Origin of the sequence: Saccharothrix tamanrassetensis, from assembly GCF_014203665.1 — a bacterium.
Lineage (GTDB): Bacteria > Actinomycetota > Actinomycetes > Mycobacteriales > Pseudonocardiaceae > Actinosynnema > Actinosynnema tamanrassetense.
On the sequence record NZ_JACHJN010000007.1, the window covers coordinates 414416 to 472086 of the forward strand.

Below are 57671 nucleotides of genomic sequence, written 5' to 3' on the forward strand. Positions count from 1 at the left end.
CCTTTCCCCAGCAACGGCTGTGGTTCCTCGACCAGCTCCTGCCGGGCAACACGGCCTACAACACCAGCTGGGCGGTGCGGCTGCGCGGTCCGCTCGACCTGGACGCGCTGACCTGGAGCCTGCGGCGGATCGTCGAACGGCACGAAGTTCTGCGCACCGGGTTCCCGGCTCCCGACGGCGAGCCGACGCAGGCGGTGGTCCCCGCCGGGGACGTCTCGTTGCCGTTGACGGACCTGGGCGCGCTGCCGTCGGCGGAACGCGAAGCGGCAGCGCGGGACCGGATCCGGGCGGAGATCGCCACCCCGTTCGAGCTGACCCAGGCACCGCCGTTGCGGATGCGGCTGTACCGGCTGGCCGAGGAGGACCACGTCCTCTCCGTGGTCGTGCACCACATCCTGGTCGACGGGTGGTCCACCGGGCTGTTCTTCGGCGAGCTGGCCCGGCTGTACTCCGCGCGGGTCGACGGCAGGCCCGACCCGCTGGCCCCCTTGCCGTTGCAGTACCGCGACTTCGCGCGGCGGCAGCGCGAGGAGGTCGCCGGCGCGCACCTGGCGAAGACCCTCGACTGGTGGCGCGGGCACCTGGCGGGCGCGCCGACGCTGCTCGACCTGCCGACGGACCTGCCCCGGCCGACGGTGCAGACGTTCAGCGGCGCGACGCACCAGGTCCCGCTGCCCGGCGAGCTGTGGCGCGCGGTGGTCGACTGCGGTCGCGCCCACAAGGCCACGCCGTTCATGGTGCTGCACACCGCGTTGGCCGGTCTGCTGAGCAGGCTCACCGGCGCGACCGACCTGGTGATCGGCAGCCCGGTCGCCGGGCGCACGCGGTCGGAGCACGAACAGCTGATCGGCATGTTCACCAACACGCTGCCGCTGCGCGTCCGGGTCGGCGGCGACCCGACGGTGTCCGAGCTGCTCGGCCAGGCGCGGGCCGCCGCCCTCGGCGCGTTCGCCCACGCCGACCTGCCGTTCGAGAAGCTGGTCGAGGAGTTGCAGCCGGAGCGGGTGATGAGCCACAACCCGCTGGTCCAGGTCATGCTCACGCTCCAGAACACCCGGCAGTCGCGATCGGCGACCGAACAGGCACCGGCGGGAACGCTCGACATGGAGCACTTCCCGATGGACGTGGACGCCGCGTTCGTCGACCTGTGGCTGGAGGTGCGCCCACCGTCCACTCCGGACGCGGACGACGCGATCGTCCGGTTCGTCTACAAGTCCGACCTGTTCACCCCGGACGCCGTCGCCCGGCTGGCCGGGCACTTCCGGACGCTGCTGCGGGACCTGACCGCGCGGCCCTCGGCGCGGCTGTCCGAACTGGCCCTGCTTGACGCCGCCGAACGCGCGCGGGTGCTGGACGTCTTCGGCGCCCAGCCGCTCGACCCGGACGTCCGCGACACCCTGCCGGGGCTGTTCGAGCGGCAGGCCGCGCTGACGCCGGACGCCATCGCGGTGGGCCTCGGGTCGAAGCGGCTCGACTACGCCGGGCTCAACCGGCGGGCGAACCGGCTGGCGCACCGGTTGCGCGACCTCGGTGTCGGTTCGGAGACCCTGGTGGCGATCTGCGCCGCCCGGGACGTGGAGATGGTCGTCTCGACGCTCGCCGTGCTCAAGGCCGGTGGCGCGTACGTGCCGCTGGACCCGACGAACCCGGCCGAGCGGCTGAAGTACGTCCTCGGCGACACCGGCGCGCGCATCCTGCTCACCCAGGAGCACCTGCGGGACCGGTTCCCGGACTACGACGGCCGGATCGTCCCGCTGGACGACGACTTCGACGGCCCGGACCACAACCCGCCGTCGGTGACGGAAGCCGACCACCTCGCGTACGTCATCTACACGTCGGGCTCCACCGGCAGGCCCAAGGGCGTGATGATCGAGCACCGCCAGGTCGTCCGGCTGATGACGGCGGCGGACGAGCACTTCGACTTCGACGCGACCGACGTGTGGGCGCTGCTGCACTCGCACGCGTTCGACCTGTCGGTCTGGGAGATGTGGGGCGCGTTCACCAAGGGCGGCCGGGTGGCGATCGTGCCCGCCGACGCGGTGCGCGACCACGAGGCCCTGGTCGACCTGTTGCGCGCCGAACGCGTCACGGTGCTCACCCAGACACCACCCGCGTTCCGCGCGCTGCGGACCACGTTGACCGCGATCGGACGGTCGTTCCGCGATCTCGACGTCCGCACCGTCGTTTTCGGCGGTGACGCGCTGCACGTGCGGGAGCTGGAACAGTGGTTCGCCGAGCACGGCGACGCCAAGCCCGCGCTGGTCAACATGTACGGGATCACCGAGACGACCGTGCACGTCACGTACAAGCGGGTGCTGCTGGAGGACTTGGCCGCCGCGCCGTCCTCGCCGATCGGCCGGGCGTTGCCCGACCTGCGCGGCTACGTCCTGGACGAGCGGCTGGAACCGGTGCCCGTCGGTGTGCCGGGCGAACTGTTCGTCGCGGGCCACGGGCTCGCGCGCGGGTACCTGAACCGGCCGGGGATGACGGCCCAGCGGTTCATCCCCGAGCCGTTCAGCGGCACGCCCGGCGCGCGGATGTACCGTACGGGCGACCAGGTGCGGTGGCTGCCCGACGGCACGCTGGAGTTCCTCGGCCGCACCGACCGCCAGGTGAAGGTGCGCGGCTACCGCATCGAGCCGGGCGAGATCGAGGCCGCGATGCTGGAGCACCCGATGGTCGGCGAAGCCGTCGTGCTGCCGCGCACCGACCAGGAGGGCAACGTCGACCTGGTCGGCTACCTGTCCGTGGAGCCCGGCAGCGACCTGGTCGACCGGTCGAGCACGGCCGCCGTGGACGGCTGGAGCGAGGTGTTCGACCTGGCGTTCGGCGAGGAGGCCGACCCCTTCGCCGGCTGGGACTCCAGCTACACCGGGGAGCCCATCGCGCGGGCGGCGATGGTCGAGTGGCTCGACCACGCGGTGGCGCCCGTCGTGGAGGCACGACCGCGCCGCGTCCTCGACGTCGGCTGTGGCACGGGGTTGTTCCTGCGGCGGCTGGCGCCGCTGTGCGAACGCTACGTCGGCACCGACGTGTCCGGGTCGGCGCTCGCGGCGGCCCGCAAGCAGGCCGAGCTGGTCGGGCTGGGCCCGGACCGGGTCGAGCTGCGCAGGCAGCCCGCCGACGACCTGACCGGTCTGGCCGGCGAGCGGTTCGACGCGGTCCTGCTCGACTCGGTCGTCCAGTACTTCCCGTCGGTCGACTACCTGGTCTCGGTGCTGCAGGGCCTGATCGACCTGGTGGAGCCCGGTGGGCTGGTGTTCGTCGGCGACGTGCGCCACCTGGGGCTGCTGGAGGCGTTCCACACCTCGGTCGAGCGGTACCGCAGCGCGCCGGGCGAGTCCACGGCCGCGCTGCGGGCCCGGGTGGCGCAGCGGGTGGGCGGCGAGAACGAGTTGCTGGTCGACCCCGGGCTGTTCCGCAGGCTCGAGGGCGTCGCCTCGGTCGACGTCCGGCTCAAGCGGGGGTCGCACCACACCGAGTTGGAGCGGTTCCGCTACGACGTGGTGCTCCGGGTCGGCACCGACCCTGCCGGGCAGCGCGGAACGGAGCAGCGGGAAACGGAGCAGCAGGGATCGGAACCGCGGGGGACGGAACCGCGGGCGATCCCGTCCCGGACGTGGCCCGGGACGGTGGAGCAGTTCCGCGACTGGCTCGCCGGGGAACGACCGGACATCGCCGTGGTGCGCGACATCCCCAACGCCCGCGTGGCGGACGACCTGCGTGCCGCGGCCGTGCTCGCCGATCCGGTCGCCGCACCCGCCACGGTCGGCGAGCTGGCGAAGGTGCTCGTCCCGCACGGGATCGACCCGGACGAGCTGGCCGGGGTGGCGGAGGAGCTGGGTTACCGGGTCGGGCTGCGGTTCTCCGCGACCGGCGGTCCCGGGCTGTTCGACATCGCGGTCGGCACCGGGGAGCTGCCCGCCGAGCCGCCGTTGCCGCCGGACCGGGTCGACTGGTCGCGGTTCGCCAACTTCTGCCTGCGGGACCGCTGGGAGGCGGAGGTCGTCCCCGCGCTGCAGGCCCACCTGGCCGAACGGCTGCCCGGCCACATGGTGCCCGCCCGGTTCGTCGTGCTCGACCGGCTGCCGTTGAACCGCAGCGGGAAGGTCGACCACGGCACGCTGCCGCCGCCGACCTCGGCGCGGGCCGACGACGCCTCGTTCGTCGCGCCGAGGGACGAGACCGAGCGGCTGCTGGCGAGCATCTGGGCCGAGGTGCTGGGGCTGGAACGGGTCGGCGTCACGGACGACTTCTTCGCGCTGGGCGGTGACTCGCTGCGCAGCGTCCAGGTGGTCGGCCGGGCGCGCGCCGATGGGCTGGAGCTGACCGCTCGGGGGATGTTCGAGCACCCGACCATCGCCGAGCTGGCCACCGTGGCGCAACGGGCGCGGGCGGTGCCGACCAGGGTGCCGCTGACGACCGCCCAGCGGCTGCTCCTGGGCTCCGACCCGGTGTGGACGACGCTGCTGGAGCCGACCGTCCGGCTGGACCCCGAACTGCTCGACGCCGCCCTGTCCTTCGTCGCGCGCCGCCACGACGCGCTGCGGCTCACCCTGGACTCCGAGGAGTGGTCGGTCGAGCCCGGCGAACCGGAGGTGCGCTGGCTGCCGCACTCCGATTCGCTGCCCGACGACGCGGCGGCGGACTTCGACCCGGCCACGACGGTCGTCCGCATCGTCGGCACCGACCCGGATTCCGCCACGCCACAACGACTCGCCCTGGTGGTGAACCGCTTGGCGGTGGACGGGCGGGGCGTGCGGATCCTGCTCGCCGAACTCGGTCTGGCCTACCGGCAGCTCGCCGCCGGTGCGGCGATCCGCCTGCCGGGTCGCCCGGTCGGCTTCGCCGCGTGGGCGGCCGGCCGGCCGGTGACGCCGGTCGAGCGCCCGGTGATCGAGCCGTCGGCCGTGTTCGAGTGGGAGCCGACCGGGGAGCAGGTGGCCGCCGTGACCGGTCCCCTGGCGACGGCGTACCGGATGTCGGCGTCCGAGGCCCTGCTCGCCGCTGTCGTGCTGGGCGTGCGGCGGTGGCGGTCGGACGGGCTGTCGGTGCGCCGCCGGGACGTGTCGGCGGGCGTCGGCCGGTTCGACGTGCTCGTGTCACTGCCCGCCGCGGCCGAGGTCTCACTGTCCGCGGTCAAGGAGCAGCTCCGGGCGGCGTCCCCCTCGGGTGCGGCGGCGGCGGTGGTCGTGCACCTGGTGGACGAGGACGTGGCCGACCCGGAACCGTTGCTGCGCTGCGCCGCGGACGACGAGGTGGACCGGCTCGGTGTGGACGCCGACGTGGTGTTGCGCTGGGACGGCGTCCGCGCGCTGGTGCTGCTCGCCGGCGGCTCCGCGCCGGATGCCGTCGACGACCTGCACCGCACGTTCACCGAACTCGCCGAGCACGCCGCCACCGACGACATCGGCACGTGCACGCCGTCGGACTTCCCGTTGGCCGGCCTGGACCAGGAGACCCTGAGCCGGGTGTTCGGCAACGGCAGGCACATCGAGGACGTGTACCCGGTCGGCCCGCACCAGGACTGGATGCTCGCCTGCTATCGCGACCGGGGCGAACCGAGCCTCTACGGCTTCGACCTGACGTGGGCGGGCGAGGACATCGACCCCGAGGCGTGGGCGGCGGCGTGGCGGGTGGTCGTCGCCCGGCAGCCCAACCTGCGCACGGGCGTCCTCACCGAGGGCGTTCCCCGGCCGTTGCAGGTGGTCCACCGGGAAGTGCCGCTGCGGTTCGAGGTCGAGGACTGGCGGCACCTGGACCCGCGGGAGCAGGGCAGGCGCTGGCACGCGTACATGGACCGGCTCTACGCACGGGGGTTCGACCTGGCCGAGCCGGGCCACTCGCGGCACGCGCTGTTCCGGGTCGGCGAGCGGACCTACTGGTGGACGTGGTTCGTCGACTACCTGCTGTTCGACGGTATCTCGTTCTACCGGGCGTTCCACGAGGCCGAGACCGTGTACCGGTCGATCGTCCACGGCGACGACCCCGACCTGCCCGACGTGGTCGCGCCCGCCAGGTACATCGAGTGGTTCGAACGCCAGGACCTCGCGCCGATGCTGGACTACTGGCGCGAGCGGCTGGCCGGCTTCACCACCGCGACCCCGCTCGTGCAGCGGCTGGACGGCGACCCGACCGCACCGCGGCACCCCCAGCGGACCGGTCGCTCGGCCATGCTGTCCCGCCGGGCGAGCACCGCGCTGCGGGTGACGGCCAGGCGCCACCAGCTGACGCTGTTCACCCTCGTGCAGGCCGCCTGGGCGTTGCTGCTGCACGACACCACCGGCGACACCGACGTGCTGTTCGGCAACGTGGTCGGTGGGCGGCCGGACGAGGTGCCCGGTGCGGAGCAGGTGGTCGGCTACAGCAACCTGCACCTGCCCGCACGGGTCGCGGTCGACCCGGCCAAGCCGCTGCTGGGCTGGTTGCGGGAACTCCAGGCGGCACAGGTCGACGACCGCGCGCACCAGTGGAGCCCGTTGCGCCGCATCAAGGACGTCAGCGAGGTCCCGGCCGGGACCGACCTCTACCAGTCGTGCCTGTTCTTCATGGACGGTCCGCTGCGCGCGGCACCCCGGTCGGAGACCTGGCGGCGGATCATCGGCGGGGCCAACACGGAGCACGAGGTCCGGGTCGTGGTCGGGCCGGCGGAGACGATCTCGCTGAGCCTCGTCTACAACAAGGGCACGTTCTCCGACGACCGGATGGGCCTGGTGCTGCGCAAGGTGTGCACGGCGCTGAACCGGATGACGGCCGCACTGGACGGGTCGGTGGCCGACCTGGTCGGCGCGCTGGCGGACCCGGACGAGGTGGACGTCATCGCCCGGGAGGACCAGCTCCTGTTCGGCACCGCGGCGACGCAGCCGGTGGCCGACCTGACGGCCGGGTGACCGCGGCGATCGGCAGACTCCGGAGCGGGTCGGGACGGGCGCTCAGGTCATCGACACCAGGATCCGGCGGGCGCCGGTGTAGGCGTGCCTGCCGTGCAGCGCCAGCATGTTCTCCACCACCATGATGTCGCCCCGCTCCCAGGGCGACGCCACCTCGTGCTTCTTCGCCGCGACGCGGACCGCGTCCAGGTCGGCCACCGGGATCGGCTGCCCGTCGCCGTAGGTCACCGAGTGCGGCAGGTCCGCCTCGTCGTCCACCAGTTCCAGCAGCGCCTCGCGTTCGGCGGGCGGCAGGTTCGACGGGTGCCACTGGTCGGCCTGGGTGAACCACACCTCCTCCCCCGTCACCGGGTGGGTGCGGGTCGCCGGACGGGTCGCGGCGGTCCGCAGACCGTCTTCGTCGGTCCACTCGAACGCCATGTCCTCGTCGGCCAGGAAGCGCGCCACCTCGGCGCGGTCGTCCGTCTCGAACGTCCGCTGCCACGACTTGCCCAGCCCGTAGCCGCCGTGCAGGTGCCGGCGGTAGGTCACGCCGCGCTCGGTGAACCGGGCGCGCACCGCCGGGTCGAGGTCGGCCAGCAGCGCCCGACCGTCGCACACCGGAGTGGCACCGCCGGTCTCGGCGGCCACCAGGCAGCAGAAGAACAGGTAGCGCGGCCACGTACTGGCGTAGGACAGCTCGTTGTGCAGCGAGATCTCGTACTCGGGCGGGTACTCGGTGGACGTGAAGACGCCGTCGGCCACCTTGCTGCGCGGTGTGTTCCCGCCCCGGTAGCTGGTCAGCGGGTCGCCGAAGCGGGCGACCGCCGCGTGGAACTGCTCGGGTGTGCGGATGTCCAGGCCGCGCAGCAGGACGACACCGCCGGTGCCCAACGCCTCTTCGACCTCGGCGCGCGACGCGTCCGCGCCCAGCCGCACGACGGTCGTGCCCTCACTCCGCATTCTTCCTCGTCTCCGGCGCCATCGCGGCGGCCTCCTCCTCGCTCGGCAGATCACGCATCCCGGGGATGACCGATGTCGCGTACACCAGCACCGGCGACAGCACACCGATCGAGGCCACCCACACCACCGCCTGGACGCCGACCGCGTCGGCCGCCACGCCGGCGATGAGCGCGCCGACCGGGACCATCGCCAGCGACAACGCGCGCAGCGTGGCCACGACCCGGCCTTGCAGCTCGTCCGGCGTGACGACCTGGCGCAACGTCGTCTGGACGACCGTCCCGACCTGGGAGGCCAGCCCGTACCCGAACTGGGACAGCGCCAGCAGCCCGATCACCAGCCACAGCGGTTGCGGCCAGGACGCGATCGGGACCAGCAGCAGGATGGCCACCGCGCTTCCGACCGACCACAGCACCGTCCGGCCGACCCCGAAGCGCTTCATGATCCTGATCGACAGCCAGGAACCGACCACCGCACCCGGCCCGGCGGCGGCGAAGATCGCCGCGACCCAGCCGGCGGGCACGTCCAGCACGCGGACCAGGTACAGCACGTACAGCGTCTGTTGGGCGCTGTAGAAGAACCAGAACACCGCCGTCGCCACGGTGATCGCCCGCAGCACGGGGTGCCGCAGCACCCAGGTCAGCCCGGCGCCGATGGCCTTGACCACGTTCGGGCGCTGCTCGGCGGTGGGTGGCGTCGGGTCGGGCCTGCGGATGAAGACCAGCAGCACCGCCGACGCCAGGTAGGTCAACGCGCTGGTGACGAGCACCAGCGCCGAGGTGACCGCGGAGATCGCGAGACCGGCGACGCCCGGCCCGGCGAACTGCGCGGTGGACCGGCTCAGTTCGAGCTTCTGGTTGCCCTCCGCGAGCAGGGCCCGGCCCGCCAGCGACGGCAGGTAGGCGTGGTAGGCGGTCTCGAACATGACCCCGAGCACGCCGAGGCCCAGCACGACGACCCACAGCACCTCGATCCGCAGCCAGCCCGCCAGGTGCAGCAGCGGGATCGACGCCAGCAGCGCGAACCGGCCGAGGTCGGTCCAGATCATCGCGCGCCGCCTGCGCACCCGGTCCACCCAGACGCCCGCGAACAGGAACAGCAGGAACGGCAGCTGGGACAGCGCGCTGAGCACGCCCATCTGCGTGGCGGACGCGTTGAGCAGGATGACCGCGACGAGTGGCAGGACCGTGCGGGCGACCTGCGCGCCGAACACGGCGAGCGTCTGGCCGCCCCACAGCTTCAGGAAGTCCGGGTGCCGCCACAGCGTCCCCGCGTCGGCGGTCCCGCCGTTCGCGGATCCCGTGCCGGCCTGCGAGGCACCGGAGGTCCCGCCGTTCGCCGACCCCGTGCCGGCCTGCGAGGCACCGGTGGAACCGCTGTCGGCGGGTTCCGTCCCGGCGGGTCCGGTCGGCCTAGTCATCGACCAGCTCCGCGGCCGTCTCCGCCAACGGTCTGTCCGGCTCGGCGGCGGCTGCCGCCAGGAGCTCGGTGTAGTGGCCCGCGAACCGCCGCATGGTCTGCTCGTCGAACAGCTCCGGCCGGTACTCCAGCGCGCAGGTGAGCCCGTCGGGGCGCCGCCACAGGTACAGGAACACGTCGAACTTGGCGCTGCCCAACCCGAACGGCTCGAACTCCAGGCTCACCCCGCCCATGTCCACCGGCAGCGCGCGGCGGTCGTCGGCGAGCATGAACATGTTCTGCACCAACGGGGTCACCCCCGGGTCGCGGCGCGGCGCCAGCTCGTCCACCAGCACCTCGAACGGCACGTCGGCGTTGCCGTAGGCCTCGATGGTCACCTGCCGCACCCGCCGCAGCAGCTCCCGGAACGTCGGCTCGCCGCCGGCGTCGACCCGCAGCACCAACGTGTTCACGAAGAACCCGATCAGCGGCTCCAGCTCCGGCCGCTGCCTGGTGATCATCGGCACGCCCACCGCGAGGTCGTGCGCGCCGCTGTACCGCCGCAGCAGCTCGACGTAGCACGCGAGGGAGGCCATGAACAGCGTCGCCCCCTCCCCCGCGCCGACCGCGCGCAACGCGTCCACGACGTCGGCGGGCACGTCGAACCGCAGGTACGCCCCGCTCACGCCGATCCGCGCCGGCCGGGGCCGGTCGGTCGGCAGGTCGAGCCGGGCGGGCAGGCCGGCCAACTGGCGCCGCCAGTAGGAGAGCTGCGCGTCGGCGGCCCCGTCGGACATCGCCGCACGCTGCCACGCCGCGAAGTCCGCGTACCGCACGGGAAGCTCCGGCAGGCGCGGCGCCCGGCCGTCCCGCAGCGCCGGGTACAGCTCGGCCAGCTCCGCGGACAGCACCTCCACCGACGGGCCGTCGAACACGGCGTGGTGCACGGTGAGCAGCAGGTGGTGCTCCTCGGGAGCCGTGCGGATGAGCAGTGCCCGCAGCGGTGGTCGGGTCGCCAGGTCGAAGGGCAGGCCGCCGTGCTCGTCCAGCAGCGCGCGCCGTTCCTCCTCCCGTTCGGCCGGATCGAGGTCGGACAGGTCGACGGTGTCGAACGGGAAGCCGGGTTCCGCGTCGACGACCCTGGTCAGCCCGGCGGGCGTGGCGACGAACCTGGTCCGCAGGACCTCGTGCCGCCGCACGATCTCGCGCAACGCCCGTTCCAGCACGTCCGGGTCCAGCGGGCCGGACAACCGGCGCAGGTACTGGACGTTGTGCAGCGTCGCGCCGGGGTTGAGCTGGTCGGTGAACCACAGCCGCTGCTCGCCGTAGGACGCCGGCTCGACCGCGCCGGGCGGCACCGGCGTGATCGGCGGCAGTTCGCCGGTCCGGATCCTGCTCGCGGCCACGGCCGCCAGCTTGGCCACGGTCGGCTCGGCGAACACGACCGGGAGCGGCAGCGTCACCCCGAACGCCTTGCGCATCCTGGTGATCAGCTGGATCACCAGCAGCGAGTGGCCGCCGATCGCGATGAAGTCGTCGGTGCGCCGGACGTGGTCGCGGCGCAGCAGCGACCGGAACAGCCCGGCGACGATCTCCTCGAACTCCCCGGCCGGTGCGTCCCCGGCGGGGTCCGGCACGGCCCCGTCCGGTGCGGTGTGGCCCGGTGCCGTGTGGCCCGACGCGGTGTGGCCCGACGCGGTGTGGCCCGACGTGGTGCGGCCCGACGCGGTGTGGTCCGGCGCGGGCAACCGGGACCGGTCCAGCTTGCCGTGCGGCGTCAGCGGCAGCTCGTCCAGCACGGTGAACGTCGTGGGCACCATGAAGTCGGGCAGGGCACGGGCGGCATGGGCGCGCACGGCGTCCGGGTCGAGTCGCCTGCCCCCGACCGGGACGAGGTACGCGGCCAGGTCGGGCGTCGCCGTCACCGCGCAGTCCGCGACGTCCGCGTGGCCTGCCAGCACGTGCCGCACCTCTCCCGGTTCGACCCGGTGACCGCGGACCTTGACCTGGTCGTCGAACCGGCCGAGGAACTCGATCGCACCGCCGCGCAGCCTGCGCACCCGGTCCCCGGTGCGGTACAGCCGGGCGCCCGGCCTGCCGGAGAACGGGTCGGGCACGAACCGGTCGGCGGTCAGGCCCGGTCTGCCGAGGTATCCCCGGGAGACCGTCGCACCGCCGATGCACAGCTCGCCGACGACGCCGTCGGGCACCGGCTCGCCCAGTTCGTCGAGCACGTACGCCTCGGCGTGGGCCATCGGCCAGCCCAGCGGGGTGAGCACGCCGATCGGCTGCGCGTCCCGGTCGGCGGGCAACGCCAGCACGCCGACCGTGGTCTCGGTGGGCCCGTAGTGGTTCACCACGTCCACCACCCGCCGCAGCTCCCTCAACCGGTCCACTGTGGACGCTTCGCCACCGAGGATCAGCGCCCGGCGCGGCACCAGGTCGGTGGAGTCCAAGGCCGCCAGGTGCGACGGGGTGATCTTGAGGTAGTCGACGGCCTCGCGCCGCAGGTGTTCGCCCAGCCACGCCGAGTCCGTCGCGCGTTCCCGGTCCACGAGGTGCAGCCTGCCACCGCCGCACAGGGCGCCGAAGAAGGCCGTGACGGCGAAGTCGAAGGTCAACGGCTGGAGCGTGGCCCACACCGGGCGGTCCGGCGGCTGGAGCAGCGCGGCGAGCCCGTCCAGGTACGCCGCCAGGTTGCCGTGCGTCACCCCGACCGCCTTCGGCTTGCCGGTCGAGCCGGAGGTGTAGATCAGGTAGGCCAGCGAGTCCGGCCGGATGACGACCGCCGGCGGGTCCGCGGAGCCCTCGTCCACGACGAACACCGGCACCTCGGCGTCGACCTTCCGCCCGGCGGTGGTGACGACGGCGACGGCGCCCGCGTCGGCGAGCAGGAACCGCACCCGCTCCTCCGGGTGCCGCACGTCCAACGGCAGGTACGGACGGCCGGACGCGAGCACGCCGAGCACCGCCACGGCCAGGTCCACGGTGTTGTCGGACAGCACCGCCACCGGCCCGGCGCCGACCCCGGACAGCCTGCGCGCCAACCGGTTCGCCCGGCCGTGCAACTCCCGGTAGGTGAGCCGGCCACCCGCCGAGTCGCACACCGCGACCTCGTCGGGCAGCCGTTCGGCGATCCGCGCGAAGCGGACCGGCACCGACGTCTCCGGGTCGACCACACCGGTCGACGGCCCGCCGGTCAACCGCTCGCGCTCGCCGTCGAGCAGCAGCGGCAACCGGTTCAGCGCGAGGTCCGGGTCCGCCGTCGCGGCCTTCACCAGCCGGGTGAACCGGTCGGCCATCCCGCGCGCGGTCGACTCGTCGAACAGGTCCGCGCTGTACTCCAGCCGGCCGCGCAGCACCCCGTCGGCGTCCTCGGCGAGGTCCAGGATGAGGTCGACCTTCGCGGTGCCGTTGCCGGTCTGCGGGCTGCCGATGGACGGGATCAGGTTCAGCACCACCTGGTAGAGCGGTGGGCGCGCCGCGTCCCGGTCCGGCGCCAACTCCTCCACGAGCCGGTCGAACGGGACGTCGGAGTGGTCCATCGCCGAGCGCAGCGTCCCGGTGGACCGCCCGACCAGCTCGCGGAACGACGGCGTGCCGCCGCAGTCCACGCGCAGCACGAGCGTGTTCACGAACATGCCGATCAACGGCTCCAGCTCGGGCAGTTGCCGTCCCGCGACCGGGCACGCCACCACGACGTCGGTCTGCCCGGACAGCCGGTGCAGCACCGCGACGAAGCCCGCCAGCAGCACCGCGTACGCCGTCGTGCCCGCCGAGGCGGCGAGGCGACCGACCGCCCGGTTGTCCTCGGCGGACAGTTCCAGCCACACCTCGCCGCCGCGGTGGTTCGGCCGCGGCGGGCGCGGGCGGTCGGTGGGCAGGCCGATCTCCGGCGGCAGGTCGGCCAGCCGCTGCCGCCAGTACGCCAGCTGCCCGTCCAGCGCACCGCCGGCGAGCTGATCACGTTGCCAGGCGGCGAAGTCGGCGTACTGGACCTCCAGCTCGGGCAGGTCGGCGGCCCGGCCGCGCTCGGCCGCCCGGTACAGCTCGGTCAGGTCGCCGACCAGGTTCGCCACCGACCGGGCGTCGAACACGCAGTGGTGGACCACGAAGCCGAGCACCCAGCGGTCGCCGGGCAGTCGGATCAGCCGGGCCCGCCACAGCGGCGCGGAGCCGAGGTCGACCGGACGCGCGCAGTCGGCCGCCACCAGCGCCCCGACCTCGTCCGGGGTCGCGTCGGTCGGTACGAGGTCCACCGGCACCCGCCGGTGGACGACCTGCGACAGCCGGCCGTCCCGGCTGACCAGCGAGGTGCGCAGCGTCTCGTGCCGGTCGACCAGCCGCTCGAACGCGTCCCGGAACAGGTCGGGGTCGAGGCCGTCGGGCAACGTCACCGGGAACGCGATGTTGTACACCCCGAGCTCGGGCGCGAGCTGGGAGACGAACCAGAGCCGTTCCTGGGCGAACGACGCCGGGAACAGCTGCGCCTCCGGTCGGTCGGCCATGGTCAGCCCTGCTCCGCGAGCGCTTCGCGCAGGCTGCGCGGACGCATGTCGGTCCACACCTCGTCCACGTGGGCCACGCACTCCTCGCGCTCGCCGGTGAACCCCTCGTCGTGCCACCCCGGCGGGTTCGGCCGGTCCGCCGGCCAGATCGAGTACTGCTCCTCGTCGTTCACGACGACCTTGAACATCGCTTGCCCCCTCGTCGTCAGGCGTTGCGCCGCAGTTTCGGAATGGTGCGGGCGGGCGCTTCGGCCGGTTCCGCCGCCCGCAGCTGCTCGACCTTGACCGCGAGCCCGGCCACCGTCGGCGCGTCGAACAGGCTGCGCATCGGCAGCCGGACGCCGACCGCCTTGCGGATCTGCGCGATCAGCTGCACCGCCACCAGCGAGTTGCCGCCCAGCTCGAAGAAGTCGTCGTCCACGCCGACGTGGTCGACGCCGATCGTGCGGCCCCAGATCCGGGCCAGGACCGCTTCCAGCTCGGTGGCGGGCTCCGCTCCGGTGCCCGCCACCGGGTCGGCGGCGGGCTCGTCGGCGGCGATCGTGTCCGTGGTGGTCGAGCCGATCCGGGCGACCAGCTCGGCCACGGTCTCGGTGTTGATCACGACCTGCGGGCCCAGGTCGGCGGCCAGCACGCGGCGGAACGCCTCCGCGCCGTCGGCGGGCCGGATACCGCGTCCGGCGGTCGGCTCCGCGACGGGCACTTGCTCTTGCGCGGGCCCGGCGAGGTTGCGCGCCACCGAGTCGGTGTCGACCCGCCGGAGCGTGAAGTCGCCGACGACCACCAGCGGGGTGCCGGTCTCGTCCACCAGCGTCAGGTCGGCGGTGAGCACCTCGGCCGAGGTCTCGGTGTAGCGCAGGTGGCTGTAGAACCGCGCGGGCAGCGGAGCCCGCACCTCCACCCGGCCGTAGCTCAGCGGCAGGTACGAACCCTCGCCGCGGCTGCCGAACGAGGTCGCGACGTCCAGCAGCGACGGGTGCAGCACCCAGCGGTCCAGATCGGCCCGCGCCCCGGCGGGCGCCTCGATGAGGGCGAGCTCCTCGCCGTCGCCGACGTGGACCTCTCCCAGCGCCGCCCAGCGGGGACCGAACGTGAGCATGCTGGTCCGGCCGCCGGTGCGGAACGGGTTGTCCCCGTCGTCGGCGGCCCGCACGCACCGGGCCTTGACGGCGTCGAGATCCAGGGCGTCCACAGTGGACGGACGCGTCCAGCCACCGCTGCCGCGCACGTGTTCGCGGCGCACGCCGTCACGCAGGCTGGTGACCGTGAACTCGGTGCCGTCGAGGCCCACTCGGTACTCGGCGGCCGACCCGTCCGGCACGGACAGCGGTTCCAGGAACGCCACGTCCGTCAGCTCGACCACGGCGTCGTCGTCGGGCGCGGGCACGCACCGCGCGACCGTCGCCCGCGCGTTCTCCAGGTGCCCGGTGCCGGGTACCACGCCGACACCGGCGATCCGGTGCTCGTCCAGCAGCCACTGGGACTCCGGGCTGATGACGCCCCAGCACGCCGACTCGCCGCGGCTGCCGAGCAACGGGTGGTCCACCGGCTCGGCGACCTCGGGCGTGGCGGCGCCGGCCAGGCCGTCGACCACCATGCCGACTTCCTGCCACCCGCCCCAGTTCAGCGAGAGCACCCGGCACGGCCAGCCGTGGTCGCTGCGGGCGTAGGCGTCCAGGAAGGCGTTGGCGGCGCAGTAGTCCACCTGGCCGAAGCCGCCCACGATGCCGGTGACCGAGGAGCACAGCGCGACGAAGTCCAGCGGCAGGTCGCCGAACGCCTGCCGCAACGCGAGCGTCCCGGCCAGCTTCGGCGCCAGCACGCGCTCGGCCACGGCGTGGTCCTTGACCTCCGTCATGCCGCCGCCGGCCAGGCCCGCGGCGTGCACGATCCCGTCCAGCCCGCCCAGCTCCGCCACCACCCGGTCGCGGACCCGGCGCAGCGCGACCGGATCGGTGACGTCGGCGGCGAGGACCAGCACGGTGGCGCCCGCCCGCTCCATCCGGCGGACGGCCTCGATCGCCCGGCCGACCCGCCCGGTCGAGCCGTGCACGGCGAGGTGGGTGTCCCAGTCGGCGCGTGGCGGCAGGCCGGTCCTGGACACCAGCGCCAGGCGTGCCCGGAACCGCTCCGCGAGGTCTTCGGCGAGCGTGATCCCGATGCCGCCGAGCCCGCCGGTGACCAGGTAGCGGCCCTGCTCGCGCAGCGCGTCCGGGTTGGCCGGCAGCGACACCTGCTCGTAGTCCAGCGCCCACCGCCGACCGGACCGCAGCGCCACGGACGGACCGGCGGACCGCAGCTCGGCCGCCAGCTGCCCGGACGTGGTCCGGTCCGTCACGTCGACGTGGCGCACGGACAGCCAGGGCAGCTCCAGCGGCAGCACTCGCGCCAGGCCGATCGACGTGGCCTGCTCGGGGCGGGTGAGGTCGGGGCCGAGCACGTCTTGCGCGCCCGTGGTCAGCACGTCGAGCCGGACGTCGCCGTCCTCGTGCCGGCCGGCCAACGCCTGCACCAGCCGCAGCACAGCGAAGAAGCCGGTCTCCTGCACCCGCCACGCGGCGTCGACGTCGGTACCCGCGGGCTCGGCGTCCAGCGCCCCGGCGTGCACGATCCAGCTCACGCCGTCGGTCGCGACGTCGTCCCCCGGCGCGGCCACGGTGACGGACACGCCGTCCGCGCGCAGTGCGCCGGCCAGCGCGGCTCCGCGTTCCCCGCCGACGAACACCAGGGCTTGCGCGGGCTCGGGCGCCGGCCGGGGCGAGGGCGGGAGCTGTCGCCACGTCGGCACCGCGAACCAGTCGTCCAGCGGCAGCGGACCGGTGCGCGGCGCGGTGACCACCACCCCGCCGTCGGGATCCGGGTCCACCCAGTGCCGCTTGCGCTGGTAGGGGTAGGTGGGCAGGGACACCCGCCGACCGGGTGCGCCGAACTCGGCCGGCTCGACGCCGGCCACCCAGAGCCTACCGACCGCGGCGTACAGCGTCGCCACGTCCCTGATCCGCTCGCCTGGACCGGGCAGGCTGGGCAGCGGCGCCATCGCTTCGCGCGGCAGTTGCCTGCGCGCCAGTCCGGACAGCTGCCTGCCGGGTCCGCACTCCACCAGTGCCCACTCGCCGCCGTCGGCCAGGAGCGCGGCCACGCAGGCGCCGAAGCGGACCGGTTGCCGCAGGTGCGTCGCCCAGTACGCCGGGTCGGTCGCCTGCTCGTCGGTGATCGGCAGCCCGGTGACGTTGGACAGGAACCGCAGTCGCGGTGCCCGGCGCGGCACCGCCGCGACGGCCGCGGCGAACTCCTCCAGGATGGGGTCCATCATCGGCGAGTGGAACGCGTGCGAGGTGCGCAGCACCCGACACGTGACCTCTTGCTCCGCGTAGCTCTCGGCGAGAGCGGCCACCGCGTCGGTCGGGCCGGAGACGACGCACGCACCGGGCGCGTTCACGGTCGCGATGGCGCAGCCGGTGCCCGCCAACCGGTCGGCGACCTCGGACTCGTCCAGCGACACGGAGAGCATGGATCCCTCCGGCACCGACTGCATCAGCCTGCCGCGCACGGCCACCAGCCGCAGCGCGTCCGCCGGCTCGAAGACACCCGCGAGCGTGGCCGCCACGTACTCGCCGATGGAGTGGCCGATCATCGCCGCCGGTTCGACGCCCCAGTGGCGCCACAACGCGGCGAGGGCGTACTCCAGCACGAACAGCGCGGGCTGCGTGTACCGCGTCTGCCCCAGCGCGTCGTCGTTCCCGGCGGTGAACATCAGTGTGCGGATGTCCAGTCCCAGCTCCGGTTCCAGGATGGCGGCGCACTCGTCCACCACCGCGCGGAACACCGGTTCGGCCTCGTACAGTTCCGCGCCCATGCCCGCGTACTGGCCGCCCTGCCCGGTGAACAGGAACGCCACGCGCGGCGCGGGGCCCGCGACGTGTCCGGTGACGGGCTTGCGCAGCGCCTTCACGGCGGCCTGCGGGTCGGAGGCCACGACGACGGCGCGGTGCGCCCGAGCGGTGCGCCCCACGCGAAGCGTGTAGGCGATGTCGGCCAGGTCGCGGTCGGGGTCGTCCTCCAGGTGCGCGGCCAACCGTCCCACGGCGGCGGACAGCGCGGCTTCGGTGTGCGCGGACACCTGGAGCAGGTGCGCCGGGCTCGCGACCCGCCCCTCCTCGGACGCCTCCGGTGCAGGGGCCTCCTCCAGGATCAGGTGCGCGTTGGTGCCGCCGATGCCGAACGAACTCACCGCGGCACGCCTCGGCGTCCCGTCGGACTCCCACTTGGACAAGGTGGTGGCGATGTGGAACGGGCTGTTCTCCAGGTCGATGGCCGGGTTGACCGACTCGAAGTTGATGGTCGACGGGATCAGCCGGTGTTCCAGCGCGAGCACGGTCTTGATCAGGCCGATCACGCCCGCCGCCTGGCTGAGGTGGCCGAGGTTGGACTTCACCGAGCCGAGTGCGCACCACTGCCGGTCGTCGGTGCCTTGCGCGTACGCGGTGGACAGCGCGGCGACCTCGATCGGGTCGCCGAGAGCGGTGCCGGTGCCGTGCGCCTCCACGTACCCCACCGTGCGCGGGTCGATGTCCGCGACGGCCAGCGCCTGCGCGACGCACTCGACCTGGCCCTCCACGCTGGGCGCGGAGAACCCGACCTTGTCGGAGCCGTCGTTGTTGATCGCGTTGCCCAGCACCACGCCGCGCACGTGGTCGCCGTCGGCGATCGCGTCGGACAGCCGCTTGAGCACGACCACGCCGACGCCGCTGCCCCACAGGGTGCCGTCGGCCCTGGCGTCGAACGGCCGGCAGTGCCCGTCGGGCGAGGTGTAGCCCTCCATGCCCTGGTAGCCCTTGCCGTGCGGCAGCTCGACGCACACGCCGCCGGCCAGCGCCATGTCGCACTCGCCGTTGCGCAGCGCCTCCACCGCGAGGTGCGTGGCGACCAACGACGTCGAGCAGGCGGTGTGCACGGTGAGGCTCGGCCCGCGCAGGTTCAGCTTGTAGGACACCAGGGTCGCGACGTAGTCGGGGAAGTTGGAACTGGAGATGCCCAGGTTCCCGGCGGCCTTCTGCCACAGCTCCGCGTTGCGGAACAGGTTCGTCCACTGGTAGTGGTCCGCGCCGGTGCCCGCGTAGACGCCGATCGCGCCGGGGTAGCGCACCGGGTCGTACCCCGCGTCCTCGAGCGCCGAGTGCGAGGTCTCCAGGAACAGCCGGTGCTGGGGGTTGGCCAGTTCCGCCTCGCGGGGCGTCATCCCGAACAGCTCGGCGTCGAAGTGCTCCAGCTCGTCGATCACCGGCGCGGCCGACACCCAGCTCGGGTCTGCCAGCTCCTCCTCCGTGACGCCCAGCGCGAGCTGCTCCTCCCTGGTGTAGAAGGTGATCGACTCGACCCCGTCCACCAGGTTGCGCCAGAACTGGTCGACGTCGCCGGCTCCCGGCACGCGCGCCGCCATGCCGATGACCGCGATCGGCTCCACGCCTTCGGTGAACTCCTCGTGCGTCATGTGTCGATCTCCTGTTCGGAGGTGCGGACGGCGGGCCTGCGTCGGGCCCGGCTCTTCCGGGCGGCGGCTCGTTGCGCCGCCCGGGCCAGCTGCGCGTTCTGCGCGGCGCCGTCCAGGTGCGCGGCCAGAGCGCGGATGTTGGGGTACCGGAACAGGTCCACCACCTTGATCTCCCGGTCGAACAGCTCCGCCAGCCGGGCCTGGACCGCCACCACGGCGAGCGAGTGCCCGCCGACGTCGAAGAAGTTGTCGGTCGGTCCCACCGCGTCGAGCCGCAGCACCTCGCGCCAGACCGCGCCGACGGCGATCTCGGTCGCGGTGCGCAGTTCCCCGCCGCTGTCCGCCACCGCCTTCGGCGTCCCCGCGACGTCCTCGAACCGGGGCTTGGTGGTGTCGGGGCAGTCGACCGCGACACCGGCCACCGGCTGCCCGGCGGCGGCGATCAGCTCACCGAGCAGCCGCAGGTAGTCGGCGAGCAGCGCCTCGATCCGGGCCAGGTCGTACAGGTCCGGGTTGAACACCACGTCGAGCGCGAACCGCCCGTCCCGTTCGACCAGGTACACGGTCAGGTCGAACGGCGAACCCGGCATCGCGACCGGCACGGGTGCGGTCCGCACGCCGGGCAGGGTGAGGCGGGGTTCGGCGAAGTTGAAGACGTTGAACAGCACCTGCACCAGTGCGGACCTGGCCGGGTCGCGCGGCACGCCGAGCTTGTCCACGATCCGTTCCAGCGGCGCGGCCGGATGTGCCGTGACACCGAGGAACTCCTCCCGGCACGCGTGGACGGCGGCGGGGAAGTCGGCGCTGTCGTCGACTCGCAGCCGCACCGGCACGACGTCGACGAAGAACCCGACGAGGTCTTCGAAGCCCGCCTCGGCGCGGTCGGCGACCACCACGCCCACCACGTTGTCCGGCCGGCCGGTCAGCCGCCGCAGCACCTGGCCGAACGCGGCGAGCAGCACCAGTGACGGTGTCGCGCCTTGTGTCGCGGCGAGCCCGCGGACCGCGTCGTCCAGCGCCGGCGGGAACGTCGTCGTGGCGCTGCGGCCCGAGTAGGTCTGCAACGGCGGGCGCGGGCGGTCGCGCGGGAGGTCGAGGACCGTGGGTGCGCCCGCCAGGTGGTCGACCCACCAGGCGAGGTCGGCGTCGCCGTCGCGCTCGTCGCGGTCCGCCCGCCACACCGCGTAGTCGGCGTACCGCACGGACAGCGGTGGCAGCGCCGAACCCGCGTGGGCGGCTCCGGAGTGGACGGTTCCGGAGTGCGCAGGTTCGGAACGCGCGGGTTCGGAGTGGACGGTTCCGGAGTGGACGGAACCCGAGTAGGCGGCGGCCAGGTCGCGGTAGAGGACCGACTGCGACCAGCCGTCCGCGACGGCGTGGTGCAGCACGATGCCGAGCACGTGGTCGTCCGGGCCCAGCCGGTACAGCGTCACCCGCCACACCGGGCCGGTGGCCAGGTCGATCGGGGTCGCCGCCTCGGCCGCGAGCCGGGTGGGCAGTTCGTCGTCGGTCACCACGACCACCGGCAACGGGATGTCCGCCGGTGGTCCGCACACCGCGGCGGGCACGCCCGCCGAGGCCTCGATCCGCCAGCGCAGCACGTCGTGCCGCTCCGCGACCGCCCGCAACGCGCCGCGCAGCGCGACGACGTCCAACGGACCGCGCAGCCGTTCGGCGAACGCGATGTTGTAGGCGGCGCTGTCCGGCGCGAGCTGGTCGAGGAACCACATCCGCCGTTGCGACGGCGACAGCGTCGGCGGGTTGCCGGTGGACGGCGCCGCCGTGTCGGGCAGCTTCGCGACCTGCTCGACCCGTTCGGCGATGCCCGAGAACGTGCGGCGCTCGAACACGTCGCCGACGCCGAGGTCCTTGCCCAGCTCCGCGCGGACGGCGGCGACGAACCGCATCACCGCGATCGAATGCCCGCCCGACGCGAAGAAGTCCTGGTCGTCGTTCGGCACGACGCCGAGGACGCGCAGCCAGATCGCCGCGAGCGGATCGGCGGGCACGGCCGGGTCCGGGGTCGCGGCCAAGGCGGCCACCGCCCGCTCGCGGAGCAGGGCGCGGTCCACCTTGCCCGTCGCCGGGCCGACCGGCAGCTCGTCGAAGAGGAAGACCCGGCTCGGCACCATCGCGGCGGTGAGCCGTTGCGCGCAGTGGTCCCGGAGCTCCTGCTGCGACGGCGGTTCCGCTCCGTCCACGAAGGCCACCAGCTCCAGGCCGGACGGCCCCGGCACGGCCTCCACCGCGACCGTCCCGACCGCGGGGTGGTCCCGCAGCACCGCTTCCACCTCGGCGAGTTCGATGCGCTGACCGCGGACCTTGACCTGGCGGTCGCGCCGGCCGAGGAAGTCCAGCCGGCCGTCCGGCCGCTCCCGCACCACGTCCCCGGTGCGGTAGAGCCGGGCGCCGGGCGCGCCGGAGAACGGGTCGGGCACGAACCGGTCGGCGGTCAGGCCCGGCCGGCCGAGGTAGCCCCGGGCCACGCCGACGCCACCGATCAGCAGCTCACCCGCCGTCCCCGGCGGCACCGGCTCCAGCCGCTCGTCCACGACGTGCAGCCGGTGGCCGGGCAGCGGCGCGCCAAGCGGCAGCGGCTCGGTCCACCGCCCGGTCAGCAGGTTGGCGAGCACCACCACCGTGGTCTCGGTCGGGCCGTAGATGTGCCAGAACCGCCTGCCCGGCCCGGACCACCGCTCGACCAGCCCGGGTTCGACCACGTCACCGCCGACGGCGACGGTGCGCAGGTCGGGCAGGTCCGGGTCGAGCAGTCGCAGCACCACGGGGGTGAGCACCATCCAGGTGACGCGGTGCTCGCGCAGGAACCGTTGCAGCCTCGCCGGGTCCGCGCGGTCCTCGAACCCGGCCAGCTGCACGGACCCGCCGACCATCAGCGGGGCGAACACGTCGAAGGTGAACGCGTCGAACGCGTACGAGGACAAGCCCGACATTCGGGTGCCGGCGTCGACACCGGCGTACCTCGCGGAGCCGGTCGCGAACGCGACCACGTTGCGGTGCGTGGTCAACACGCCCTTCGGCTTGCCGGTCGAGCCGGACGTGTAGATCACGTGGGCGACATCGTCCGGTCCCGCCGGGTTCTCCGGCGTCGCGGCGGACACCGCCTCCGGCACCGGAACCAGCGGGTACGCGGTCAGCGGGCGCTCGGAGCCGTCGACCACCAACGCCCCGATGCCCGCGTCCGCGGCGATGTCGGCCAGCCTCCGGCGGGGCAGGGCCGGTTCCAGCGGCACGTAGCCGGCGCCGGACATCAGCACCCCGAGCACCGCGACGACCAGCGACGGCCGCCGGTCCACGCACACGCCGACCAGCGCGCCGCGACCGACGCCCACGTCGTGCAGCGCGGCGGCGAGCGTGCCCGCACGACCGACCAGCTCCCGGTAGGTCAACGACTCGTCCCACTGCCGCACCGCCTCCGCGTCGGGGGTGCGGCGGGCCTGGGCCAGGATGAGGTCGGGGACGGTGGCGTCCGGGTGGGCGGTCATCGGGCGGCCTCCGGGTCGACGATCTGCAACCGCAGTTCACTGGAGTACCGGCGGCCCTGCGCGTCGACCAGCCAGTGCCCGCCGACGTCCGGCAGCACCTCGGAGATCGTCACCGCCGCCGCCCGGTCGACCCGCGCGGAGCCGCTCACCATGCCGCACAGCGAAGCGGCGTGCAGCGGGCTGGTCAGGTCCACGAAGACCGGTTTGATCTCGGTGCCCAGCTTGACGAAGATCCGGTCCGGGAGACCGAGCGCGCGCCGCCAGCGGCGGACCGCCAGGTACTTGGCGCGCTCGCCGGCGACGTCCGCGAGACCGGTCTCCGCGACGGTGGTGCGCCAGGTCTCCCTCGCCACGACCAGCTTGTCGACCGTGATGCGAGGTGTGTGCGGCCGGCCGTGGACGAGCTTGAACCCGTCCACGGCGTGGATCGCGAGCAGGGCCGAGAACATCTCCAGCAACGGCCGGCCGCGGCCGTCCGGCGCGTGGGCGACCAGGTCCGGCGTCACCACGACGGACGTGGCGGGCAGCAGCCGGTCCGGGTCGGCGCCCGGCGCGGGGACGACCCCGAGTTGGCGGTCGGTCGGGCCGTCCAGCGTGTGGGCGACGCGACCGGAGTAGCGCGGCCAGTCGGTCGAGTAGAGCGGGCGGATCCGGTGCTCGCCGAGGTCGGCGGCCATCGCGCGGCGCAGCGCGTCGCGGTCCGGGTGCCAGCGGGTGAACACGGCGCAGTCGAACGTCGGCCACGCGGTGTGCAGTTCGCCCAGCACCGCCAGGTAGTCGCCGCGGTTGACCGCGTCCACGTCCGGCGCGCAGATCTGGAGGTCCGGGCTGTGCAACCGGCCCGCCGACCAACCGGGGCGGTCGGCCGGGAACGCCGCCGCGGCGGCCGAGGCGAGTTCGGCGGACGTGAAGTGCAGCGGACCGGTGGTCGACGGGCCGCCGGCGGGCTCGCCGTCCAGCCCGAAGAGCTTCGCCCAGCGCGCGCCGAACTCCCGCGCCACCGCGTCCACGGGTCGTTCGCCGGTGCCGAACAACGGGCCTTGGGCGAGGTACCAGAGATCGGCCAGCCGCACCTCGTCCGTCTCGGCGGCGAGGTCTTCGTACAGCTCGCGCAACGCGGTGCCGTAGGCGTCCGCCAGTTCCGCGGTCAGCCAGCGCGCGGCGCCCAGCAGCAGCGCCATCGGCTCGGCGAGGTCGGCCAGCAACCGCCCGCCCACGACCACGTCGACGTCGCGGACCGCCTCCTCGAAGCACAGGCCGCGCCCGGCGTAGGTCTGTCCCGCCTTGCGCTGCGCGGGTCGGCCGGTGACGGCGGTGAACTCCGCGGCGAGCCCGGCCAGCGCCGTCCCGAGCCGATCGGCGTCCCCGGCGGCGGCGGCCACCTCGTCGCGGGCGGCGGTCAGCCGGTCCAGCTCACCGGTGACCCGCGCCCGGAGCACCGGATCGCCGATGCCGGCCACCAGCTCGCGCAGCACGGATTCGGCCTCCGGCCCCTGCGGCAGGTCGCCGCGCCAGCTCAGCAACCCCCGCTCGGCCAGCCGTTCCAGCAGCAGGTGGCCGTCGTCCCCGGTGCGGACCACGCCGGCGGCGACCAGGTCCGCGATCACCGTCGCCGCCGGGCCCCGACCGTCGCAGCGGACCAGCGCCGCCAGGTCGGCCGGGGACACCGGGATCGGGGGCTGCACGGGCCGGAGCACGCGCCGGCCCGCCTCGTCCAGGGTCAGGTGCGGCTGCCGCGCGGGCGGCAGCCAGCGGCGGACCTGCGGGTCCTCGGCCAGCCGGTGCGCGAAGGCGGTCAGCGCCCAGTGCTCGAAGTGCACCGCGCGGTCGCGCACCAGGCGGTCGCCGACGCGCGTGGTGATCGACGCCGCCCGCGGGTCGACGGTCGCCCACGCGGCGGGGCCGAAGAACCCGATGGTCTCGTTCTTCGCGCAGTACCGCTGCCAGTACCGGGTGACCAGGCGTTCCCGCTCCCGCCGCTTGTTGCGCCGCGGCTCGTCGGGATCGGCGCGCAGCAGCCCGTCCAGCGCGCTGAGCGCGGCGGTGCTCTGCCAGGTGACCGCCTCCCGCAGCAGCGGGTCGGCCGCGAGGTCCCGGCACACCGCGCTGCCGGCGGCCAGCGCGCGCTCGAACTCCGCGTCGAACAGCGGCTCGGCCGCCTCTCCGGCCAGGAACGCGTCGGCGGCAGCGGCGGCCTCCGGCGCGGCCAACCGGTCGAGCCCGTCGATCGGGAACCCCGTGCTGCGCAGCACGGCGTCCCGCCACACCGACCAGCCCGTCGTGCCCAGCGGCACCAGATGCCCGTTCAGGACGACACCTCGATCCAGTGCCGGCGCGGCTGCAACGGGTGGTGCGGCAGCGACACCACGCGGCCACTCCTGAGCGTCCGGTCGACGTCCGCGTCGGGGCCGTCCACGTCGGGGCGGTCCACGACGGCTGCGTCCCTGCCGGCGCTGCCCTCACCGGCACTGTCCTCACCGGCACTGCCCCCACCGGCGGCAACCCGGTCGAGCCACGCGATCGCCGAGGTGATGTCGCCGCACGCCGTCGAGACCCGGCAGGCGTACCGCTGCCTGCTCGCCAACGTGTGGGCGACGTCGTCCAGCCGCAACCCGGGTTCGGCCGCCAGGTGGGCGCCGAGCCGGGCGGCGAGCGACCGCAACGCGTCCGGCGTGCGCGCCGAGACCACCAGCACCCGCGGACCCACCGGGTCCTCCCGGGGGTCCTCCACCGGGGGTTGCTCGACGATCACGTGTGCGTTCGTCCCGCCGAGGCCGAACGAGCTGACCCCGGCCAGGCGGTCCGACCGGGTCCACTCGGTCGTCTTGACCGGCACGAAGAACGGCCCTCCCGCGAAGTCGATCTCCGGGTTCGGCACGTCGTGGTGCAGGTTGGCGGGGATGGTCGCGTGCTTGACCGCGAGCACCGCCTTGATCAGCCCCGCGGCGCCCGCGGCGGCGTCCAGGTTGCCGAGGTTCGTCTTCACCGAGCCGAGCGCGCAGGAACCCGCGGCCTCCCCGAACGCCTGCGTCAGCGAGGCCACCTCGATCGCGTCGCCGACCAGCGTGCCGCTGCCGTGCGCCTCGACGTAGCCGATGTCGGCGCCCGTCACGGAAGTGCTGGCCATCGCCTCGGTCACCACGGCGACCTGCCCGTCCAGCCCCGGCACGGCGAACCCGGCGCGCGCCGACCCGTCGTTGTTCACCGCCCAGCCGCGCAGCACCGCGTGCACCTGCGCACCGCGCTCCAACGCGTCCGCGAGCCGTTCCAGCACCACCACGGCGACACCGCTGCCGTAACCGCTGCCCTGCCCGGCCGCGTCGAACGCACGGCACCGCCCGTCGGGCGACACCAGTCCGCCGGGGGTGTGCCGGAACCGCGGCTCGGTGACGCTCACCCCGCCGGCCAACGCCACGTCGCAGCGGAAGTCCAGCAGGCTCTGCGCGGCGGTGCACACGGCGACCAGCGAACTGGAACACGCCGTCTGCACGGCGATCGCCGGTCCGGTCAGGCCCAGCCGGTAGGCGACCTGGGTGGGCAGGTAGTCCGGTGCCCAGCGCGACGCGAGCCGCTCCTCCCAGTCCTCCTCCGCGTGCCGGTCCTCCCCCGCCTGCCGCGCGAGCAGCCGGAAGAGGAAGTACCGGTTCGCGGACGCACCCGCGAACACGCCGACCGCGCGCTCGCCGTCGGTGGGGTCCACGGCCGCGTCCTGCAACGCCACCCACGACTGCTCAAGGAACAGCCGCTGCTGGGGGTCCATGGCCCGCGCCTCCGCCTCGGGCACGTCGAAGAAGTCGGCGTCGAAGTCGGCGACGCCCGCCAGCCTGCCGTGCCCGCGCACGTGGGTCGGGTCGGCGATCAGCGACTCGCCGACGCCGAGCGACCGCAACTCCTCGACGGTGTGGTCGTGCACGGCGTCGACCCCGTCGAGCAGGTTGCGCCACAGCGTCGGCACGTCGGGAGCCGCCGGGAACCTCCCGGCCAACCCCACGACGGCGATCTCGTCGCCGGTGTACTCCACGCTCTTCCCCCAACCCGTCGACTCAGCCGGACACGGCGCGTGCGATGTCCTCCACGGTGCGCACCGGCGTGAGCGCCTCGGCGCCCAGCACCTCGTAGTCGGCCGTCGAGTAGCAGCCCGAGCCGTGCACCACGACGTCGCGCCCCTCCTCCACCAGGCCCCGGTCGATCGCGTTGCACACGCCGGTCAGCGCCATCACCAGCGACCACTCGCGCAGCGTGCGCAGGTCGGCGGGCAGCCCGCCGGCGCCGTCGCCCAGCAACGCGCGCAGCGCGGGGTACCGGGCGACGCACTCGGCCAGCGACACCACGACGCCGTCACCGCCGAAGGTGGCGATCAGGTCGTTCATCGCGGGCGAGGTGGCCGGGTGGTGGGTGTAGAAGGTCGGGTCGAGCACCTCGTGCGGGTCGTAGGTGACCTCCGGGAACCGCACGTCGGCCGACTGCCGGTACAGCCCGGTGGTCGCGTCGAACCGGTAGTCCGGCCGGCGGGCCTGGTCGAAGTCGCCGTGCCGCAGGTTGACCACCATGTCGGGCGTGCCGAGGTGCTGCACGAGCAGGCTCGCGGGCCGCGTCGCCCGGTCCGCCAGCCCCAGGTCCTCCAGCACCGCCCGGCCCTGGTGGTAGCCGAGCAGGCCGAACGCGCTCGACACCGCGTGCGCGTGCAGCCGGGGCGCCGCGCCGTCCGCGTCGGTCGGGTCGACCCGCTGCTCGAAGAACGCCCGGGCCACGTCGGCGGTCAGGTAGTTGCCCAATTGGAGGGTGAACCAGAGGTTCACGCCGTCCCGGCGCAGGGCCGCGGCGTGCCGGTCGACGAACTCCCGGCCCAGCGGCTTGACGCCTTCCGCGTTCGGACCTCCGTAGAGCAGCACCGGGTTGAGCGCCCGCAGGTGGTCGTCGTCGGACAGCCGGCCGGCGCGCAGCTTCTGCCGGCACGACTCCGGCGCGAGCACGACCACCCGCAACTGCTCCGGCTCGACCAGTCCGGCGTCGACCGCCCGCAGCACGGCGTCGCGCAGCGCCACGCCCTTGTTCGCCGACGTCGGGGAGAAGATCACGATGGGTTCGCCGGTGCGGCGGATGTACTCGACCGCCCTGGCCACGATGAGCAGCGACGCGAACGTCTTGGTGGTGCCGGTGCCGGGGTTGCCGGTCAGGTCGAGCAGGGTCAGCCGGTGACCGCCGTACTCGCCGAACGGCTGCCAGCGGGCGGTCGCCACGGACAGGAACTCCCGGACTCCTCCGTCGAGTTCGGGTAATGCGTAGCCGGGCGAGAAAGCGGCCGGGTCGGCGACGGCCGGGCCCAGGTCGGGCACGCACCGTTCGATCGCTCGCGGCAGGAGGTCGTAGAAGTCGGCCAACAGGTTCGCGGTACCACTCGGCGCGGGCGCCGTCGTCGCGGAATTCGGCATCAGACCGGCATCTCCACTCCACCCCGTTGCTGCGCAGGCGGTTCGCCGCGCAATCGGTCGCGCAATGCGTACAGTCGGGCGGTGACCCCGTCCAGGTCGCCGATGTCGAACCCTTCGGCGGCTTCGGGCAGGAATTCGGCGAGCGCCGGACCGAAGACCACGCGGTCGCCGTCGACCACGACCCCGTCGGCCGCCGCGGCCCGTTGGTTGAACGCGATGGCGTCGGCCCGGCTCACCCCGGCGGGCAGCCGCAGTTCGATTGCCGGACCGGAAACGCGCACCGGGTAGCCGCCGGGAAGACCGAGCGGGCCGGGCAGGTTCGTCTCGATCGGCGTCCCGGACAGCACCGCGTCCAGCAGCACGGCCGCGGCGAACCCGCCGATCTGGTTCAGCTCGGTGCGTTCGGCGCGGCGCTGCGCGATGAGCAGGTCGCCGGGTGCGCTGATCGGCTCGTCGTCGCACCACGCGCGGACCTCCTCGGCTCGCTCGGCCGGCTCGTGCAGGTGGACGTGGTGGGCGAGCATCCGCAGCCGGGCCTGGTCGGGGAGCCCGAGAGCGGCCTGCGCGCTGGCGGCCAGCAGCGCGATGTTGCCGACGCCGCACAGCACGGGCACGCCGAGCGCGGCGAGCAGCGGGTTGACCGCGTCCGGGAAGCACCCGTTGACCAACCACGACCGCTCGGGCAACGCGCGGCCGACCCGCAGCGCCAGTTCGGCCTGGAACGGCAGCGTGATCCCGAAGCCGGCGCGGCCGACGAGGGCGGTCCACGCCGACGGCGCGGTCAGCCGTTCCCACGGTGACTGGCTCGACGCGCACACCAGCGCCCCGTCCACATCGGCCACCGGCTGCTCCACGTCCCCGACGAACGGTGTGAAGGCGACGCCGGTACGTCCAACGGCCGCCGCGCGGGCGCTGGCGATATAGCAGAGCTGCCCGGTCTTCTCGGCGCTTCGACCGACCACGACCACTTCGACGGACGTGGTCGCCACCGCGGCCAACGAGTAGCAGACGGCACGTGCCAAATCGCCGGTGCCGATGACGGCAATCCTGTGCACAGGCGCGCTCCCCCCAGCAGCGTCGCGCTCTCCCCAGAGCCCCAGCGCCACGTCTGACCGGCCCGAACACCGGCCGGTTCATGGCGTGTTCACGGATGCTACATACCGCCGCGCTGCCCTGAAAGGTCTCTTATTCACAGTCGTCCACAGGTACGCTCCGGTCCGGTTGCACGGAGTTGGGGGCTCGATGACGACCACGGAAGTCGCGGCGGCGCTGGCCGTGCTGCGCTGCTACAGCGGTTCGACGGACGTGCGGCTGCTGGACTCCGCCGCGTCGGCGGGTGTCCCCGACGACCTCACCGGCATCCCGCGCGAGGCACGCCTGGTCACGGTCGACGGCCGGCCGCGGCTGGAGTTCGACGGTGTCGACGTGCCGGAGCCGTTCGCCCGCTGCATGGACGAGGACCTCCTCACCGCGCTCGACCGGCTGCGCGCCGACCCGGACGCGGATCCGCTGCCCGAGCCCGCCGCGGAACGGTTGGCACCGCCCGCACCACCGCCCGCGGCGGGCGTCGACCGGTCCATTCCGGAGGCGTTCTGGGAGCAGGTGGACCGGTCCCCCGAACGACCCGCGGTGATCGGGAACGGCACCGCGTTGACCTATCGGGAACTGGGCGAACGAGTGGCCCGCCACGCGAGCCTGTTGCACGCCATCGAGCCCGGCAGCCGGGTCGGCCTGCTGCTGGACCACGGCCCGGACACGGTCGCCGCCATCCTGGCCACGCTCACCGTGGGCGGGGTCTACGTGCCGCTCGACCCGCGCTACCCGGCGCCCCGGCTGGCGGCGATGGTCGCCCAGGCGCAGGTGTCGCTCATCCTGACCAGCGCCGCGCACCGCTCGCTCGCCGCCGGTTACGGCGCCCCGGTGCTGGACATCGCCGACGCGCCGGCGTCCGCGCGCCGCCCGGACCGCCCGCCGCCCGCCCCGGACGCGCCCGCCTACATCCTGCACACCAGCGGTTCCACCGGCGTGCCCAAGGGCGTCGCGCAGACCCACCGCAACGTGCTGCACCAGGTTCGGCTGCACCAGGCCAACCTGCGGATCATGCCGGACGACCGGATCAGCGTGGTCTCGTCGTTCAGCTTCGACATGGCCGTCACCGACATGTACTCCGCGGTGCTGACCGGCGCGTGTTGCGTACCGGTGGACGTCCGTGCGCTCGGGTTGGTCGGACTCGCCGACGCGCTGCGCGGCCACGGGGTGACGATCTACCACTCCACGCCGACCGTGTTCCGGTACCTCACCGACTGCCTGGCCGGCTCGGTGCTGCCCGGACTGCGCGTGGTCGTGCTCGGCGGTGAACCGGTCACCCACGCCGATCTCGACCGCTGCCGCGAACACCTGCCACCGCACGGCGTGCTCGTCAACGGCTACGGCGCGACCGAGATCAGCTTCGCGGTGCAGGACCACCTGCCGTTGGACGCCGAGACCACCGAGGACCGCGGGGTGCTGCCCATCGGGCGACCGCTGCACGGGGCGCGGATCAGCCTGGTCGCCCCGGACGGCACGCCGTCCGCCGTCGCGGGCGAGATCATGATCAGCAGCGACTACCTCGGGTCCTACTGGAACGACCCGGACGAGGCGCGGTCGCGGTTCGACACCGACCACGCGGGCGTCCGCCGCTACCGCACGGGCGACCTCGCCCGCCGGCTGCCTGACGGCAGACTGGTGTACCTGGGGCGACGCGACCGGCAGGTCAAGGTGCGCGGCTACCGGGTCGAACCCGGCGAGGTCGAGGTGGCGTTGGGCCGGGTGCCGGGCGTGGCACGGGCCGTCGTCGTCGCCGACCGCCGGGACGGCGAACAGCTGCTGCGCGCGTTCGTCACCAACGGGGGCCGCGACGAGTTGCGGCCCGACGAGGTGCGCTCGGCCGTGGCGGGCCTGCTGCCCGAATACCTGGTGCCCACCACTGTGGACGTCGTCCCGGACCTGCCGCTCACCCCTACCGGCAAGGTCGACGCCAGGGCGCTGCTGGAGCGCCACCCGACGCACTCCCCCGGCCCCGGCCCCGCCGCCGCGCCGGCCGGTGGCGGTCTCGAAGGCCGGATCGCGTCGGTCTGGGCCGACGTGCTCGGGCGCGGCGACATCGGCCCGGACGACCGCTTCTTCGACCTCGGCGGACACTCGCTGCTGGTCGCGACCGCGCACCACCGACTGGTCGAGAGCCTCGACCGGGCCTTCCCGCTGACCGCCCTGTACGCCCACCCCACCGTCGCCGAACTGGCCGAGTACCTGCGCACCGGGACCACCCCCGACTCCACCGCCCCGATCACCGACCGGATGGCCCGCCGGCAGCTCAACCGCGCCCAACGCGGCAAGCGCCGTTGAGCGGGTCGACCGCCCCGGGCTGATCAGCGACCGGCACCGGGTGCGGTCATGGGCTCGGTCACGGGGCGCAGGCGCTGGTCAGTGCGGCCACCTGGTCGGCCTTCGTCGCGAGCCAGGCGGCCGGGCGGCCGACCAGGTCGTCCACCGTGACGTCGCGCAGGGTGGCGGCGAGCGCCGTGATGGCCTCGTTGACCGTGGTGTCGGCGGCGGACGCGGCGAGGTCGGTCAGCGAGGCGGCGGCGTCGTGCGCGCTGTCCACCGCCCGCTCCGGCGAGCCCGGGTCGAACGCGGCGGTGGCCTGGGACAACGCGTCGGCGCACACCTGCACCGTGGTCGCGGTGTCGGCGATCGCGTTCGCGGTCTGCGCCGCTTCCTGCGCGGCGGCGCAACCGCTGACCACGACGGCGAGGGTGACAGCGGACAACGCGACGGCAACGTGGGAACGCATCGGTACTCCTCCGGCTCATCCGAACCAGAGGTCTCCCCGGTCACCGCGACAACCGCGATGACGTCGTGACCGAGCCGCTGTCGAGCGACCGTAGTGACGATCACGAACCGGGCGGGTACTCCCCTCCGTACCTCAAGAATCCGGGAAATCGGCCTTCGCGTCAAGCGGCCGAGCACCGGCGTCCCCACCGGGCTCGGCCGCCCGACCGCGTCACCTCGTCCCGTGGTCCCGGGGATCGGCGTCCGCCGACCGGTGCCGCCGGGTGTGGAAGCGCGTCATCCCCGGCACCGCCAACGTGCCCACGCACGCCACCAGCACCACGACGGCGGTGCCGACCAGCGCGGTCCGCGCGCCGGTCTCCTCGACGACCACGGGCAACAGCACCAGACCGAGCGGGCTCATCGAGTACGAGACCATGAAGTCCAAAGAGGACACTCGCGCCTGGAGGCCGGGCGGCACCTCGCGCTGCACCGCGCTGAACCACGGCACGTTGAACAGCTCCATGCCGACGCCCGCCAGCACGTAGGCGGCCACCAGAGGCCAGGCGACCGGTGAGAGCGCCAACGCCAGCGGGATCCCCGCGTACAGCGCCAGTCCCAGCACGGCGACCAGACCCGGGAGCCGGGGCGTCCAGCGCGTCATGATCGCGCCGCCCGCCAGCGCCCCGACCGAGTAGCCGGTGAGCGCGGCGGCGTAGACGAGATCGGTGTCGAACCGGTCGCGGCTGATCACCGGCAGCAGCACCATCTGCGCCGCTTCCCCGGCCGCGAGCACGAAGACCAGCATCACCAGGCCGGCGACGAACCAGCGGTGGCGACGGGCTTCCCGCACGCCGGCCAGGAACTGGGCCACCACCGACCCTTCCGGGCGCGGCCCGCCGGTGTGGCGTTCGGGCAGTCCGCCGACGGCGAGCGCGGCCAGGCACCACAGCACCGCCGTGGACACCAGCACCGCCCAGGGCCCGATCCAGATGACCGCCGTGGTCGCCACACCGGGCGCGAGCACGAGGGCGAGCCGGAAGGTGATCGTGGACAGCGCGTTGGCCGACTGCCGCTGCCGCTCGGGTACCAGGTCGCCGACCATGGCCTGGTACGAGGGACGGAAAACCCCTTCCCCCGCACCGACGAGGAGGACGCAGGCGGCGCTGCCCCACGTCGGCCCGGTCAGTGTCATCGGCAGCACGAGGGCGGCGGCGGCCCGCAGCAGGCACGCCAGGACCATCGCCTTGCGGCGCGACCACCGGTCGGCCAGCACACCGCCCGGTACGGTCGCGATCACGAAGCCGACGGTCTTGGCCGCCAGCACCGGTCCCAGCACCATCGCCCCGGACCCCTGGTGCACCAACGCCAGGATCACCGCCGCGGGCAGCATGGAGACCGCCCAGGCGTCGGCGGTGTTGGCCAGCCACAGGCGGCGGAACCCCGGGATCGACCACGCACCACCGGGCGCGGTGTCCTTCTCCTGATCGATGCTGCTGGTCATGACTGCGGCCGGCTCCCTGCCGCGGAGCGGCGCTCGTCGACCAGGGCGGAGCGCCGCTCGTCGACCGACGCGGAACGGCGCTCGTCGACCGGGGCGTGCGGCGAATCCAGCTCCCCGGCCAGTTCGGGTCGGTAGTTGGCGGTCTGCGACGGGTGCACGCTGAACGGAACCAGCCGGTCCACCCTGCGGCGCAACTCGTCCGGCGAGGTGTCCAGGCTCAACCCGTGCTCGCTCAGCCAGTCGTCGTCGTAGATCGTGTGCAGGTACCGTTCGCCGCTGTCGGCGGCGATGAGGGCGACGGAGCGGTCCGCGCCGTGGTGCCGGGCCAGCCGCAGCGCCACGCACAGCGCCGCCCCGGTCGATCCGCCGACCAGGATGCCTTCCGCACGCGCCAGCACCCGGCAGGCGAGGAAGGCGTCCTCGTCGGAGACCTTGTACACCGAGTCCAGCCGGGACAGGTCGTCCAGGTTCGCCGGCGTCCAGCCCAGGCCGACGCCCGGGATCAGGTAGGCGTGCGACTCGCCGCCGAACACGGTCGACCCGACCGCGTCCACGCCCACCATGCGCACGTCCGGCGCGTGCTCCCGCAGGTAACGGGAAATCCCACCCAGCTGCCCGCCGGTGCTCACCGTGGCGACCACCGCGGCGAGCGCGGGACCGGTCCGGTCGACCAGTTCCACGGCGGTGTCCTGGTAGTGGGCCTGCGAGTTGAGCGGGTTGAAGCACTGGTCGGGGCGGAACGAGCCGGGGATCTCCCGGTGCAGCCGGTTGGCCAGGGCGATGCGGGTCTTGTGGTAGGAGCCGGTGTCGTCCTGCTCCCGGACGACGATCACCTCCGCGCCGAAGGCGTGCAGCATCGCCAGGTTGGTCGCGGTGGCCTTGGGGTCGACGATGATGATCACCCGGTAGTCGCGGGCCGCGCCGATCATCGCCAGTGAGATGCCGAAGTTGCCCGAGGAGGACTCGATGATCGTGCCTCCGGGCCGGAGCAGGCCGTCCTCCTCGGCCTTGCGCACGATGTGCCAGGCGGGGCGGTCCTTGATGCTGCCGCCGGGGTTGCACCGCTCCAGCTTGACGACCACGGAGGCGTCGGACGGCCCGGTCAGGTGTTGCAGGCTGATCATCGGCGTGCCGCCGATGGTGTCCAGCACGGGCGGGATGGCGACGTCGTTCAACTCGGTGCAGGGGAACGGGGGGTGGACCATGCGAACTCCAGGAAACTACCAGTCGGGGACGACGGCGGAGGCAGGGACGACCGCCGGATGCGTGGCGGACTGCGCGGGACGAGGCGCACGGAGCCGCTCGGCGCGCGCGAGGGTCCGCCGCGTGGTCGTCACCAGCGAAGCGCGGCTGGTGACGGCGCGACGTGACCGCAGTGGTTCGCGCACAACGGGGTCATCTGTGCCGACCCGCACGGGAGCAGTCGGTTTCCGGGCTGCCGGCGGCACCTGGTGGCGTTCAAGGCACGCGGACAAGCCCGTGTCGCCGCAGTCGCCGTGAAGGTACGGCCTGCGGCAGGGCCGTCAGGTCCGGGCGATGCAGACCGACAGCAGGATCGCGCGACCGCCCCGCACTCTCACCGGTGGTGCGGGCGCTCCGCCGACAGCGGCCGAGGAATGGTCCGGCGCTTTGCCGTCCGCGGCACGGGCAAGGACCGACAACAGCGCACAAAGCGCGAGCAGGTCTTTTATCCCGGCAAATGAGTCGCCGGTGACAAAGCACCCGGGATCGTGTATCAAAGCGCCACAGCCGTCGGTGTCGCCGTGGTGACCGTCACCGGGGGGAGACAACGTGTCCGTGACGACGTGCACAAGCGATGCCGGACTCGACGGGTGAGCGTCGTCGTCGGTCGCACAGACCGCCACGTAGAGGTAGAGGAAACCGGCCAGCAACGCCCAGGCCACGGACTTCCGCGTCCACCGGGTACCGCGCCGGTTGTCGCCCCCACCTTCCACAGTTATGTGACCGTACTGAAAAAACCGCGCACGCGATATATCCGATCGTAGGTATCGCAGCCGCCCATCAAATGGTAACTGTCAATACAATCGGACCCGGTCGGCGAACACCGCCCACCCTGATGGACGAATACCTGCCACCATCCGCACGGAGCGTTGCGGCGAGTCCGCTGTATGCGCGTCTCATCACGTGCCGCCGGGAAAACGGTCCGCAGTGCAAAAGCACGACGCGGTACGGCCCGACCACTTCGCCGAGTCGGGTCACCCGGACGCCGAGCCACCCGGGGTGCGACGGCCGGCCGTGCCGGACGACCCGCACCCGCTACGGCAGGGCACGGGCACGTGGACGACCGGACCGGTGCGCGGCGGGACGACCTGATCAGCCGGTTCCACCGGGTCCGACGACGGCCACGATCACGACTTCGCGTAGTGTGCGGATACGCTGCAACGAGACGATATCGCGGAGAAGTCGGCGATATGAGACCGGCCCGCCGACCGGATAGCCACTCGCATTCGGTGCAGGGGCCGGACATGCACAGCGGGTCCGGCAGCGGGGAGGCGGTCGTGCGCTTCCCTCCTGGTAGGACGGCAGGATCAGGCCCGTTCGGACGACTCCGTCCGAACGGGACGGTGACGCGGGATCGCCCCGGTAAAGAGGAATCGTTTCGGCAATGATGACAAGAGCCGCCGACGTCGTTAGCGTCTTCGCCATGTCAGGTCGCGCATCCAGCCGCCGCTGCGCACTCGGCCCACCTCGGGACGGCGTGGGCCGGGGATCGGCCGGCCATCCGCCGCCCGGCCTATTCCGGAACCACCGAATACCCGAACACGGCGACCGCGGGCACGAAGACACCGACCACCGGACATGACGGCGGTTCACCGACTTCCGATCACCGGCGTGAATGCGTGGCCATTACCGTGGATCGCCGGCGCGGACGCGGATCGCGCGGCGGTGACGGTGCGCAGCGGCCGGCATTCCCGGTCGGGTGATCTCGGGTGACCGGACCGGACCCACTCCCGCTGGTGGTCGAGCTGCTCGGCCCGGTGCGGGTGTGGCGGGACGGGGTGGAGGTGGACGTCGGCGCCGCGCGGCGGCGTGCGGTGTTCGCGATGCTCGCCCTGCGTGCCGGTCGGACCGTGTCCCGCAGCGAACTCATCGAGGGCGTGTGGGGCGACGCGCCGCCCGCCACCGCCGAGGCCGGGCTCTACAACCACGTGTCCGGGTTGCGCCAGGCGTTCGAGCCCCGGCGCTCCCGGCGGTCGGCGGCCGGGGTGATCGTCTCCACCGGCGGCGGCTACTCGCTGCGGATCGACCACGCCGGGCTGGACGTGCACCGCTTCGAGCAGCACCGGGTGCGTGCCCAGGCGCTCGCCGGCACCGATGTGCCCGGCGCGCTGGCGGAGCTGGAGCGGGCGCTGGCGCTGTGGCGGGGCGACGCGCTCTCCGATGTCCTGGGACCGTTCGCCGAGTCGCAGCGGGCGCGGTTGGCCGAGCTGCGGCTGGCCACCGTCGAACGGCGGGCCGAGCTGGCACTGGCCGTGGGCCGGGGTGCCGACGTGGTCGCCGAGCTGTCCGGGCTGATCGCCGAGCACCCGGTCCGGGAAGGGCTGCACGCGCTGCTGGTCACCGCGCTGCACCGCAGCGGCAGGCAGGCCGAGGCGCTCCGGGCGTACCGGGACGCGCAACGCGTGCTGGTGGACGGGATGGGCATCGAGCCCGGTCCCGCGCTGCGCCGCGCGCACCGGGAGGTGCTGGGCGGGCCGGCCAGGGCGGCACGGGCGCAGCGGACCCGGTCCCCCGAGGTCGCGGGGATCGGCTTCGTGGGGCGCCACCGCGAACTGGACCTGCTGCGCCGGGCGGTCACCGAGGTGGCGGCGGGGCGCGGCGGGGCGGTGTGGCTGGACGGCGAGCCGGGTGTCGGGAAGTCCGCGGTGCTGGCCGCCGGGCTGGCCGGTGCCGGCGACGCCGGGTGCCGGGTGGCCTGGGCGACCGGTGACGAGTTGGGCGGGCGGCTGCCGCTGCGCGTGGTGCTGGACGCCTTGGACGGCATCGCACCCCACGGGCGCGCGGCGCCGGCCGACCGGGTGGAGCTGGCGACCGAGTGGCCGGAGGCCGTGGAACGCCTGGCGGAGTACGTGGCCGAGGTGTGCGCGGACGGCCCGCTGGTCCTCGTCGTGGACGGCGTGCAGTGGGCCGACGAGGCCAGCGTCCGGTTCTGGCACGGCCTGCTGCCGCTGTCGGCCCGCCTGCCGCTGCTGTTGGTCGCGGCGGCGCGGCCGGTGCCGCGCCGGGTGGACGTGGCGCGGGTGCGGCGCGCGGTGGTCGAGTCCGGCGGCGAGGTGGTCGAACTGGACGCGCTGCCTCCGGCCGACGTGGCGGCGCTGGTGACCGCGCTGGTCGGCGCACCACCGGGCGACGGGCTGCGCCGGCTGTACGGGCTGGCGGGCGGCAACCCCCGCTACACCAGGGAACTGGTCGACGCGATGCTGCGCGACGGCCGGGTCGAGTTCCGCGACGACATGGCCGAGGTCGAGGCCGACGAGGACTGCGAGCAGGTGATGCCGCAGACCCTGGTGGCCGCGCTGACCAAGTGGCTGGGTTTCCTGTCCTCGGAGGCCACCGGGGTGCTGCGGTGGGCGGCGCTGCTGGGCGACGAGTTCGCCGCGGCCGACGCCGCGACGGTGGCGGGCAGGCAGGTGTCGGAGCTGGTGATGGCGGTGGACGAGGCTTCGGCGGCGGGTCTGCTGACCGACGCGGGCGGCCGGCTCGCGTTCCGGCACCCGCTGCTGCGGCGCGCCCTGTACCAGGCGATGCCCGGCGCGGTGCGCAACGCGCTGCACCGCGAGGCCGCCCGGTCGCTCGCCGAGGCGGGCGCGTCGACCGTGGCGGTGGCCCGACAGCTGGCGGCGGCGCCCGCCGCCGTGGACACCTGGGTGGCGGACTGGCTGGCGGAGCACGAGGACGAGCTGGCGGAGCACGCACCGGAGCTGGCGGCCAGGCTGCTGCGGGCCGTGGTCGACCAGCCCTCGACGGACTCGGCGCGGCGGGAGCGGCTGGCCGCACGGCTGGCGGACCTGCTGTTCCGGCTCGGCAGGCGGCCGGACGCGGTGGCCGGGTTCGTGCTGACCCGCTCCCGCGATCCCGGACAGGCCGCCGAGATGCGCTGGCTGCTCCGGTACCTGGAGCACGCGGACGGCGACCCGGCGGTGCTGCGGGCGGCCGTGTCCGACGACGAGGTGCCCGCCGTGTGGCGGGCGCGGCTGGCGGCGCTGCTCTCGACGCCACCGCACGCTTCGGGCGCCGGCGCCGAGGAGATGGCGCGGCTGGCGTTGCGCCGGGCCGAGGACTCCGGGGACGCCTTCGCGGCGGCGCACGCGTGGTGGGCGTCGTGGCTGGCCTGTTCCGCGCGGCTCGCGCACGAGGAGGCGCTGGCGTGCGCTGACCGGGGCCTGGCCGTCGTGGCGGGACGGGCCGACCTGCGGCGGTGGCGGACCAGGCTGACCGCCGACAAAGCGGCCACGCTGCGGCACCTCGACCGGTTCGCCGACGCGGACGCCGTGTTGCGCGCGGGCCGTGCGGCGGTCGGCGCGTCGGACACCCTGCACATCGCCGCGGCCGTGCAGGACTACTGGCTGGGCCGGTGGGACGGCACCGGCGCGGACGAGCCGGGGCGCGGGTACGTGCTGCCGCTGCACGGGCTCGGCGCACTCGTCACCGCCCGCCGCGGGCTGGTGGAGACCGCCCGGCGGCACCTCGACGCCGGCAGCGGGCAACCCGCCGACGACCACCGGGTCGCCGACTTCGGACTCGTGGCCGAGGCGCTGCTGGCGGAAGCGGCCGGGCAGCCGGACCGGGCGGTCGCGGTGGTGCGGCCGCTCCTGCACGTCCCGCGCACCGCGTCGCGCCACCAGTGGCTGCCGCTGCTCACGCGGCTCGCGCTGGCCGCCGGGCGCCGTGACCTCGCGGTGCGGGCCGCCGAGGTCGGGGCGGAGGACGCGGCACTGGAACGGGTGCCCGCCGGGGCGTCCGCCGCGGCGGCGCACTGCCTCGGGCTGGTCGACGGCGACCCGGAGCCCGTGCTGGCCACCGCGAATCGGTACCGGGACGTCGGCCGGCCGGTCGAACTGGCCGAGGCGCTGGAGGACGCCGCCGCGCTGCTCGCCGCACGCGGCCACGACACCGACGCGTGGACCGCGCTCGACGAGGCCGTGGCGGGCTACCACCGGCTCGGCGCCGTGCTCGACGTCCGGCGGGCCCGGACCCGACTCGACCGGACCCGACACGGTTCGACCGGGCTCGACCGGACCGGGCTCGACCGGACCGCACGACAGGAGGACGGAACCGGATGACGGTGGCGGGACAACCGCTCCGGGTCGCGCTGCTGGGACCGGTGCGCGCCTGGTCGGGTGGGCGGGAGGTCGCGCTGGGATCGGCTCGGCAGCGCGGCGTGTTCGCCGTGCTGGCCCTGCGGCCGGGCGCGGTGGTGCGGCGGGACGAGCTGATCCGGGCGGTGTGGGGCGACGACGCGCCGGCGACCGCCGAAGGCAGCGTCTACACCTACGTCTCGGTGCTGCGCAAGGCGTTGGAGCCGGACCGGCCGCGGGGCACCGCGTCCCGGCTGCTGGAGTCGGTCGGGCCGGGCTACCGGCTGGTGCTGGACCCCGGCGCGTCGGACGTGGCCCAGTTCGAGGCGCTGCGGCAGCGGGCGCGGCGGCAGCTCGACGACGGCGCCCCGGAGGACGCGCTGCGGTCGGTGGACGAGGCGCTGGCGCTGTGGCACGGCACCCCGATGACCGGGCTGGAGGGCCCGTTCGCGCGGGCGCAGCGGCTGCGGCTCGGCGAGGCGCGGACCGCAGCCCGGGAGCTGCGGGCGGAAGCCGCGCTGGCCGCCGGGGCGCACCTGGACGTGATCGCCGAGCTGGGCGCCCTGGTCACCGAGGAGCCGCTGCGGGAACGGGCGCGGGAGCTGCTGATGTCGGCGCTGCACCAGGCCGGGCGCAGCGCCGAGGCGCTGGAGGTGTTCCGCGAGGCCAGGCAGGTGCTGCGGGACGAGCTGGGCGTCGAACCCGGCCCCGGGCTGCGGGCCGCGCACGAACGCGTGCTGGGCACCGGGCCGGAGTTGCCGGTGCCCCGGCGGGAGGCCGTGCGGGCCCCGGCCCGGCCCGTGAGCGGACCGGCCGAGCCGGTGCTCCTCGGGCGGGAGCACGAGGTGGCGGCGGTGCGCGAGCTGGTCGGCGACCTCGCCGCCGGACGGGGCCGGATGCTGTGGGTCGAAGGCGAGATGGGCATCGGCAAGTCGACTCTGCTGGGCGTGGCACGGGCCCGCGCCGGTGCCGCCGGGTACCAGGTGGCGCACGCGGTGGCCGACGAGCTGGGCACCCGGTTCCCGCTCCGGCTGGCGGTGGACTGCCTGGGGGTCGACGTGCTCTCCCCCGATCCCCGGCGCGCGGAGGCCGCGCGGGCGCTGCGCGACCGGCGGGCCGTGTCGGGCTCCGTCTTCGCCGGCGGCGACCCGACCGCGCCGGCCGTCGACCGGCTGGTGGCGCTGGTGGAGCAGCTCTGCGCGGACGGGCCGCTGGTGCTGGCCCTGGACGACCTCCAGTGGGCCGACGACGACAGCGTGGAGCTGTGGCGCAGGCTCGCCGCGAGCACCCGCAGGCTGCCGCTGCTGCTGGTCGGCGTGGCGCGGCCGGTGCCGCGGCGGGCGGGTGTCGCGCGGCTGCGGCGCGAGGCGGAGTCCGGCGGCGGTGTGGTGCTCGACCTGGCTCCGCTGACCGAGGTCGCGGTGGCGGGCATCGTGGCCTCGCTGGTCGGCGGGGAGCCCGGTCCCGGGCTGCGCCGGATCGCCACGTGGGCGGGCGGCAACCCGCTCTACGCGCGCGAGGTGGCCGACACGCTGGTGCGCGAGCACGCGGTGCGGTTCGACGCGGGGCTGGCCGACGTGGCGCCGGACGTGCTGGACCGCACGCCGCCGTCGCTGGTGTCGGCGGTGGCCCACCGGCTGGACTTCCTGTCCGCGCCGACCCGGGAGGCACTGCGGTTCGCGGCGCTGCTGGGCGGCGAGTTCGCCGCCGGCGACCTGTCGGTGGTGCTCGCCAGGCCGGTGCCCGTGCTGCTGCCCGCGTTCACCGAGGCCATCGCGGGCGGCGTGCTGCGCGACGCGGGGCCGCGCATCGCGTTCCGGCACCCGCTGATCCGGCAGGCGCTCTACGACGGGACGCCGCCCGCCGTGCGCACCGCCCTGCACCAGCAGGCCGCCCAGGCGCTCGCGGCGGCCGACGCGCCCGCCGAGCACGTGGCCGGGCAGCTGCTCGCCACGTCGAACGGGATCGGCGAGTGGGCGGTCCCCTGGCTGGTGGCGCGGGCGCCCGCGCTGGTGCACCGGGCGCCGCTGGTGGCCGTCGAGCTGCTGCACCGGTGCCTGCGCTCCACCGATCCCGACGACGACCGGTACCCGCTGCTGACCGCGTACCTGGGCAACGCGCTGTTCCGGCTGGGGCACGACGCCGAGGCCGAGGAGCAGACCCGGCGCGCGCTCCCCCGCCTGCGCGACCCGGACCGGATCGCCGAGGCGCGCTGGACGCTGGCCTACGTGCCGTTCCGCGCCTCGCGCCCGCACGCCGCGCTGGAGGCGCTGGGCGAGGCGCTCGCCGACCCGGTCCTCACCGACACCTGGCGGGCCCGGCTGCTGTCGCTGCTGGCGCTGGTGCAGCGGGCGGGCGTGGGCGAGCTCGACGCGGCGGCGGGCAGCGCGCGGCAGGCCATCGACGCGGGCAGGCGGGCGGGCGACCCGTTCTCCATCGGGCAGGCGCTGGAGGTGCTGTGGCAGGTGGACGCGGTGCGGCGGGACTACGTGCGCGCCGTCGGCTACCTGGACCAGGCGCTGGACGTGGTCGGCTCCGAGCCGGGCCTGACCGACCTGCGGCTGGTGCTGCTGGACAACCGGGTGTTCACCCTGCAGTGCCTGGACCGGCTGGACGAGGCGACCGACACGCTGCGGCTGGCGTTCGCCGCGGCCGGGCAGGGCACCCCGGTGGCGAGCCTGCACGTCGGCGCCGCCGTGCACGAGTTCTGGCTGGGCGCCTGGGACGGCGCGGTGGCACGGCTGGACGGGATCCTGGCGGACGACCCCGAGCTCACCGGGTTCGGGCTCCGCGAAGGGGGCCCGGTGCTGCTGCACGGGGTGGCCGCGCTGATCGCCGCGCACCGGGACGACGAGACCCGGCTGCGGGCGCACCTCGCGGCCGGCGCCGAACTGCCGCTGGTGACCGTGGCCTACCGGGAGAACTGCGACTTCCTGGTGGCGGCGCAGGCGACGTCCGCCGCCCGCGACGGCGACCACCCGAAGGCGGTCGAACTGCTCGCCACCATGCTCGACGACCGGCACGCGGTCCAGACGACGCTGCGGCACCAGTGGCTGCCCGAGCTGGTGCGCCTCGCGCTGCACTGCGGCGACCGCGACACGGCGCGCGGCGCGGTCGAGGCGTGCGAGGCGGAAGCGGGCCGCGAGACGTCGGTCGCGAGGGCGGCGGCGGCAGCGCGCCGCTGCCGGTGCCTGTTCGACGGCGACCCGGACGGGCTGCTGGAGGTGGCCGCGCACTACCGGTCGGTGGGCCGGGCCTACGAACTGGCGCAGACGCTGGAGGACGGGGCGGTCCTGCTGGACCGGCTGGGCCGCACCTCGGAGGGGGCGGACACCCGGCAGGAGGCGGTTTCGCTCTACCGCAGCCTGGGCGCCGCCTGGGACGTCCGGCGGATCACCGGGAAGCCCGTCTGACCACATGCGTCCCGGAAGCCGGGAACGGGCCGCGCCCCTGCCCCGGGCGCACACCGCCGAGCGCGTCGTCTCCCGACGCACACGGCCGGACCACGTGTCTCCGCTTCCGTTCTCCGGTCCGCGACACGGCCAGGCGCCCCCCGCCCGGCCGACCGTCACCGATCGGTGCGGCCCGGATCCGCCTGCTCGTGGTCGGTCGGGGCGTAGATCACCCCGTTGTCCGACATCACCCACTCCACCGGTGGAGGGGTGGCCCGGCCCGGTGTCCGACGGTTGCGCACCACCAGGTCCACCAAGCGCCGCAGCCGGGCCTTGTCCGCCGTCGGTGCCGTCATCCTCAGATCACTCCCTTCCGCAGTGCGTAGGCGACCGCGTGCGGCCGGTTGCGCAGGTTCAGCCTGTTGGTGATCCCGTAGAACACGTTCTTGATGGTCCGCTCCGAGTAGCACAGCGTCGTGGCGATCTCGGCGGTGTCCAACCCGTCCGCCATCAGCCGCAGCACCTCCACCTCGCGGCTGGTCAACCTGCCCCGCTCCGACGCGGGCGCCACCAGCTGCCGCTGCAGCCGCCGCACGTGGTCGAGCAGCTCGGCCACCATGTTCGGCGGCATCACGCCGCCACCCGACGCGGCGGACAGCACGCTGCGCAGCAGTCTTTCCCCGGTCGCGCCGGCGCGCGGCAGGATCGCCACCACCCGGCACTCCACGGCGGTGGGCACGTCCGCCCCGCCGATCTCGTCGAGCACCAGCACGACGGGCACCCGCGTCCGCGCGGCCTGCCGGCGCAGTCCCGCCGCCTCCTCTTCGGTCAGCCTGCCGACCGCCACCACGGCGACGTCGGCGTCGGCCCACTGCTCCCCGTCCACCAGGGCGATCTCGGGCCGCGACCCGAGGAAGCTGGTGAGACCGGCCTTGCTGAGTTGATCCGTGGCCTGGACGACGATCCGAACTCGCTGCTCCACCACTGCCTCCCACAGTTCCGGATTGCAAGACCAAGTGTGCGAGGCGCGGCTTCACGTGTTCTCAAACGCGTCTACTGCGCTTCTTCAGAGTGCCTTCAGGGCGCCTTCAAAGCGCAGTCTCGGCTGTGCACGGCTGTTCCCGGCAGTCCGCCACCAGGCCGGTGGCGGCGAACCCCGTCGCCGCGGGACCGAGGACGTCGTCCGCACCGGGGGGCACTGGTCCCGAGCCCACTGGTCCGGAGCCCACTGATCCGGGCCGCACGCGCCCGAAGCCGCTCCAGTACCGGTGCGCCGCCGCCAGGAGGTCGACCAGGCCGCGGGTGGGCCGCCAGTCCGGGTAGTCGCGGCGGAACCGGCGGGTGTCGGTGAGCCACCACCGGGCGTCCGCGTAACCGGCCTCCGGCGCGTACTCGAACGGCACCTCGCGGCCGGTCAGGTGCTCGTACTCGCCGATGACCTCCAGGACCGAGTGGCCGCGGGCCCGCCCACCGCCCGCGTGGTAGACCGCTCCGGGGCGGGGCGCGAGGCAGTAGTGCCAGAACATCTCCACCAGGTCGGCCGCGTCGAGCACGTCGCGCACCTGCTTGCCGCCGTGGCCCCGGATCGTGAACGGCGTGCCGCGCACCGCGTCGCGCACCAGGTCCGACAGGAACCCGTGCCTGCCGGGCGGCGCCCACCGGGCGGAGGTCACCGGGCCGGAGCGGAAGACGCCGACGTTGAGGCCGTACCGCCGGCCGTGGTTCTGCGCGGCGAGGTCGGCGGCGAGCACGGACACCGCCGGGAACGCCCGGTCGGCGCGGTCCAGCCGGATCGACTCGTCCACGCCGTGCGCGTGCCACGGGTGGGCCGGGTCGAGCTCCCACCGCGTGGTCGTCTCCACCAGCGGCAGCGCGGCCGACGCGTCGCCGTAGACGTCGACCGTGGAGTCCAGGACGAACACCGCGTCGGGGCAGTGCGCCCGGACCGCCTCCAGCAGGTTCACGGTGACCAGCGCGGCCGAGTCGAGCGACGGCGGCGCGTCGGTGGCGGGGAGCGCCGAGCCGGGGTGGGCGGCCGTGTGCACGACCAGCCGCACGTCGGTGCCGTAGTCGCGCAGCGCCCGGTCGACCGCCGCGGGGTCGCGCAGGTCGACCGGGTGGTAGTGGACGTCGGCCGAGGTAGCCCGGCGCGGCGGTGAGCCGAGTCCGACGACGAGGTCGAACCTGGGCGACAGCACCCGCACGGCTTCCCCGCCGACCAGGCCGGCCGGTCCGGTGACCACGGCGATGTCCATGTCGTCTCCTTGGCGAGCGATCGTCCGTCCACAGCGGACGGTGCGGTGTGCGCGGTGCTCCGGCGCACAACGCGATGGTGTGCCCGCCGGCGGTCCGGTGGACGGCCGGCGGGCCGCCGCTGCCCGACTTGCCGCCGACGGTGCCCGGAAGTCCGGTCAGGGGCGGCGGAAGAACTCGACCTCGCCCAGCGCGATGTGCCTGCCCTCGGTGAGGCCGGTGGCGGCGCGCACGACGAGGCGGACCCGCACCACGTCACCGATGCCGGTGTCGGTGCGCTGGGGGCCGGGTTGGTCGGCGAGGGTCACCGGCAGGGTGCGCGTGCCACCGCTCGCCGTGGTGACGACGGCGGTCAGCGCCGACGGCCGCGCCTGCGCGGCGAACCCCTCCTCCTCCGCCGACGCGCCCGCGTGCACCACCACGGACAGCAGCCGGAAAGGTGCGGCGAAGGTGAACTCCACCTCGTCGCCGACGGCCGGTGCGCCCCAGTAGCGGTTGGACAGCCCGTCCGCCGCCGCGCCGGCCGGGTGGCCGGGGACCGCGGCGTTCGCGGTGACGCCGGTGGGCGTGGCGGGCGCGGGCGTGGCGAGCCGGTCGCGCAGGTCTTCCCACAGCTCGAACGCTTTCGGGTGGAACAGCCAGGCGGCGACCACCAGGGCCGCGACCACCAGCAGCGCGACCAGCCGGCGCAGCCACCGCGAGCGGTCCCCGCGCCACCGCCACTTCCGGCGGCGGGCGGCGGAGGCGGCGGTTTCGCCGGGGTGCAGCGGGGTGGCGCAGCGGCGGCAGAACCGCCGCCCCGGCGGGTTGGCGGTGCCGCAGTTCGGGCACGGCGGACCGTCCACCGCCACGTCGGCGGTCGTGGTCGGCAGCGGGCGCTTCGCGTCGGGCCTGCCCGGCGGAACCGGCCCGAGGTACCCCGAAGCCCGGTCCCGCACCGGACCGTCCACGTACCCGGTCGACCGGCCCTCCCCACCGACCGGCCGGCCGGCCGCGCTGCCGCTCGCCACGCTCCCGGCCGCGCCTTCCGACCGCTCGGCCGGCGCACCTCCCGCCGAGCCATCCGCAGCCACGCCACCGGCCGCACCACCGTCCGTCCGGCCGACCGGCGTGCCATCCGCCACGCCACCGGCCGCACTTTCCGACCGCCCGACCGGCGCGCCACCTGCCACACCGGACGACCTGCCGCCCAGCGCGCCTCCACCCGACCCACCGGCGGCCACGCCGCCGTCCGACCGGCCGACCAGTGCGCCGCCGCCCCAGCCGAGGTAGTTGCCGCAGTTGCCGCAGAAGTCGTCGGAGTCCCCGACCGCCGCACCACACTGCGGGCACGACCGGGCGGTCACGGCTCCTCCTCGGCCGACACCTCCACGACGCAGCGGACGTGCACCGGGCACACCGAGGCCACCAGCGCCTCCACCCGCGCCCGGTCCACCGGTCCCGACCGCCCCGGCCGCACCCGCACCACGACGACCTCCGCCCGCGCACCGGGCAGCTCGGTGTCCGGCGTGGACGACCACCGCACCCCCGGACCGTCCAGCACCTCGGCCCGCACGCCCAGCGACAGCTCCAGCAGGTCGGCCAAGCCCAGCGGGGTGCCCCGGCGGTGGTGCAGCTCCACGGTGCGGCGCACCACCTCCCGGCGGCGCGCGAGCGGCCACGCCGGGTCCGGATCCGCCGCGACCCAGGACGCCAGCCAGGCCAGGAAGTCCTCCGGCGTGAGCGCCGGGTCCAGGTAGGCCGGCAGGTTGTCCAGGGTGGACAGCACCGCGGACAGCACGGCGTCCAGCCCGGAGGTGAACCGCTGGGCGAAGTCGTCCGCGGCGTAGAGACCGGGCAGCATCGCGCCGAGCGGGTGCGTGCTCGGCAGCTCCGGGAGCGCGGCGCGGCTCATCGGGTGCCGACCGCGACCTGGTGCTGGTGGGAGAACACCAGCGCGTTCGGCGCGAGTTCCAGGTGCTCGACCGGAGCACCGCGCGCCCCGGTGAGCGGGTTGGCCGGGAACAGCCTGACCTCCTCCACCAGGGCCACGCCCGGAACCCGTTGCAGCACCGCGAAAACCTCCCCGAACTGCACCGACCGCCCGAACTCCCAGCCGGTGCCGTCCGGTCCGCCGCGCAGCGGGTTGAGGTACTGGTACAGCGCGTCCAGCGCCGCCTGGTGCACCCGGTTGCCCTCCGGCAACGTGGTGACCAGCCGGGCCACCACGGTGATCCCCTGGTAGCGCGGCGGTTCCACGACCAGGCGGGTGCCCAGCAGGCGGCGTTCGTCGAGCCGCCGCGCCACCGCCGCCAGCACCTCCTCGGACGGCATGAGCTGCTCGAAGCGCAGCCGGTGGGGCTCGTCGGCGACCGCGTCGGGCACCAGCAGCACCCGCGCCCCGCCCGCCTCGCCGGCGACCGGCAGGCAGCGCACCCTGGCCAGCGACGGCACCGCCTGCCGGGCGATCAACTCGTGGTCCTGGGCGGTCACCGCGCGTTCCCACACCCGCAGCTGGTGCGGCACCCGCACCTTCGCCTCGTCCACCGTCTCGGCGTCCACGCCGCCGATCGCGGCCTCGCGGTTCTCCACCTCCGACACGTACGGCTCGGAGCTGCGCAGCACGGAGATCGCGCCGCGCGCCACGTTGCCCGCCCGACCGCCGCCGGTCCGGTAGTGCGGCACCCGGATGACCGAGCCCTTGGCCGGCACGGCGCCGTAGCGGCGCAGCGACCCGTCGGCCTCCCGCACGGCGGGCGGGAACTGGAACTCGCCGCGGCTCGCGTCCAGCACCACGTGCCGGTCGTCGGGTCCGGACGAGCCGAAGTCCTCCACCACGGTCCAGTCGTCCCAGCCCGCGCCGTTCGACACCTGCACCACCACCGGCGGGCCGTCGGTCAGCACCGGGACCGCGGGCACCCGGAACCGCCCGCCGGGCACGCCGGCCGACTCGCCCAGCAGCACGTCGACCTCGACCTCGGCGTGCTCGACGGTCGTCGTGCCGCCGATGGTGAACGCCTCGGCCTCGCGGACGGTCGGCGACTCGCGGTAGAACGGCTGGTCGGGCAACGGCTCGACCACCCGGCAGCGCAGCCAGGCCGCCCGGTGACCGGCCACCACGGACGCGGTGTGCCCGGCGGGGACGTGCAGCACCACCTCGCCGGGCCGGTTGAGGCCGCCGGTGCTGTCCTCGTCGGTGTCGCAGGCGACCCAGCCGTGCCCGTCCCACGCCTCCCACACCAGCGGCGGCTGGCGCGGGTCGACGCCGATGCCCTCGACCTCGCTGTCCAGCCGCAGCACCACGGCACACCGCGGCACGGCGGCGGACAGGCCGAACAGGGTGGCGTCGCCGGCCGCCGGCGCGGCCTGGAAGCACGCCACGTCCTTGCCCGCCTCCAGGTCCCTGGTGCGGTCCGCGTAGTCGCCGCGCGCGGACATGGTGACCAGCCGCGCCAGCGAAGTCGGCACGATGGGCAGTTCGTCGGCGGTGGCGAACACCACCGCCTCCTCGGTGTCGCCGCCGCCGGTGGCGACCTCGGTGCCCGGGGGCAGCAGCACGGTCTCCGGCTGGGGCGCGGACAGCCAGAACGTGACGTCCGCCCTGGCCGCGGTCGGCGGGAACAGCCGCACGCCCAGCAGGTCGAGGAACGCCAGGTAGTTCTTCTCCGGCACCCGGTTGAGCCGGTAGACGAGCTGGTCCACCATGTGCGCGAACGTCTCGATGAGGGTGACGCCGGGGTCGGACACGTTGTGGTCCGTCCACTCCGGACAGCTCTGCTGGACGTACCGCTTGGCCTCGTCGACCAGTTGTTGGAAGCGCCGGTCGTCCAGGTCGGGCGCGGGCAGCACCATCAGTTTCCGCCCCCTTCCTCGGAGGGAATCGTGTAGAACGGGAACACCAGGTTGCGCTGGTCGTTCGTGGCGCGGATGGTGTAGTGCACGTCGATGTAGAGGGTGCCGACCTCGACGGCGTCGAACGCCACCACGACGTCGGTCGTCTCGATGCGCGGTTCCCACCTGTCCAGCGCGGTGCGCACCTCGCGGGCGATGTCGCCGGCCGTGGCGTGGTCCGCCGACGCGAACACGTACTCGTGGATGCCGCAGCCGAACTCGGGGCGCATCGGCCGCTCGCCGGGCGCGGTGCCCAGGATCAGCCGGATCGCCTGCTGGATCTCCAGGTCGCGGTCCACCATGCCGATGCCGCCGGTGGCGCCGACCCGCAGCGGGAAACCCCAGCCGCGGCCGATGAAGTCGGTGTTCACAACAATCCCTCGACGAACACCGTCCGCGCGCCGGTGATGATGTTGGCCTGGCACACCGAGCGGTCGCCGACGGTGGCGGCGGGCGCGCCGCCGATGAACACGGTCGGCGGCGGACCCTTGGGCACGACGAGGTTGGACGGTCCCAGGGCGGGGTGGTCGGGCAGCTTGGGGCACGTGTGCACGCTGCCGATGACGGCGGCGGGCGCACCCTCGATGAACACGGAGGACACCTTCAACGCCAACGAAGGCGAGGCGGGGGGTGCGAGGACGCCGCCGTGGGACGTCTTGTCACCCACCCGGGCAGCGGGGGCCATGTGGACTCTCCTCGGGTAGTGGGGATAGCGGACGGTCGGTCAGTTGAGCCGGATCATCCGGCCGTTGACCCGGACCATCCCGTTGCGGGCGTCGAGCGTGATGCCGGTGCTGTCGAGCACCAGCGAGGTGAGGACCCGGCGCCCGTTCGGCCCGCGGACGTTGAGCTCCAGCCGGCCCCGGCTCTCGTCGACCTTCACCTCCAGCCGCTTGTCGCCACTGGCCAGCCGGGCACCGGAGGCGCGGGGCGCGTCCGACAGCTCCAGCCGGTTGCCCTTGCGGGACACCAGGGAGCGGCGGTTGACCTTGCCGCTCCTGCCGTCCACCAGCGGCTGGTCGTGCGGCGAGGGCACGTCCACGCCGTTGTACAGCCCGCCGATCACGTAGGGCCGGTCCAGGCTGCCCTGCTCGAACCCGACCAGCACCTCGTCCCGGACGTCCGGGCTGAACACCCCGCCGCCGCCGACCCCGCCGAGCTGGACGGTGCGCACCCAGTCGGAGACGTACTTGTCGTCCAGCCACGGGAAGGTGAGCTTCACCCAGCCGCGCTGGCCGCCCTCCTCCTTGATGTCGGTCACGATCGCCGTCGCCAGGCCCGGCATCCGGGCCGGCGCCGCGCCGCCGGCCGCCAGCGCGGCCAGCGAGCGGTCGTAGGACGCGCTGACCACGACCGTGGTCCGGTAGCCCTGGCCCGGTTCCAGCACGTGGGTCACGGCGGTCGCGGTGTAGCGGCCGCTGAACGCCTTGCCCACGGCGCCCAGGGCGATCGGCACGCCCGCGCGCAGCATCGGGTTGCCCTCGACGACGGCTTCCAGCTCGGTGAAGCCCGCGCTGATCGACGCCTCCAGGGACTGCGCCGCCGCCGTCACCTCCGCCTGCTTGCGGTACGGCACGCCGGTCACCGTGTTGCGGGTCTTCGTGCGGAACGCCTTGCTCGCCTTCATCGCGGACAGGCCGGGCACGGTGGTCGTGCTCGGGGTGTTCTTCTGCACTTCGACCAGCGGCTTCTTCCGGTTCACGTCCCAGCCGCGCACCTGCACGCCGTCGGCCTGCTCGGCGCTGCTCAGCGCGGCCCGCAACACCAGCAGGTTGCTGCCGAACTGCAACACCAGCGGGTTCTTCTCGGGGGACGCGGTGGGCGAGGGGGCCGTCTTCGCGGGCTGGAGCTTGGTGAACTCCAGCCGCCCCCGGTCGTCGACCCGGACGACGGCGCCGTGCTCGCGGGCCAGCATCTGGAGGAAGTCCCAGTCGGACACACCGGGTTGGCTGAGGTGCTCGTAGGTGATCCGCGACGTCTCGATCCGGCCGACGGACAGCCCCGCGTTCTTGGCGACCTTGGCGACGATGGCGGACGCCGTCATGTTCCGGAACGCCTTCACCCGGCGACCCCGGAACAGCCGGTGCGCCTTGCTCATCGCCCGGACCACGGTGTAGGCGGTCCTGTCGTTCACCTCCATCTCCACGGCCGTGACCTCGCCGGCGAACAACCGCTCCTGGCTCCGCGCACCCACCGCCGCCACCGAGACCTTCAGCGGCGAGCCGATGGTGATGCCCGTCTTGGCCAGCAGGTCCCGCTTGTCGTCGGCGTAGGTGAGCACCGCGGTGTCGGGCAGGCCGACGTTCTCGTCCACCACGCAGCTCACCAGTACCTTGTCCCAGTGCCCGGTCACCGGGCCGTTCGCGACGACGATCGGACTGGCGGCGAAGGACCGGACGGCGCTCATCGTTCTCCTCCTCGGTGTGGGGACGTCGTCATCGGGACTCCTCCGGTTCCGGCTCGATGCTCTCGATGCCCGGCAGCAGCAGTTCCCCGCCGGGCTCCAGCGCCAGCGGGTCGTCGATGCCGTTGGCCTCGGCGATGACCCGCCACGCGCCCGGGTCGCCGTACTCCTGCCACGCGAGCTGCGGCAGGCTGTCGCCGGCGACCACGCGGTGCGTGCGGCGCACCTCGTGGGATCCCGACGTCGGGTTCTGGCGCGGGGTGTCGACACCCGCCTCCTCGATGGACAGCGAGCAGGTCGCGCGCAGCGGTCTGCCGTCCACGTCGAACAGCGAGTAGGCCACCGACAGGCTGGACAGCACGCCGTCGAAGGAGACGGACTTGGCGGTGCCCCACTCGAAGCGGACCCACGGGCTGGCGGGCTTCTTCTTGCCGATGCTCTTCTTCGTCGGCACGCAGGCCACCATCAGCTTCTCCACGCTCGTCTCCACCGAGTTGTCGTGGGTGGCGGTGGCGTCGAGGAAGACGTCCACGCTGAGCGTGCGGGGGCCGCTGCCGACGAACTCCGGCATCGACGCCTGGCCGGCCATCCGCGCCGGCTGGCGGCGCCACTCGACCGACTTCTGCAACGCCAGCGTGCCGGGGTTGAACTGGAACGCGACGGTCGACAGCTTCGTCCCCGGCTTCGCACCCGCCTGGGCGGGCGGTTCCATGATCACCAGGCGGGCCTTGACCAGGCTCGCCCCGGGTTTGCGTGCCACGACGTGGTTCCCTTCGGGGTCAGGACGCCTCAAGACCCTCGTGGGAGAACTCCAGGGTCTCCACGGCGGCCTGCGACTGGCTCGGGTCGAACGAGGGGCCCTTCCAGCTGACCGGGAGGACGCCGAGCACCTGCCACCGCACGATCGGCGTCAGGTCGGGGGCGAGCGCGACGATCTCGCCGTCCTTGCGCTCCGCCCGCTGGACGACCTCGCGGAACCACTTGAGCACCTTGGCCGAGTCGGGGGTGACCGGCCGGGTCATGGTGATGTTGGACCAGGTGATCCGCGACGGCAGCTGCCAGGTGAACCCGTTGTTGCCGCCCTCGGCGTACTGCTCGACCTCGACCTGCGCGCCCAGCCCCTCGCAGGTGTGGAACGCGCCCAGGCTGTTGCCCGCCACGGACAGCTTGAAGAAGACGCTGCTGGCGAAGACGTCGTCGGTCATCGGTGTGCTCTCCTGTCGTACCGGTGTCGGCGCCGGTGTCAGCGGCTTCGGTCGTGCAGCCGACCGGCACGCTCCCGGCCGCTGCGCAGTTCGGCGCGCAGCAGCCTGGAGACCGGCTCGATCAGCTTGCGGGCCAGGCTGTCCAGGTCGGGGGACGCTTGGTTGTCGGGGGACGGCAGTGCCTGCGTCCTCGAGGTGGACGAGGTCGGTGTCGTGGCCGTTGTCGTGGCCTGGTCGAGGGGCCTGGCGGGGCCGGGTGGCGCGTTCAGGGTGGCGGCAGGGGTGCTCGACGAGCTCGCGACGGCAGGTTGGCGGTTGGGCCGCACCCGCTGCACGGTCGTCGGGTTGGTGACGTGGAACCCTTGCAGCGTCTGGGTCGACGGGTGCTGACCGGTTGCCTGCCGCCGCCCGGTGGTCCCGTCCACCAGTGCCGCGCCGGCGCTCTGCGGAGCCGATCTCGACGGCGTGCCTGCCGGTGCGGTGACCGGCATCGCGGATGTCCGGCCACCGTGGTCGTGTGGTCGCACGGCCTCCGGCCGCACAACCGTCCGCGCCGCAGCGCTTGTCGTCGGCGCGCGCTGCACCGGCGCGCGCTGGACCGACGTGCGCGCTTCCGACGTGCGCGGCGCGGTATTGCCCTGCACTCGCGCTTTCCTGGTCGGCGCGCGCTGCACCGGCGACGATCCCGCGGACGTGACCGGGTGGGGTGCGGTGTCCTCCAGTTGCGCCCGCATCGGCGCCCAGCGAGGTTGGACCACGGGGCGCTGCTCGGGAGCAGTGGGGGCGGTCCGCTCCACGCGTAGTCGCGGGCTCAGCGGCCGGTTTCCCAACAGCGGCACGGTTCGCGGGATCACCGGAAGGTCTGGGGGAGGCACGCTCCCGATACTGCGCTGTACGTGAGGACGCGCGGTATCGGAGGTTTCCTGCCGGTTCGCAGGCGTGCCGCCGGTGCTTTCGGCGCTGTGCGCCGCCGGCGTGTCCACGACGTGTCGTGACGACTGAAGGCGGACCACTGGCACCACCGGGACCGGCGGCGCCACTGGGGTCGGCGGCGCCACCGGGGCCGCCGAAACCTGTCGCTGCACCGGTCTCGAGTCTTCGGCCGTGCTGTGCCGCACGAGAGGAGGATCGGGCGATTCGGCGGACTTGCGCCTGGTGACGCCGGCTTCGGAGGTGGCTGTGACCGGCATCGCCGGAAGCTGCTGCCCGAGCCCGGTCCGGGCACGGTCCGGTTGGGGGACCGGAGGATTCCCCGACGCCTTCCGTTGCACGGTGGTCGCGTCAGGTCCGTGGTGGGCGTGAATGCCTTGCCGCACAACGGGGCTGGGCTCGACGGTCGGCTTCGGACCGTTTTTCGAGGGAACGGCACCAGGAGGAACGGCACTCGCGGGCATCCGCTCCAACGGCACACCCAGGAGCGGTGCGGTCGGCGAACTCGCCCGCTGCACCACCGGTGGGGATCCGCCTGCCGACGCCGCGGCCCCTTCCGCAGCGGAAGCCCGCTGCACGGCGGATGTTCTCCCGTCCTCGACCGCAGTCGCACCCCTCCCGGCGACCGCGATGTCGGCGTCGCCCAGACCGGCGCGCACACCACCGCCCGCGTCCACGCCGGTTCCGACACTTCCCACAACAGGGGGCGCGGGGGTCCGCGCGATCGGCACCTGCCGGACGGGAAGGGTCGGACGGGCAGCCACGGTCAACGGTGGCCCGATCGGGCTGAGCTGCACCGCCATCGCCACTGACGCCCGCCCGGCCCCCGCCGGCTGCGCACCCGGCTGTGCACCCGGCTGCGCACCCGAGCGCACCTCCGGCTGCCCTGCGACCGACCGCGACACCACCGGCGCGGAACCACCGGCAGCCTTGTGCTGTCCGTTCGTCGAGCCCGCCGATTCCCGGGCGACACCCGGCCGCGACACCGGCCCGGAGCCATCCCGCGCCGACGGCCGCGCTTTCCCGACCGGACCGACAGGTTCGCCCGGGGAAACCGACCGCGACACCACCGGCAGAGAACTGCTTCCCGAGCCACCCCGCGCGGTCGTGCTTCCCCGCCCCGCCGAACCCTCCGGCCGAGCCGTACTCCCCTGCCCTGCCGGACTTCCCGGCCGAGCCGCACCTCCCTGCCCTGCGGCAGCCCCTGATCCGGCCGCACCCGCCTGCGCCGGGGATCCTCCTGGCCCAGCTGCCTTTCCCTGCCCCGTCGCAACCCCAGGCCCGGCCGTCCCTCCTTGCCCGGCCGATCCCCTCTGCCCGGCCCCATCTCCCTGCCTCGCCGGACCCGCAGGTCCCGCCGGCTTCCCCGCGACTTCGGATCGAGAGACCACCGGCACCCGCCCAGGACCATCGCCCTTGCCGGGCCGCCCCGCCGAACCAGCCGACTTCTCGACGTCGCCGGACCGCGCCACCGACCGCGCCACGGGCAGCGGAGAGCCACCACCCGAGCCAGACCGCTCACCGGTCGAGCCCGGCCCGCTGCCCCCGGAACCACCCGGTTCCGCAGCGACCACCGGACCCGGCACCACCGGTACCGACCCGGCACCCGGCCCGGACCGCAGACGCGCCGAAGCCTGGCTCTCCCCCGAGCCGACCGACTCGCCCGCAACGACGGACCGCGACACCAACAGCGAAGATCCACCGGAGCCGGAGCCCGAACCCGCCGATGCCCGCCTTCCCCCTGCCGAACCATCCGACCCCGCAGCCGCCGACCCGGTAGCCGCGGACCCCGTAGCCGCCGACCCGGTTGCGACAGCCCGTGCCACAGGCAGCACGGATCCACTGCCCGAACCGGGTCGCGCCCCTGCCGATCCAACCGACTCCGCAGCGACAACCGGACCCGACACCGCTGACCCAGACCCAGACACCGCCGAGCCCGACGCCGCCGGACCTGAGTCGGCCGGAGCCGATCCGGCCGGGCCCGACACCAGCGGACCCGGTACCCCCGGAGCGGGCGCACCACCCGAGCCGGGTCGCGGAACCGCCGATGCCCGCCCCTCCCCCGCCGATCCAGCCGACTTCCCCGCAGCGACGGACCGCGACACCACCGGCGCGGAACCACGCGGGCCGGAGCGACGGGCCGCAGGCCCCTCATTAGCCGGACCCACCGGACCCGCCGGATCGGCCGGTTCCGCCGACACATCCGACCGTGACACCACCGGCAGGAAGCCGCCGGCCGGCGGGTGGCCGGGTTCCGCGGCGCGCTGCACGGCCATGCCGTGCAGCACGCCCGCCGGGGCCGTCGAACTGACCGAGTGGCCCAGTCCCGTGCCGAAGGTGTGGTCCTGCCAGGAGGCGAGCCCGTCCCGGAAGCGCAAGCCGTCACCGACCGCGAAGTTGCCGCGCCCGATCACCCCGGACAGCGGCCGGACCGCGTGCCAGCCACCGTCCCACGCCGGCCGTTCGGCGGCCTGCGCCGCCGGCTCGGGCCGCCGGGCCGCCCGGCCGCGCCCGCGAAGCCTGTCCCACCAGGACATGGCTCACCTCCCCTCGTTCACCCTCGTGTTGATCCGCGCGATCTCCTCGACCCAGCGCCTGCGCTCGTGGTGCTCCAGGTCGAGGATCTCCCCGCGCGGCCAGTGGAAGTGGTAGGCCACGTACGCGACCTCCTCCAGCAGCCGTTCGGCCGCGTACGTCACCATTCCCCCAGGCGACCACCGGCGAGGTCCACCTCGAACGCCGTGCCGCACGACGGGCAGGACACCCCGGCGCGGGTGTGGCCCTCGCTGTTGATGCGCCGGTAGAAGTCCTGGAGGAACGCGATGTCGGTGGCGTACATCTGCTCGACGACGCCCGCGTGCACGTCCGCGACCCCGCCCAGTTCGACGATGACCTGGCTGAGCAGCACCACGCTGAGGTAGCCGGGGTTCTCCTTGACCCGCAGGTCGATCTGGGGTCGCAGCTCGTCCCGCGCGGTGGCCAGGCGCATCTTGCCGCGCCGGTGCACCGCGCCGTCGGAGTCGACGTAACCGCGCGGCAGCTCGAAGTCGAACACCGTGCGCAACGCGCCGCCCGCGGTGGCGGCCCGTGCCGGTTCCTGCTGCGGCTTGGTCTCGTCGACCAGCTCGTCCAGCTGGTCGAGAGCGATCGTCCGGCGCCTCATTCGACCTTGATCTCCTCGAAGACCAGGGTCACCTTCTCCGTCGCGGCGCTGGACTCACCGGCCTTGAGCGTCGGGCCCTCCCACTTGCTGGCCCAGGCGTTCATCAGCTGCATGCGCCGAACCGTGTTGCTCTCGGAGTCCTTGACCTCGATGGTGACGTTCTGCCGGGCCGCGGCGACCGCGCCCTTCTCCAGGGTTTCCTTGAGCCACTTGGTGAACTCCGGGCTGACGTCGAGCCCCCTGGTGAGCGTGACCTCGCCGCCCTTCTGGGCGCCGGGCTGCTTGCGCAGCAGCGGTTTGCCGGTCGGGGTCACCTGGGCGACCTCGACCACGTCCTCCTCCACGGTCAGCCCGCTGACCTCCTGGAGGGACTCGACCATGAAGCCGCCGAGCTGGACGCCGAAGATGTGTGTGGAAAGAGCATCGCCTTCTGCCATGGATGCAGTCGCCTTTCTGGTTCACGTGCCCCCGGACGGCGCCGGCGGCTCATTCGTTGACGAGGCTGGTGCTGTCGGAGAACTGCGACAGCCGGAAGACCACGAACTCCGCGGGCTTGACCGGTGCCACCCCGATCTCGCACACGACCTGGCCGAGGTCGATGGACCCCTGGGGGTTGTTCTCCTCGTCGCACTTGACGTAGAACGCCTCGGCCGGGGTGC

General features: G+C 74.1%; 34 protein-coding genes (2 of these 34 running past the window's edge). 4 read left to right on the forward strand and 30 right to left on the reverse strand.

The genetic code is table 11. The features are described 5' to 3' along the window. Positions 1-6890 carry the 3' portion of a non-ribosomal peptide synthetase gene (locus tag FHS29_RS23850; protein ID WP_184694001.1) on the forward strand. Its footprint begins 28 nt before the window's first position, so only the last 6890 of its 6918 coding nucleotides appear in the window; its start codon lies off the left edge, out of view; it ends in the stop codon at positions 6888-6890. Between the two features lie 42 nt (positions 6891-6932). Here the strand turns inward: FHS29_RS23850 and FHS29_RS23855 are convergent, their stop codons facing one another. Genes FHS29_RS23855 through FHS29_RS23900 form a run of 10 tightly spaced genes read right to left on the reverse strand, consistent with a single transcriptional unit; the run spans position 6933 to position 29216 of the window. Next, a complete protein-coding gene (locus FHS29_RS23855; protein WP_184694003.1) occupies positions 6933-7832 on the reverse strand; it encodes a TauD/TfdA family dioxygenase in 900 nt (299 codons plus the stop codon). Further along, complete coding sequence (locus FHS29_RS23860) at positions 7822-9249, reverse strand: MFS transporter (RefSeq protein WP_184694005.1); 1428 nt, start codon at positions 9247-9249, stop codon at positions 7822-7824. The genes FHS29_RS23855 and FHS29_RS23860 overlap by 11 nt, the downstream gene beginning before the upstream one ends. Then, on the reverse strand, positions 9242-13735 hold the full coding sequence (locus FHS29_RS23865) for a non-ribosomal peptide synthetase (RefSeq protein ID WP_184694007.1): 4494 nt from the start codon (positions 13733-13735) through the stop codon (positions 9242-9244). Before FHS29_RS23865 ends, FHS29_RS23860 begins: the two co-directional genes overlap by 8 nt. Positions 13736-13737: 2 nt before the next feature. Next, complete coding sequence (locus FHS29_RS23870; protein WP_184694009.1) at positions 13738-13923, reverse strand: MbtH family protein; 186 nt, start codon at positions 13921-13923, stop codon at positions 13738-13740. A 17-nt stretch (positions 13924-13940) separates the two neighbouring features. Further along, complete coding sequence (locus tag FHS29_RS23875) at positions 13941-19226, reverse strand: type I polyketide synthase (protein WP_184694011.1); 5286 nt, start codon at positions 19224-19226, stop codon at positions 13941-13943. Beyond that, positions 19223-22729: a non-ribosomal peptide synthetase gene (locus FHS29_RS23880; RefSeq protein ID WP_184694013.1), complete on the reverse strand. Its 3507-nt coding sequence runs from the start codon at positions 22727-22729 to the stop codon at positions 19223-19225. The genes FHS29_RS23875 and FHS29_RS23880 overlap by 4 nt, the downstream gene beginning before the upstream one ends. After that, positions 22726-25023, reverse strand: a complete 2298-nt coding sequence (locus FHS29_RS23885) for a lantibiotic dehydratase (RefSeq protein ID WP_221456498.1) — start codon at positions 25021-25023, stop codon at positions 22726-22728. The genes FHS29_RS23880 and FHS29_RS23885 overlap by 4 nt, the downstream gene beginning before the upstream one ends. A gap of 11 nt (positions 25024-25034) precedes the next feature. Beyond that, positions 25035-26750, reverse strand: a complete 1716-nt coding sequence (locus tag FHS29_RS38235) for a beta-ketoacyl synthase N-terminal-like domain-containing protein (RefSeq protein ID WP_184694015.1) — start codon at positions 26748-26750, stop codon at positions 25035-25037. Between the two features lie 22 nt (positions 26751-26772). Then, positions 26773-28161: a DUF6002 family protein gene (locus FHS29_RS23895; RefSeq protein ID WP_184694018.1), complete on the reverse strand. Its 1389-nt coding sequence runs from the start codon at positions 28159-28161 to the stop codon at positions 26773-26775. Next, a complete protein-coding gene (locus FHS29_RS23900; RefSeq protein WP_184694020.1) occupies positions 28161-29216 on the reverse strand; it encodes a potassium transporter TrkA in 1056 nt (351 codons plus the stop codon). The genes FHS29_RS23895 and FHS29_RS23900 overlap by 1 nt, the downstream gene beginning before the upstream one ends. Positions 29217-29403: 187 nt before the next feature. On the opposite strand from FHS29_RS23900, the gene FHS29_RS23905 reads away from it, so the two are divergent. After that, positions 29404-31545: a non-ribosomal peptide synthetase gene (locus FHS29_RS23905; RefSeq protein WP_184694022.1), complete on the forward strand. Its 2142-nt coding sequence runs from the start codon at positions 29404-29406 to the stop codon at positions 31543-31545. A gap of 58 nt (positions 31546-31603) precedes the next feature. Here FHS29_RS23905 and FHS29_RS23910 read toward each other — a convergent pair whose 3' ends face one another. From FHS29_RS23910 to FHS29_RS23925, 4 genes are all read right to left on the reverse strand, one after another. Next, positions 31604-31993, reverse strand: a complete 390-nt coding sequence (locus tag FHS29_RS23910; RefSeq protein ID WP_184694024.1) for a bacteriophage spanin2 family protein — start codon at positions 31991-31993, stop codon at positions 31604-31606. Positions 31994-32203: 210 nt separating this feature from the next. Beyond that, positions 32204-33475, reverse strand: coding sequence for an MFS transporter (locus FHS29_RS23915; protein WP_184694026.1), 1272 nt, complete (start codon positions 33473-33475; stop codon positions 32204-32206). Then, positions 33472-34680: a PLP-dependent cysteine synthase family protein gene (locus tag FHS29_RS23920; protein WP_184694028.1), complete on the reverse strand. Its 1209-nt coding sequence runs from the start codon at positions 34678-34680 to the stop codon at positions 33472-33474. Before FHS29_RS23920 ends, FHS29_RS23915 begins: the two co-directional genes overlap by 4 nt. Before the next feature lie 318 nt (positions 34681-34998). Further along, complete coding sequence (locus FHS29_RS23925) at positions 34999-35379, reverse strand: hypothetical protein (protein WP_184694030.1); 381 nt, start codon at positions 35377-35379, stop codon at positions 34999-35001. Positions 35380-36426: 1047 nt separating this feature from the next. Here FHS29_RS23925 and FHS29_RS23930 point away from each other — a divergent pair. Both FHS29_RS23930 and FHS29_RS23935 read left to right on the forward strand, forming a co-directional pair. After that, a complete protein-coding gene (locus FHS29_RS23930) occupies positions 36427-39780 on the forward strand; it encodes an ATP-binding protein (protein ID WP_184694032.1) in 3354 nt (1117 codons plus the stop codon). Next, positions 39777-43208 carry an ATP-binding protein gene (locus FHS29_RS23935; protein WP_184694034.1) on the forward strand — a complete coding sequence of 1144 codons (3432 nt, stop codon included), beginning with the start codon at positions 39777-39779 and terminating at the stop codon, positions 43206-43208. Before FHS29_RS23930 ends, FHS29_RS23935 begins: the two co-directional genes overlap by 4 nt. A 155-nt stretch (positions 43209-43363) precedes the next feature. On the opposite strand, the gene FHS29_RS23940 is transcribed toward FHS29_RS23935, so the two are convergent. The 16 genes from FHS29_RS23940 to FHS29_RS24015 all read right to left on the reverse strand — a co-directional run. After that, positions 43364-43543, reverse strand: coding sequence for a hypothetical protein (locus FHS29_RS23940; protein ID WP_184694036.1), 180 nt, complete (start codon positions 43541-43543; stop codon positions 43364-43366). Between the two features lie 2 nt (positions 43544-43545). After that, positions 43546-44169: a helix-turn-helix transcriptional regulator gene (locus tag FHS29_RS23945; RefSeq protein WP_184694038.1), complete on the reverse strand. Its 624-nt coding sequence runs from the start codon at positions 44167-44169 to the stop codon at positions 43546-43548. A 106-nt stretch (positions 44170-44275) separates the two neighbouring features. Beyond that, positions 44276-45442, reverse strand: coding sequence for an NAD-dependent epimerase/dehydratase family protein (locus FHS29_RS23950; RefSeq protein WP_184694040.1), 1167 nt, complete (start codon positions 45440-45442; stop codon positions 44276-44278). 156 nt (positions 45443-45598) lie between these two features. After that, on the reverse strand, positions 45599-46786 hold the full coding sequence (locus tag FHS29_RS23955) for a zinc-ribbon domain-containing protein (protein WP_184694042.1): 1188 nt from the start codon (positions 46784-46786) through the stop codon (positions 45599-45601). Beyond that, positions 46783-47334, reverse strand: coding sequence for a phage tail protein (locus FHS29_RS23960; protein ID WP_184694044.1), 552 nt, complete (start codon positions 47332-47334; stop codon positions 46783-46785). The genes FHS29_RS23955 and FHS29_RS23960 overlap by 4 nt, the downstream gene beginning before the upstream one ends. After that, entirely contained in the window at positions 47331-49271 is a 1941-nt protein-coding gene (locus tag FHS29_RS23965; RefSeq protein ID WP_184694046.1) for a putative baseplate assembly protein, read from the reverse strand. Before FHS29_RS23965 ends, FHS29_RS23960 begins: the two co-directional genes overlap by 4 nt. After that, entirely contained in the window at positions 49271-49681 is a 411-nt protein-coding gene (locus tag FHS29_RS23970; protein WP_184694048.1) for a gp25 family contractile injection system sheath assembly initiator, read from the reverse strand. The genes FHS29_RS23965 and FHS29_RS23970 overlap by 1 nt, the downstream gene beginning before the upstream one ends. Next, on the reverse strand, positions 49678-49995 hold the full coding sequence (locus FHS29_RS23975) for a PAAR domain-containing protein (RefSeq protein ID WP_184694050.1): 318 nt from the start codon (positions 49993-49995) through the stop codon (positions 49678-49680). The genes FHS29_RS23970 and FHS29_RS23975 overlap by 4 nt, the downstream gene beginning before the upstream one ends. Before the next feature lie 39 nt (positions 49996-50034). Continuing rightward, positions 50035-51717 (reverse strand): VgrG-related protein, encoded by a 1683-nt coding sequence (locus FHS29_RS23980; protein ID WP_184694052.1) that lies wholly within the window; start codon positions 51715-51717, stop codon positions 50035-50037. 28 nt (positions 51718-51745) lie between these two features. Further along, positions 51746-52474, reverse strand: coding sequence for a CIS tube protein (locus FHS29_RS23985; RefSeq protein WP_312865073.1), 729 nt, complete (start codon positions 52472-52474; stop codon positions 51746-51748). Between the two features lie 19 nt (positions 52475-52493). Further along, on the reverse strand, positions 52494-52919 hold the full coding sequence (locus FHS29_RS23990; protein WP_184694054.1) for a phage tail protein: 426 nt from the start codon (positions 52917-52919) through the stop codon (positions 52494-52496). A 38-nt stretch (positions 52920-52957) separates the two neighbouring features. Next, positions 52958-53410, reverse strand: a complete 453-nt coding sequence (locus tag FHS29_RS23995; RefSeq protein ID WP_184694056.1) for a hypothetical protein — start codon at positions 53408-53410, stop codon at positions 52958-52960. Between the two features lie 2979 nt (positions 53411-56389). Beyond that, the gene (locus tag FHS29_RS24000; RefSeq protein ID WP_312865080.1) at positions 56390-56548 is read right to left on the reverse strand and encodes a DUF6760 family protein; all 159 of its coding nucleotides are present in this window, start codon (positions 56546-56548) and stop codon (positions 56390-56392) included. Next, positions 56545-57012 (reverse strand): hypothetical protein, encoded by a 468-nt coding sequence (locus tag FHS29_RS24005; RefSeq protein WP_184694058.1) that lies wholly within the window; start codon positions 57010-57012, stop codon positions 56545-56547. Before FHS29_RS24005 ends, FHS29_RS24000 begins: the two co-directional genes overlap by 4 nt. Then, positions 57009-57449 (reverse strand): phage tail protein, encoded by a 441-nt coding sequence (locus tag FHS29_RS24010; protein ID WP_184694060.1) that lies wholly within the window; start codon positions 57447-57449, stop codon positions 57009-57011. The genes FHS29_RS24005 and FHS29_RS24010 overlap by 4 nt, the downstream gene beginning before the upstream one ends. A gap of 49 nt (positions 57450-57498) precedes the next feature. Beyond that, positions 57499-57671, reverse strand: partial view of a phage tail sheath family protein gene (locus tag FHS29_RS24015; protein WP_184694062.1) — the end only. Its footprint extends 1354 nt past the window's final position; 173 of the gene's 1527 nt are visible here — the last part of the coding sequence; its start codon lies off the right edge, out of view — the gene reads right to left on this strand; the stop codon is at positions 57499-57501.

Coding starts and splice junctions, on each gene's coding strand:
- FHS29_RS23905 (WP_184694022.1), top strand. CDS start 29,404: ATGACGACCACGGAAGTCGCGGCGGCGCTGGCCGTGCTGCGCTGCTAC.
- FHS29_RS23875 (WP_184694011.1), bottom strand. CDS start 19,226: ATGACGCACGAGGAGTTCACCGAAGGCGTGGAGCCGATCGCGGTCATC.
- FHS29_RS23980 (WP_184694052.1), bottom strand. CDS start 51,717: ATGAGCGCCGTCCGGTCCTTCGCCGCCAGTCCGATCGTCGTCGCGAAC.
- FHS29_RS23960 (WP_184694044.1), bottom strand. CDS start 47,334: ATGAGCCGCGCCGCGCTCCCGGAGCTGCCGAGCACGCACCCGCTCGGC.
- FHS29_RS23870 (WP_184694009.1), bottom strand. CDS start 13,923: ATGTTCAAGGTCGTCGTGAACGACGAGGAGCAGTACTCGATCTGGCCG.
- FHS29_RS23920 (WP_184694028.1), bottom strand. CDS start 34,680: ATGGTCCACCCCCCGTTCCCCTGCACCGAGTTGAACGACGTCGCCATC.
- FHS29_RS23895 (WP_184694018.1), bottom strand. CDS start 28,161: ATGCCGAATTCCGCGACGACGGCGCCCGCGCCGAGTGGTACCGCGAAC.
- FHS29_RS23915 (WP_184694026.1), bottom strand. CDS start 33,475: ATGACCAGCAGCATCGATCAGGAGAAGGACACCGCGCCCGGTGGTGCG.
- FHS29_RS23865 (WP_184694007.1), bottom strand. CDS start 13,735: ATGGCCGACCGACCGGAGGCGCAGCTGTTCCCGGCGTCGTTCGCCCAG.
- FHS29_RS23935 (WP_184694034.1), top strand. CDS start 39,777: ATGACGGTGGCGGGACAACCGCTCCGGGTCGCGCTGCTGGGACCGGTG.
- FHS29_RS23990 (WP_184694054.1), bottom strand. CDS start 52,919: ATGACCGACGACGTCTTCGCCAGCAGCGTCTTCTTCAAGCTGTCCGTG.
- FHS29_RS23880 (WP_184694013.1), bottom strand. CDS start 22,729: ATGACCGCCCACCCGGACGCCACCGTCCCCGACCTCATCCTGGCCCAG.
- FHS29_RS23950 (WP_184694040.1), bottom strand. CDS start 45,442: ATGGACATCGCCGTGGTCACCGGACCGGCCGGCCTGGTCGGCGGGGAA.
- FHS29_RS24005 (WP_184694058.1), bottom strand. CDS start 57,012: ATGAGGCGCCGGACGATCGCTCTCGACCAGCTGGACGAGCTGGTCGAC.
- FHS29_RS23940 (WP_184694036.1), bottom strand. CDS start 43,543: ATGACGGCACCGACGGCGGACAAGGCCCGGCTGCGGCGCTTGGTGGAC.
- FHS29_RS23995 (WP_184694056.1), bottom strand. CDS start 53,410: ATGCCGGTCACCGCACCGGCAGGCACGCCGTCGAGATCGGCTCCGCAG.
- FHS29_RS23860 (WP_184694005.1), bottom strand. CDS start 9,249: ATGACTAGGCCGACCGGACCCGCCGGGACGGAACCCGCCGACAGCGGT.
- FHS29_RS23910 (WP_184694024.1), bottom strand. CDS start 31,993: ATGCGTTCCCACGTTGCCGTCGCGTTGTCCGCTGTCACCCTCGCCGTC.
- FHS29_RS23975 (WP_184694050.1), bottom strand. CDS start 49,995: ATGGCCCCCGCTGCCCGGGTGGGTGACAAGACGTCCCACGGCGGCGTC.
- FHS29_RS23965 (WP_184694046.1), bottom strand. CDS start 49,271: ATGGTGCTGCCCGCGCCCGACCTGGACGACCGGCGCTTCCAACAACTG.
- FHS29_RS24010 (WP_184694060.1), bottom strand. CDS start 57,449: ATGGCAGAAGGCGATGCTCTTTCCACACACATCTTCGGCGTCCAGCTC.
- FHS29_RS23855 (WP_184694003.1), bottom strand. CDS start 7,832: ATGCGGAGTGAGGGCACGACCGTCGTGCGGCTGGGCGCGGACGCGTCG.